Origin of the sequence: Nonomuraea sp. NPDC059007, assembly GCF_042740555.1 — a bacterium.
GTDB lineage: Bacteria > Actinomycetota > Actinomycetes > Streptosporangiales > Streptosporangiaceae > Nonomuraea.
In genome coordinates, this window is sequence record NZ_JBHYJD010000007.1 from 236,976 (window position 1) to 293,659 (window position 56,684).

A 56,684-nucleotide genomic window follows, 5' to 3' on the forward strand; every position below is an offset into this window, starting at 1 on the left:
GCCCGGCCCTCCTCCGTCCCGCACACCGTTCAGACCACGACGGCCTCGTAGCCCACCTCTTCCACGACGTCGATGATCCGCGCGTCGGTCACACCGTCGGCGGTCACGGTCACCCGCCCGGTCGCCAGTTCCACGTCCACCTGGGACACGCCGTCAACCTTGCCGATCTCGCCCTTCACCTTGTTGGCGCAGCCGTTGCAGGTCATCCCGGTCACCGCGAACGTCGTCGTGCTCATCTCGTCCCAACTCCTTCTCCATAGATACCCCCAACGGGTATGGTCAGCAACATACGCACCCGACAGCCGGGAGCGCAAGTCCTGCCGATATACCCATAGGGGGTATAGTCCTCCCTCATGCGAACCCTCAACAAGATCATCGTGGTGGGCGCCTCGCTGGCCGGCCTGCGTGCCGTGCAGTCGCTGCGCCAGGAAGGCTTCGACGGCGAGATCACCCTCGTCGGCGCCGAGACACACCTGCCCTACAACCGGCCGCCGCTGTCCAAGGGCCTCCTGCGCGGCGACGACGACATCCTCCTGCCCGGCGCCGGCGAGCTGGACGACTCGTGGTCGCGCGGACGCACCGCCGTACACCTGAATCCCGCGACCAGGACGCTCACCCTCGACGACGGCGCCGAGCTCGGCTACGACGGCCTGGTCATCGCCACCGGCGCCCGCCCGCGCCGGATGGAGGCGGCGCACACGCTGCGGAACCTGGAGGACGCGCTGGCCCTGCGCGCGGAGCTGGAGCGCGGGCACGAGCACGTGGTGGTGGTCGGCGCCGGGTTCATCGGCGGGGAGGTCGCCTCCACCGCCCGCGAGCTGGGGCTCAAGGTCACGCTGATCGACTCGGGCCGCTTCCCGATGCACGCGGGTCTGGGCGACGTGGCGGCCGCGTGGCTGGCCGGGCTGCACGAGCGCAGCGGCGTCGAGCTGGTCTCGGGCGTCCGGGTGCGCGCGGTCGAGGAGGGGCGGGTGCTGCTGGCCGACGGGCGCGCGATCCCGGCCGGCCTGGTGGTGGCGGGCCTGGGCGTGGTGCCGAACACCGACTGGCTCGACGGCAGCGGGCTGCCCGTCGACGACGGGGTGCTGGTGGAGGAGACGCTGTTCGCGCGCGGGTCCGCGCGGATCGTGGCCGCCGGCGACGTGGCGCGCTGGCCCCACAGCCTGTACGGCGGCGCCATGGTCAGAGTCGAGCACTGGTCCAACGCCAACGAGCAGGGCGCCGCCGCGGCCCGCAACCTGCTGGCCGGCCCCGGGAAGTCCCGGGCGTTCGCCGACGTGCCGAACTTCGCGACCAGCGTGCACGGCAGCCGCATCCAGACCGCCGGCCTGCCGCATCTGGCCGACGCCGCGACGGTCGTGACGGGCTCGCCGGAGGAGGACCGGTTCGCGGTGGCCTTCACTCGCGAGGACGTCCTGGTCGGCGCGGTGGCCGCCAACTCCCCCAAGGACCTGATCAAGCTCAAGCGCCGCATCGCGGCCGGGCAGCCCATCTACGATGACCAATAGTAGTATCTGGCCATGCCCAGAATCCTCACCTGTCTCCTCCTCCTGGCCGCCACCGCCTGCGCGCAGGCGCCGCCCGCCGCCGGACAGGATCCCGGCATCGGCCACGTCCACGGCGTCGGCGTGGACCCGGCCGACGGCGCGGTCTACCTGGCCGCCCACTACGGGCTGTTCAAGGTCACCGGCGAACGGAGCGCCCAGCGCGTGGCCGGGCGTGTCCAGGACCACATGGGTTTCAGCGTGGTGGGCCCGAAGACGTTCCTGGCCAGCGGCCATCCCGGCGAGTCCACCCCTGACGCCCCGCCGAACCTGGGCCTGATCCGCACGACCGACGCGGGCGCCACCTGGACGACCGTCTCGGAGGAGGGCAGCGCCGACTTCCACGCGCTGGAGCCGGCGGGCGCCGACCTCTACGCCTTCGACAGCGTCACCGGCCGGGTGCGCGCCAGCGGCGACGGCGGCAGGACCTGGACGCAGGGCGCCACGGAGCAGGTGAACGACCTGGCCTTCTCGGGCGACCGCCTCTACGCGGCCACCCGGGACGGCCTCAAGGTCAGCGCCAACCGCGGCATGGACTTCGAGCCGGTACGCAAGGCGCCCCCGCTCACCCACGTGGCGGCGGCCAAGAAGCTGACCGGTGTCGACACCGGCGGCAGAATCCACTCCAGCGGCGACGGCGGGCGTTCGTGGCGCCCGGCGGGCACCCTGCCGGGCCCCGCGGTCGCCTTCGCGGCGGTCGGGAACCGCCTGCTGGCGGTCACCGAGGACGGGGTCGTGCACGACTCGGGCGACGGTGGTGGCGTGTTCAACGTACTCTTCAGACCGGCGAATACCTGATGCCCGGAGAGACCTGAATGCCCAAAATGCCGAAGACCCTCGTGATCCTGGCCGCCGTGCTCGGCGTGGCCGTATTGGCCTACGCCGTACCGGCGATCATGCTGGCCGGAGAAGTGCCACCGGGCACCAAGGTCGCGGGCGTGGACATCGGCGGGCTGTCACCCGAGGAGGCGCGCTCGCGGCTGGAACGCGAGCTGCGCCCGCGGGCCACCCGGCCCGTCGAGGTGACGGCGGCGGGCAAGAAGACCCGGCTGGAGCCGGTCGAGCTCGGCCTGTCCGTGGACGTCGCGGCCACGGTGGCGGCGGCGATGGACGGCTCCTGGACCCCGGTCGGCGTCGCGCGCTCGATCTTCGGCAGCCGCGAGCTCCAGCCGGTCGTCAAGGTGGACGAGCGGGCGCTCACCGAGCGGATCACCGCCCTGGCCAAGACCGTGGACCGCAAGCCGAAGGAAGGCGTCATCTCCTACCGGGGGCTGGAGCCGCGTACGGCCATGCCGAAGAAGGGGCTGGCGCTGGACCGGGCGGCGGCGGCGAGCGCCGTGCGCGGCGCCTTCCTGGGCGACGGCGGGCCGGTGAAGCTGGTCACCAGGACGCTGCCGCCGGCCGTACCGGCGAAGGAGGTGCGCGAGGTGGCCTCGACCACGGCGCGTACGGCCGTCGCGGCCGACCTCACCGTGACCAGCGGCACCCGCGAGGCGGCGATCACCCGCGCCGAGCTGGCCGCGGGCCTGAGCTTCACCGGCGACGGCGGCACGATGAAGCCGGTCTTCGACGCCAAGGCGGTGGCCCCCGGCCTGGAGAAGCGGCTCGTCGAGGCGAGTCAGCTCCCCCGCGACGCCGGCTTCAAGATCGTGTCCGGCCGGCCGAAGGTCGTGCCCGCGCGCGACGGCAAGGGCATCGACGACGAGGAGCTCGGGACGGCCGTGGCCGAGGCGGTGGCGGCCGGTGAGCGTACCGCCAAGGCGCCGGTCAAGGTCACGCGGGCCAGGCTGACCACCGAGGCGGCGGGCAAGCTGGGCGTCAAGGAGCGGGTCGCCTCCTACACCTCCAACCACCCGTGCTGCGCGCCGCGCGTGACCAACATCCACACGATCGCCGGCATCGTCGACGGCCACGTGGTGAAGCCCGGCGAGACGTTCTCGCTCAACGGCCTGGTCGGCAAGCGCGACAAGGCCCGCGGGTTCGTCGAGGCGCCCATGATCCTCAACGGCCGCTTCGTGAACGACGTCGGCGGCGGCGTCTCCCAGTTCGCCACCGCGATGTTCAACGCGGTCTTCTTCGGCGGCTTCGAGGACGTCCAGCACATGCCGCACATGTACTACATCTCGCGCTACCCGGCGGGCCGCGAGTCGACGGTCTCCTACCCGCAGCCGGACTTCCGGTGGAAGAACGACTCCAAGTACGGCGTGCTGATCAAGACCTCCTACACCTCGACCTCGATCACCGTGCAGTTCTGGAGCACCAAGCGCTACGAGGTCGAGTCGCAGAGCTCCGCCCGCTACAACATCAAGAGCTTCCCCACGCTGGAGGAGTCCGGGCCCAAGTGCCAGCCGATGAGCGGCGTCCAGGGCTTCACCATCGACGTGTGGCGGATCTTCAAGCGGGACGGCAAGGAGCTGCGCAGGCAGAAGTTCACCACCGTCTACCAGCCCGAGCCCAAGCTCACCTGCACCGACTGAGTCAGCGGGGCTGGTAGACACAGCGCTGCCCGGTCTGGACAGTGGCGCGCAGTTCGGCCCCGATGACCGGGTCCGCCTCCGCGATCCGGCCGATGGCCCGCCGGATCGCCTTGCCCACCGAGATCCTGGCCCGCTCGTCGGTGCCGGCGAACGACCGGGTCCGCCCGCCCAGCCCGGCCGCCGCCGCCAGCTCCGTGACCAGCCAGTCGTGCTCGGCACGCAGCGCCGTGGCGCGTTCCAGATCGTTCATGGACTCCAGTTCGTCGATGTCGTCCTGCAACTGGCCGAGCCGTTGCTGGTAGGCGCGCTTGGCCTCCTCGTCCAGCAGCGGCTGGGTGGAGACCGCCTCGGTCGCGGCCGGCCCGGTGACCAGGTCGCCGGCCCGGACCTCGCGCCCGGGGTTGGCCAGCAACGTCGCCAGATGGCCCATGCCCACGCTGTGGTCCACGTGCGCGCAGCGGGCGCCGAACTCGAACTGCCACTGCGGCCCGCGCCTCCTGCACACCACCTTTCCGGTACGGCGGGCCGTACCGGAGGGCGAGGCGGGCAGCACCATCCCCATCTCGGCCGCCTCCTGCGCGGCCAGTTCCAGCTCCCGCTCGGCCGGTTCGCCGCGCAGCGCGAGGGCCTGGCCGAGCCGCCAGCGCGACAACGCCACGGCGGGCCAGTGCCCGAGCGCCAGGTTGGCGCGGACGGCCTCGCCGAAGTGGACCACGGCGCGGGCGATGTCGCCGGTGGTCAGGCTGGCGACGCCCAGCGGGTGGTGCACCGAGCCGAGGCAGGCGACGCCCAGGCTGGTGATCGCCGGCAGGTGGGCGTAGGGCCGCAGCAGCTCGTAGGTCTGGGCGGACAGGTCGGCCTCGCCCAGCAGGTGGGCCGCCTCGGCCACGCCGTACAGGGTGGTCAGCCACACGCTGGAGCTGGGCAGGCGGGCGAGGTCCTGGCCGCGCAGGCGGGCCAGCATGTTGACGGCCAGGCGGCGTTCCCCGGCTCCCGCGGCGGCCGTGGCGGTGGCGGCGAGATAGGAGTAGTCGAGCACGCCGAGCACGGAGGAGTTCACCAGCTCGGTGAGGATCGGCAGCAGCTCGGGCAACCGCCCCTGGTACCAGCGGACGATCGCGACCTGGCCGCTGGGCCAGCCGGCGGCGTCGATGTCGCCGGCCCGCGCGCCGCGTTCCCCGCTCTCCGCGGCGAGCTGCTCGGCCTGGGCGAAGCGGCCGGCCCTGATGGCGAGCATCACGTCGATCGCGCTGACGATGAAGCCGACGGCCAGGTGGTCGGTCTCGTCCAGGAGCGCGCGCAGCTCGTCGAGCGAGCGTGCGGCGTGCGGGTGGCCGGCCAGGAACAGGTCGACGGTCCGCCACATCAGCCCCATCATCAGGTCGCCGCGGCGGCCGGTCCTGCTGGCCTGGCCGATCATGTCCTCGGCGAGCTCGTGGCGCAGCACGCCGTGCTCGGGGCCGAGGACGCAGTGGTGGGCGAGGCTGAGCGTCTCGGCCAGCGCCACCGGGTCGCCCGAGTGCCTGGCCTGGGTGAGCATGGCCAGGATCGCGGCGTGGCGGCCGGAGCGGTAGTCCTCCTCACCGCACAGGCGGGCACGCAGCCGTAACGCCAGCGGCGAGCGCGGGTCGATCAGGGTCAGGGCATGGCGCTGCCGGACGCGGATCGTCTGCGCCTCGGCGGCGGTGCGGTGCTCGTGCACCCAGATGCCGCCGAGACCGAGTGCCGCCCTGGCGAGCGCGACGGTGTCGCCGTCGCACTCCGCCTCGTGATAGGCGGCGTCAAAGTGGTGGCGTGCGGTGTTCAGGTCCCCCTCGGCGTGCAGAGCACGCTCGCCCTCGATCAGGGAGATCGTCGCCGTCCCGCAGGCCCCCCGTTCTCGCACCGTGCTCACAAGTCAACCCTCTCCGGTTCATGTGATTACGGGGCCCCCATAGTTGAAGATGCCACTACATTAGAACTTCCGTCTAGTGCTTTTCCGGCGTCGGCATCGTTCACGCCATGTCCACGTCGCGCATCCCCCGTCACCGTCAGCGCACCGCCCAGGCTGTATCCCAGCCCCTTGCCGGAGGCGCCGCTCAACGCCTTCGTGCCCGAGACGTCAGTGCCCGTGCCCGTGCCCCACGGTGACCCCGGCCGGCACGCCCGCCGGCACCAGGACCGACGAGACCACGGCCGCCACCGCGGCCACGATCACGCACAGCAGCAGCGCCCCGGTGAAGCCCTCGACGCCGGCCGCCCCGGGCGCGAGGCTCGCCGCGGCCATCGTGGAGACCACCGCCACCCCGATCGAACCGCCGAGCTCGTGGAAGGTGTTGATCACGCCGGAGGCGACGCCCGCCTCACCGGCCGGCACGTTGGCCATGGTCGTGGTCGTCGCCGTGACGAACGCCGGCCCGATCCCGAACGCCGCCAGCACGAACCCGGGCACCAGCGTGGTCCAGACGTTCGCGTCCGGCGAGATCCGCATCATCAGGGCCGCGCCGGCCGCGGTCAGCGCGAACGACACCAGGGCCACCGGCCGCCCGCCGACCTTCCCGACCAGCCGCCCGCCGAGGTGCGCCCCGAGCGTGATCGCGACGGCCACCGGCAGGAAGATCAGCCCGGTCGCCAGCGCGTCGTAGCCGAGGACGTGCTGCAGGTAGAGCGAGCTGACGAAGAACAGCCCGAGCAGCAGGCCCGTGGCCGCCAGCATCACGAACGTCCCCGAGACCACGGCCCGCCTGGCCATCGTCTCGGCCCGCATCAGCGGCGTCCGCACCTTCCGCTCGACCAGCACGAACAGCCCGTACCCGAGGACGGCGCCGCCCAGCGCGGCCAGTGTGGAGAACGCGCCCCACCCGGCGTCGCCCGCGCCGACCAGCCCGTAGATGAGCAGCGCGGTGGCCAGCGTCACCGTCACCGCTCCCGGCACGTCGACCCGGCGGCCGCCGGCATGGGGCTCGTCCCGCCCGACAAGCCGGGGCAGCACCGCCAGGACGGCCAGCCCGATCGGGACGTTGACGTAGAACACCCAGCTCCACCCCGGCCCCGCGGTCAGCAGCCCGCCGGCCAGGACGCCGACGGCCGCGCCGGACCCGCCGATCGCGCCCCAGACGCCCAGCGCCCGGTTGCGCAGCTCGCCGTGGTAGGTCCGGGTGATGACGGCCAGCGCGGACGGCGACATCAGCGCCGCCCCGACCCCCTGGAACGCCCGCCCGGCGATCAGCGTCGCCCCGTCGCCCGCCACCCCACACACCAGCGAGGCCGCGGCGAACACCCCGAGCCCGGCCAGCAGCGTGCGCCGCGCGCCGAAGGCGTCGGCCAGCCGCCCGCCGAGCACCATCAGCCCGCCGAACACCAGCGTGTACGTCGTCACCACCCAGGTCAGCGCCTCCCGGTCGAGCTCGAGCTCCTTCCCGATCGTGGGCAGTGCCACCTGCACCACCGTGATGTCGACGATCAGCATGAACTGCGCCAGCCCCAGCAGTCCCAGTACGGCCCAGCGGCCCATGACCACCACCTCCATAAGTCGAACATCTATGTTCAAGTTATGGAGACCCTACCCCCGTAAGGCATCGGAGGAAATACGGTAGGGGGGTATGACGTTACGACTGGTGACGAGAGGACGGGGTCACGTGAACGGATACACCGAGAACAAGCAGGAGCACCTACGGCGGCTGCGCAGGATCGAAGGCCAGGCCAGGGGCCTGCAGCGGATGGTCGAGGACGACAAGTACTGCATCGACATCCTCACCCAGGTGTCGGCGACGACCAGCGCCCTGCAGTCGTTCGCCCTGGCACTCCTGGAGGAGCACATGGCGCATTGCGTCGCCGAGGCCACCAAGAAGGGCGGCGAGGAGGCGCAGCTGAAGGTCAAGGAGGCGGCCGACGCGATCGCCCGTCTCGTCCGCTCCTGAGGTCTACGACAGCGGCGGGAGCCGTTCCGAATAGAGCCAGGACAGGAAGAACGTGTCCAGCGGCTCGGGGGCGTAACGGCCGGCGAGTTCGGTGAAGCGGCCGGTGCTGACGGTGCCGTGGCGGTACCCGTCGGCCCACTCGCGCAACACCGAGCGGAACGCCGGCTCGCCCAGCACCCCGCGCAGCGCGTGCAGCGTGAGCGCGCCCCGCTTGTAGACCCGGTCGTCGAACAGGCGCTTCGGCCCCGGGTCGGCGAGCACCAGGTCGGCGGGTTGCGCGCTGAGCGCCGCGTGCCAGCGGCGCGCGTGCGAGGCGGCGCTCTCGCCGCCCGACTCCTCCGACCACAGCCACTCGGCGTAGGCGGCGAAGCCCTCGTGCAGCCAGATGTCGCGCCAGTGGGCCAGCGTCAGGCTGTTGCCGAACCACTGGTGGGCCAGCTCGTGCGCCACCAGCCGCTCCTCGGCGAGCTGGCTCGGCCCGAAGATCGACATGCCCTGGGCCTCGACCGGGATCTCCAGGTCGTCCTCGGTCACCACCACCGCGTACTCCGCGAACGGGTAGGGACCAAACCATTCCGTGAAGACGCGCATCATCCGGTCCTGCCGGGCCAGCATCCGCCGCGCCCGCACCGCCGCCGACGCCGGCACGGCCAGCCGCTGCGGCACCTCACCCGGCAGGTCGCCGAGCTGGTAACGGCCGATCTGCACGCTCGCGAGGTAGGAGGCCATCGGCACCGCCTCGTGGTAAACCCACGTCGTGCGCGAGCCCGCCCGCCGCGTCGAGGTGAGCTGCCCGTTGCACACCACCGTGTACGGCGTGGCCGTCGTCACCGCGATCTGGTAGGTCGCCTTGTCCGACGGCCGGTCGTTGCACGGGAACCAGGAGGACGCGCCGGTCGGCTGGCTGGCCACGAGCGCGCCGTCCTCCAACTGCTCCCAGCCGAGCCCGCCCCACGGGCTGGGCACCGGCCTGGGGTTGCCCGAGTACCGGACCTCGACGGTGAACTCACGCCCCTCGGGCAGCCGCCCGCCGGGGGTCAGCCGGAGCTTGCCGCCGCCGTGCGTGAACCGGCAGCGCATGCCGTTGACCAGCGCCTGGGAGACGTGCAGCGGGCCGAGGTCGAGCCGCACCTGCTCCAGCGGCTCGGCGGCGACCGCGTCCAGCTTGGCGACGCCGGCCAGCCGGTTGGGCCCCGGCCGGTAGTCGAGTGCCAGGTCGTAGTGCCGGACGGAGTACCCGTCGTCGCCACGGTCGGGGAAGTACCGCACCATCCTCCCGTCGATCACGCTGCCTGATGCCACGCGGCGACAGGGTTGCCGTACCACCGGGTCCGCGCGGGCAGCGACTCGCCGCGCATCACCAGCGAGGCGGGGCCGATCGTGGTGTTGCTCCCGACCGTGGCCGCGGGCAGCACCACCCCGTGCGGGCCGAGTGTGGAACCCTCAGCCAGCTCGACTGTATCGATGCTCATGACCCGATCGTGGAACAGGTGGGTCTGAAGCACGCAGCCGCGGTTGACCGAGGCGCCGTCACCCAGGCTGACCAGGTCGATCTCCGGCAGCCAGTAGGTCTCGCACCACACGCCCCTGCCGACCTTGGCGCCCAGGGCGCGCAGCCAGACGTTCAGGCCGGCCGTACCGAGCCATGAGGTGGCGAACCAGGGCGCGGCCAGCACCTCGACGAAGTTGTCCGCCAGCTCGTTGCGCCAGACGAACGCGCTCCACAGCGGCCGGTCGCCGGGCCGGATCCGGCCCATGAGCGCCCACTTGGCCACCACGGACACCGCCGCCGCCACGAACCCGGCCGCGGCCAGCACCACGCCGCCGAGCAGCACCGCGGCGACCGGATGGAGGTCGCGCGCGATCGTGACCAGCGCGGTGACGACGAGCACCGCCAGCGCGGCCGTGGCGATCGCCGGAACCACCCGGCACACCTCCACGAGCGCCCGCGCCACCTTGAAACGCAGCGGCGGGTCATAGGTACGCCCCGTGTCGCCGCTCTGGGCGGTCCTGCGCAGCTTGACCGGCGGCATCCCGAGATAGGACGAACCCGCCTTGGCCTTCTTCGGCGCCGCCGACAGCACACCGACCAGCCCGTCCTTGGGCACCTTGCGGCCGGGCGCGGTCATGCCCGAGTTGCCGACGAACGCCCGCTTGCCGATGCGCACGTGGTCCAGGCGCATCCAGCCGCCCGACAGCTCGTACGGGGCGACCTTGGTGTCGTCGGCCAGGAACGCGCCGTCGCCGACCTCGGTCATCGAGGGCAGCGCCAGCACGGTGGACAGCTCGACGTCGCGGCCCACCTTCATGCCGAGCGCGCGCAGCCACATCGGGGTGAGCCCGCTGGCGTACAGCGGGAACAGCCACACCCTGGCCATGGCCATGAGGCGCTCGGTCGCCCAGGCCTGCCACGCCGTACGGCTGTGCACCGGGTGGCTGCCCGCGCGCAGCCCGATCGACAGCAGCCTGACGGCCACGAGCAGCAGCAGCGCCATGCTGACCATCGAGACGACGGTCGCCGCCGCGATGCCGGCCGGGCCGAGGACGGCGATCCCGGGCAGCACGGCCAGCAGCGGGATCAGGCTGAACGCCATCGCGGACACGCCGTAGGTCACGCTCCACCGGCGGTACCTGCGGGGCGCCGGCGCCTTGGGCGTCAGCTTCCCCTTCCGTACGGCCGGCGCCCCCGCCCACCGCTGCCCGGCCGGGACGTCGCCGCCGACCGCCGAGCCGGGGGCGATCTGGGCGTTCTTCCCGATCCGCGCGCCCGCCAGAACGATCGACCTGGCGCCGACGGTCGCGCCGGCCCCGATCCTGATCTCGCCGAGCCTGAACAGGTCGCCATCCAGCCAGTAACCGGTGAGGTCCACCTCGGGCTCGATCGCGGCGGCCCTGCCGAGCTTGAGCATGCCGGTGATGGGCGGCATCGTGTGCAGGTCGGCGTCCTCGCCCACCTGCGCGCCCAGCGCCCGCGCGTAGTAGGTGATCAAGGGCGCGGAGGCGAGACCGCCCACGCCCAGACCCGCCGCCAGCTGCTCGGCGAACCAGACCCTGAGGTGGGTGGCGCCGCCTCGGGCGTACACGCCCGGTTTGACGCCGCGCAGGACGAGCCGCGCCGCGCCCGCCGCCAGCGACAGGCGGCCGAACGGCGTCAGGAACAGCAGCGCGCCCGCGATCACCCACCACCAGGCGACCGCGAGGACGTTCGTCAGATTGCCCACCGCGAGGGCGCCGACCACCCAGGGCATCGCGCGCACGGTCAGCAGCGGCAGCATCAGCGCCGTCTGGACCAGCGCCGCCCGGCGCGGCATCGGCAGCACGACGCGCGTGTTCTCCTCGGCGGGCCGCTCCAGCTCTTCGAGCCGGTCGGCCAGCGCGCCGAGGGTCGGATGGTCGTAGAGGTCGGCCACCGCCACGTCCGGATACCTGCCGCGCAGCGTCGACACGAGCCGCGCCGCCGCCAGGCTGGTGCCGCCCGCGGTGAAGAAGTCGGCGTCGGGGCCGCTGACCCGCTGCCCCAGGACGTCCTGCCACTGCTCGGCCAGCCACGCCTGGAGTCCGTCGAGGTCGGCGGCCTCCTCGTCCTCGTCGCCGAGGGGCCAGGGCAGCGCGTCGCGGTCGATCTTCCCCGAGGTACGCGTGGGCAGGTGGTCCACAACGGCCAGGCGGGGGACGAGGGCGGCGGGCAGCACGGCTTCAAGCTGTTCCCGCGCGTCGGATATTTCCCCATTTGTCACGATATAGCCGACGAGAAGCTGGTGTCCTGAGGCCGTGGTCTTGACCGCGGCCGCCGCGCCCGTCACCCCGGGCAGCGCCTGGAGGGCGGCGTCCACCTCGCCCAGCTCGATCCGCCGCCCGCCCAGCTTGACCTGCTCGTCGGCCCGCCCGACGAACAGCAGCCCGGCGGGATCGGCCACGACCAGGTCACCGCTGCGGTACGCGCGGTCCCAGCCGAGCGACTCCAGCGGCGCGTACTTCTCCCGGTCCTTCTCCTCATCGAGGTAACGGGCCAGCCCCACGCCCCCGATGACCAGTTCGCCCGTCTCCCCCATGGCCACCGCCCTGCCCGCCTGGTCGACCACGGCAAGGTCCCAGCCCCGCAGAGGCAGCCCGATCCGCACCGGCTCCCCCCTGACCAGCGGCGCCGCGCACGCGACGACGGTGGCCTCGGTGGGGCCGTAGGTGTTCCAGACCTCCCGGTCGGGGGTGCTCAGCCGGTCGGCCAGCTCGGGCGGGCAGGCCTCGCCGCCGAAGATCAGCAGGCGCACGCCGTCCAGCGTCTCTGCCGGCCACAGCGCCGCCAGCGTGGGTACGGTCGACACCACCGTGATCCCGCGCTCCACCAGCCACGGCCCGAGATCCATCCCGGTGCGCACCAGCGAGCGCGGCGCCGGGACCAGGCAGGCGCCGTTGCGCCACGCCAGCCACATCTCCTCGCACGAGGCGTCGAACGCCACCGACAACCCCGCCAGCACCCGATCCCCCGGCCCCAGCTCAAGAAAAAGCCCGGCCTCCGCGTCCACGAAGGCGGCCGCGCTGCGATGGCTGACCGCCACACCCTTGGGCTTGCCGGTGGACCCGGAGGTGAAGATGATCCAGGCGTCGTCCTCGGGCACCGGCGGCCGCGCGCCGGCCCCGGCGGGGCGCCTGCTCGTGATCCCCTCGGTCCCGATCACCGCCGCGACGTCGGCCTCCTGAAAGACGAGCGCGGCCCGCTCCTCGGGATCGTCGGCGTCCACCGGCACGTACGCCGCCCCCGCCGCCAGCACCGCCAGGATGGCCACATAAAGATCGTTGCCGCCCGACGGCACCCGGATCCCGACCCGCTCCCCCGGCCCGATGCCCATCTCGCCCAGCGAACCGGCCAGGTGCGCCACCTCTTTGGCCAGCCGGGAGTAGTCGAGAACGCTCACGCCGTCGTCGAGCGCGGGCGCGTGGGGGTGGGCGGCGGCACTCTCATGAAGAATGTCCACGAGAGTCCGCGCGGTGGTGTTCCCACCGGCGGACAGAAAGACGGCATCCTGCGAAATCACGGCATTGACCACCAAGGCTCACCTCATGCGTAGACGATGCGGGCCCCGGTACGTGACCTCACGCGCTCGGTTGGCGGGTCGCAGCCCGTAGCGACGCTCCCCACGCCGCCGAGCCTTCAACGATCCCAGATAACCCAGATATTTCCCAATCCACGGGGGTTGTCGGAGTTTTACCGGTCATTCGCCAGTCATTCAGATTTGTTGACCGGGGGTATTCACAGCTCGTTCCGTGCGGCCATCAGCGCGAACCCGAGCAGGTTGAGCCCTTCCCAGGTCGAGGGCCGCGCGCTGCGCTCATCCGCGGCGGTCAGCCCGATCCCCCAGACACGGTCGCCGGGACTGGCCTCCACCAGCACCCGCCCGCGCGTGCCCAGCAGGAACTCCCGCAGGTCCGCGTGCTGCCCGAACTTGGCGGCGTTCCCGCGGACCACGATCCCGAACCGACGCTCGGCCCAGACCGCGTCGTCGAACCCCCGGATGGCCCGGCCCAGCGTCTTGGCCTCTCCGGGGTGCGCCGCGGCAAGGATCGCGCGGGCGGCGTCGTGATCGCCGAACAACCAGGCCTTGTGCGCCATCATGTAGTGCTCGGCCGTGGCGAAGACGTGCCCGTCCTCGGTGAAGGAGGCCGGCCACCACTGCGACAGGCACCCGGGCCCGGCCCGGCCGTCGCGATCCGGCCGATGCCCCCAGAAGAACAGGTATCGCAGAGATCGCCCCGCCCGTTCCGCCGCGACCGCTTCGTCCACGGTCCGCGGGAGCTCCCGGTCGTCCACGACGGACATGCCGTTCAGCCCTGCTTGGCCTTGAGGGCTTCCTTGCGGGCCTCGGCCTGGAGGGAACGCTCGCGCTCCAGCCACGCGGGATTCTCCACCTTCAGCGCCTCGATCTCGGCGGTGGTCAACGGCTCGTCGACGCCGCCTCTGACCAGGCCGGAGATGGAGACCCCGAGCTTCGCCGCGACGACCTGCTTGGGATGCGGGCCGTTGCGCCGCAGGTCGGCCAGCCAGGCGGGCGGCTTCGACTGCAGCTCGTTCAGCTCGTCCCGGGAGACGACGCCCTCCTGGAACTCGGCGGGAGTGGCCGAGAGCAGGACACCCAGCTTTTTGGCCGCGGTCGCGGGCTTCATCGTCTGGGTGGTCTTCGTCTTGGGCGAGGTCATGGCCTCAAGGGTAGTCACTCGGAACGCGGTCTCCGGCCATCGGTACCCTGGGCGGGTGACTGGTGGGGAGAACGGTACGGGGTTCCGGCTGGCGTACGTGCCGGGGGTGACGCCCGCGAAATGGGTCAACATCTGGGCCGAGAGAAAGCCCGAGGTGCCACTCACCCTGGTCGCGGCCACCGCCGCCGAGGTGGTGACCGTGCTGCGCGACGGCGGCGCCGACGCCGCCTTCGTCCGCCTCCCGATCGACCGCGACGGCCTCAGCGTGATCCCCCTCTACGTCGAGACCACCGTGGTAGTGGTGCCCAAGGACCACGCGGCGGCCGCGGTCGACGAGGTCGCCGTCGCGGACCTGTCCACCGAAGAGGTACTGCACCCGCTGGACGACACCATCGAATGGACGACCCGGCCCGGCGAACCCGCCTTCACCCGCCCGCCCACGACGGCCGAGGCCGTGGAACTGGTGGCGGCGGGCACCGGCGTACTCCTGGTCCCGCAGTCACTGGCCCGCCTCCACCACCGCAAGGACCTCACCTACCGCCCGGTGCCGGACGCGCCACAGTCCCAGATCGCCCTGGCCTGGCCCACGGAGGCGACCACCGACCTGGTGGACGACTTCATCGGCATCGTCCGCGGCCGAACAGTCAACAGCACGCGCGGCCGTAATGCCCCGGAGAAGCCGGCCCAGCGCAAGCCCAAAAAGCCCGCCCAGAGCCGCGCCACACCGTCAGGCCGCGCCAAGAAGACCCGCCGCCCACGCTGACCAGGAAAAGCCCCTCAGCTTCTGCGGCCCCACCCGTCTCTCCTTCAGCAGAGGAAGTATCCGCTGCCTACGCACCGGGCGTGCTCTGAAGTTGTATCCCTCCCGAGATCGAAGCGGCGACGGTGTGATGCCCCCCCATGGGCGTCGCCTCCACGAGGGGAGACGACAGGAGTCGAACCTGACGTAGCCGCTGCCAGCGCACCGGGAAGGTGCATATCCAGTTGTGAGCGACGTGCTGACACGACCGGGAGCAGTAGATGGAGTCCCGTCGCGGCCGACTGCGTTTCCGCGCGTCGTCCTGCCACCGGAACCGCCGACCGCAGTCCGGGAGAGCACACGTTTTTCGTTGGGGAGTTCGCCGCGGCCGTGGCAGATGGGGCACTGCTCGCTCATCCTGCCCTCGCCACCTGGATCGCGGAGTCCACCATAGCCTCGTACTCGCCCGTGGTGAGAACCGCCGGACCTCCGCGCAGCCACGGTTGTGGCACTCGATCCTGTCCTCTCCGTCGAGCTGCGAGAGCGTCGCCAGGTGACACTGGGGGCAGCGAAGCGTCTTGCCCGTGCGACGGGGTTTGGCTGTCAACTCTGACGGGTCGTAGACGGCGAGCTTGATGTACCAGCGGCGGATCTCCTGCCCGAAGTCCTGCCCCATGTCCAGACGGGCGAGGATGCGTTCAGCGCGGGCGACCAGCCACGCGATCCCGAGCGTGATGGAGTCGGCAAGAGCACCTGTGCGGGCGAAGGGTCGATACCGAGGTAGGCGGACTCCCAGGAACGCAGCCACGAGTCGAACTCGTCCAGGCCTCGATCGTCATCGAGACCGTGAAGCTCTCCGGGCTGCCGGAGAGCTTCACCTGATTGGTCTCGCCGCGCAAGCCGTCAGACTCGCGCAGGCGGCGCCATCGAGCTTGGACAGCATCGCCTTGTGCTCGTACGCACAGGACGAGCAGTAGACGGTTTCGCCGTACACCGGGTACGGGCGAGGCTCTTCGGGCTTGACGGGCTCGTTGGGCCATTCGAGCGGCAGACGCCACGCCTCGACGTTGTAGGTGCTGGTGGCCTGTTCGTGAGCGCGGACCTTCCGGCGGAAGCCGTTCATGCACGGACCTGCAAATAGGTCGCTGATCTCGACGATGAACGACATTGTGGGCTTCCCCGAATACGCTGTACGGGAGACCACTTGAACGGGTGATATGCGAGGGGCGGGAACGGTTCTCCGGGTCAGGACGGAGGACCGCTATCTGCTCGGACTCGTTTCATTACCAATCAGCATCAACAGATGACAATCGGCTCACCCCATAAGAGGAATTGCCACGCTTGGCTCATGAGCTGGGACGTGATTACTGGCGTGTGGCCGAACCTGATGCAGGGGTTCGTTTCTTCGCTCGTCGGAGGCATGGTCGCCGCCCTGATCGCATGGGCTGTGGTGTCGTTGACCAGGCGGCACGAGACTAGGCTCGCGCGATTGATGGCTTGGGCAGGCCGTTCATGAACTGGATCCAGACGATCGGGAAGCGATCATGCAGTTCCGTGGCGAGATGGCCTACCGCATGGCTGGTGGATCGGAGCTGCGGCCACACACTCCATGACCACCTGAACAGTATGCAGAGCAAGCTCCGCGAGATGCGCGAGATATCTGGAGAAGAAGACGAAGAACTCCGAAAGATCGTTCGCAAGCACGTACGGGCCCAGTCCAGCCTGGTTGCCGACTTCCTCTTGGATAGAGCTCCATGAGTCAGGTTTACTGCGGCGGCAGATTTAACCATTCAGCTACGGTGAGCCGACAGTCGTCTGGGGCGACCTCCACGGGGAGGACGTCTGCCACCCACCAATATGCGCCGTCGGTGCGGCGGTAGATGGTGCCGGAGGGAGCTACCGGATGTTACGTAGCAGGTTGGGATCATTCTACTGGCGGCATATCGTCTGGCCCTATCACTCGCTGATCTCGCCTAGCAGCCTGTTCCAGAACGCGGTCAACTCATCCCCGCGGTACACGTGGTAGTGGATGCGGTTGTGATTCCTGTACACAGCCACCTCGGTGTACGGAGCGCCGTCGTCGGTGAAGAGCGCGGCAAGGCTAGTCCAGTCATCTGGGCCGCAGAGCCACTCTGGGAAAGCCAGCCTGGCGGCGTGGTCGCGTAGCGCGACCTGCCAGTGCTCCTCCCCCGAGGTGTCCATACTCCAGGTTGCCGAGAAGCGGGTCATGAGCTGGCAAAACGAGTCGTAGACGAGCGGTTCGAGCGTAGAGGTCATCTGCGGTTCCTCAGATAGCGCCGTCGGTGCTGCCAGAAAGCGACCGCGACACCGACGCCGATGGCTGCCAAACCCACTACCGCCACGACCGCGCCGTCAGTACCCAGCTCCGGCGCCCACGTGCTGACCATCATCACGCCGCTGGCCGCAGCGAGTACGAGCACGATCCGATCGGTGGTGACGAAGGGCTGCGCTGGCTTAACGCGTCTGGGGGGTGTGGCGTGCTCGGACGATAGCGGCTCCCATACCTGCCCGCATCGCGGGCAGCGCCACTGCGAGTCTGTCGCGTCTTCTGGGCGGTTGCACTGATGCCGGCCGTCTGGGTCGCTCACCGCTCCTCCCCGGAAAGGGCTGGCGCTCGAACGACCTCAACGAGGGTGTACGCCTGCGACGCTCCCTCGCAGGCCAGGATGTCCTTGATGAGCCTGCGTGCTCCCCACTTGGTAGATGCGCGTCCGATCAGGCCCGTGCAGTACCGGCCGACCACGTAGACCCCGTGTCGACCGTCCCACCAGCTGAGGTTGGGGTGGTGGCGGATCTCGTACGTGCAGGTGCTCATCGGCGGTTCCTCCTTCGCCGGTGGTATTCAGCCTTCATCCAAGAAAGACGGCGTTCCCTTTCGTCTTCCTCGATGCAGCAAGGGCAGTCCACGAGGTCGAACCTGAGTCGGTCCAGCACTCTTATGCCGCCGATAGCGACCATGCCTTCGACCAGCCACCGCTTCTGCCTAGCGAGCGCTTTCCAACCTTTACTGTGTGCCTGGAAGAACGCTGTGATGGCCTTGCGCTGGTCGAGATCGGTCATAGGTGTCATCGTCTACAACACTCCCGACGCGCCGTCTGGGTTGCTCACCGTTTCATCCTCCTACGCCGGTGTCGGGCATACTCGCCCTTCTTGCACCCACAGGTGGGCCAGCAGGAGCCTCCTCAGATGGCCGGCTCGGACGAGTCGGTTACTCGCCCGAGCCGTTGAGGTCAGCCGACCGGGACCGCTGCGCCCCGGATCACTTTTGCGTCGAGGGTGCCATGCTCCCCTACGACGGCGTAGATCTTCTTCCAGGCGTACTCCTCGCCCTTCGACGTGAGCTTGCCGTACTTCACCTTGATGATCATGCCATCCGGCATCTCGACCTTCTTGGTGGCGTTCTTTCCCCTGCCGTACCTAATGGCCTAAGCGGTGGCCTGGTCGTGCTCGCTGCTCGCAATGCGCATGATGAGCCCGATGTGGGCGAGGAAGTCGAAGACCTGCTTCTGGATGACCTTGACGCCCCGATCGGTTGCCCACTGCTGGACGTCACGTGTGAAGGAGCGCTTCGTGGTGAGGCCGTCGGCGGAGGCATACAGCTCAGCCTGGGCGGCGGCGGGCTCCAGTTCGGCAACTCGGGACTCGGCGGTAACGGCGCGGCTCTCGGCCTGGTCGGCGCGGTCGGCTTCGGCGATGACCATCTGAGCGAGTTCTCGATTGCTGACCTTGCGGACGTCGAAACGGACGTCATTGCGCAGCGAGGGCAGCACCTCGTGGGTGACCCAGCGGCGAAACGCCTTGGCTGCGGGTACGTGACTACGCATCACGAGCGAGTAGAGACCGGACTCGTTGATCAGAGTGACGGACTGAATCCGCAGGTCGGCGAAGAGGTCAGCGAAACTTAGGGCTTCTGAGCTGGACCTTTCTATGGTCCGCTTCTCATCCTCATCCAGGCCCTTGACGGCCATCGAGGCGTTGGAGTGCTTGAGGATGCCACACGCGCCGGCTGCGACGAACCAGGGCTCGTCTCCGACCATGCAGGGCGAACCTGCTGGCCAGTGAAGGGGAACTCGTAGGGGCGAAGCTCCCCCGAAGCGTCCCCCTGCGGCTCATTGCGCCTCACAGTTCCTCTGCGAACAGCTCGAAGAAGTTCCGGCGCGCCACACCATCGATGGTTCGCGCGTTCACCTCGTACGTGTGGGCGAGAGCGTGGACGCGGGCGATTCTTGCTTCGGCCTGCGCCAGCTCGGCTGCCATGACCTGCACGTGGCACTTGTTGCTCGCTGCGACATGTTCGGGCGTCTCTTCACGCTGCTCGGCCTTCTCGGCGCGTTGCCGTAACGCTTCGAGAGCCTCGTCTCGTACGGCGGCGACGACCTCAGCCACCTCCATGCAGGTGGCGACCCGGATAGAGGGGTGCCCGTCGTCTGCTGTGTACACGACCGAGACCGGGTGCTCGACACGGTCGGCGGGCACGATCGGGCTGGAGCGCCAGTATCTGCGCCTGTCCAAGATCCGCGTCGAGCAGCAGTTGTACGAGTTCAAAGGCCGCTGGCTGAAGAAGCCACCCAAGGACGACTCCTACCGCGACATCCACCTGCCTCCGTGTCTGAGCGATCTACTGTCGACGCAGATCCAGCGCCACGATTCGGGCGCGTGTTCATGCACAGGCAGCAGAGGCTGCGGTGGGGGAAGGTACGTCTTCCTACCCGAGGACGGCGACCATGAGCGCAGGTCCAACTTCGGCAGGCGGCGCTCCCGCCCGGCAGCCGACGGTCGGCAGCCGACGGTCGGCATGCTGACGCGAAGGACCGGCCGGGCTATCCGGTGCTTGCCGACCTGGCGGGCACGTACCCCCACACTTCGCCTGCCATGATCAAGCTGATCACGGCCAGGCTCCAGAAGCGATGGGAGGGATCTCTCCCGGGAATGGGCGGCGATGGCGGATGGGAGGCTTCCGGTCCCGCTACTCGATCATCTCTTGAAGCCCCATCGGGAGACCAACAAGAAAGATCATCTCCCAAATCTCTCCCAGTCCACAGTTAGCGATCTTCGCTCGCACCTGGAAAACAGGGCGTGAACTGGGTGGACGATACTGGGTTCGAACCAGTGACCCCTCGCTTGTAAGGCGAGTGCTCTACCGCTGAGCTAATCGTCCCGAACGGCACTACACCTTACGACACCAACGGTGCCGAGCGCACATTGACCGTCCAGCCGGGGCCGAGGTCGGGGCGGCCGGCGGCGCGCCAGCCCAGCAGGGACGCGCCCAGCATGCCGGCGTCCACGCCGAGTGCCGCCGGCACCAGCGGGGGCGCGTCGCGGAAGGCCAGGCGCTTCACGAGCCGGGTGCAGACCGGGTCGAACAAGGCGGGGCCCGCCTCGGCCAGGCCGCCGCCCAGGACGATCATGCTGGGGTCCAGGAGGAGGGTGTAGGTGGCCAGGGCCAGGGAGAGGGCCTCTACCGCCTCGTCCCAGACCTCTACGGCGAGGGGGTCGTCGGAGGCCACTACCTCTTCGGCCTTCACGCCGGACAGGCCCGCACGCTGGCTGTAGCGGCGGCCCACGGAGGCGGCCGACGCATAGGTCTCCAGGCAGCCGAACTGGCCGCAGGCGCACTGCTCGCCGTCCGGGAAGACCGGGATGTGGCCGATCTCGCCGCCCCATCCGGACGAACCGCCGTACGGCTCGCCACGCAGGATCAGGGCTCCGGCGATTCCGGTACCGATCGGCAGGAAGAGGAAGTCGTCCACCCCCTGCCCGGCGCCCAGGACGTTCTCCGCCAGGCCGCCGGTCTGGACGTCGTGGCCGAGCCGTACCGGAACGTCGAGGGCGGTGAAGTCGGCGGCGGGCACGTCGCGCCAGCCGATGTTCGCGGAGTAGACCGCGGAGTTCTCCGACACCAGCCCGGGTACGGCGAGGCCGACCCCGGACGGGATGCCGTCACCGGATGCGGCGAGATGGCTGATGAAGTCGCGGATCGCCGTCACCGCGGCGTCCGGCCCCTCCTCGCGGGGGGTCGGGCGGCGCTCGGTGAGGAGCACCACGCCGGACTCGCTGACCAGGCCGCCCTTCATGGACGTGCCACCGACGTCGAGCGCGACGACGAACGAACTCATTGCGGACACGAAAGGAGACGATAGCGCAGCTCAGCATATGTCCGGAAAAATGTGGCCGGCCCGAGACCGTCACGCCCGGCCCAGTACCCGGTTCAGAGCGGCCTCGACCTCGGCCGACAGGCCGGGCGGTGATTCTGGCACCAGCGGATCCCCCGATCGCGCCTGCCGGACAGAACCACACGAGCGGCATTCGACCTCGCCCAACCGGCAGATCAGCGCGCTGGACCCGCAGGTGCCGCACGTGTCCAGGTCGAGGTCGTGCAGCCGTTGACAGTCCGGGCAGATGAGCACCTGGGACTCGTCGCGCACCCCACGCTTCCAGGGGCTCGCGCCGCGTACCGGGTCGGTCTGCCGGGCCCCGCAGTTGTAGCAGGGCATCGCATCCTCCGTTGTCACGAAATCTCGGCGAGTGCCTTGGCATAGTCGGCCACGTCGCGCGCCGTGCCGATCGGGTTCACGACCGACCAACGGACCACGCCCGCGCCGTCGATGATGAAGGTCCCCCGCTGCGCGAGCCCCTTCTGCTCATCGAACACACCGTACGCCCGCGCGACCTGTCCGTGTGGCCAGAAATCCGACAGCAGTGGGAATGTGTAGCCCTCTTGGTCCGCCCATGCACGATGGCAGAAAAGAGAGTCCACGGAGACAGTCAGAATTTGCGCGTCCGTGACAAAGTCCCGCAAGGCCGACAACTCGCTGTTGCAGACGTTGCTGAAGGCCAGCGGGTAGAAGACCAGCACGACCTCGCGGCCCCGGAAGGCGGAGAGCTTGACCGGGGCGCCGTGCTGGTCCTGGAGTTCGAAGTCGGGAGCTAGGGCGCCTACCAGTGGGTTCACACGGCCATCATGGCAGGCGCTCTGCTCCCTAGCGTCGGCCCTTGGGGCCGACGAGCCTGGTCCCCGACCAATCGGGTGCGGCGGAGATGCTGCTCGTCTGCGAAAGGCCCGCGGTAGCGGCATCCTCCCCGATGTCGCTCGGCTCCACATGGCCGTCGCGACCGGCCTTGGGAGTCAGCAGCCAGATCTGGCCGCCCTCTGCGAGTGATCGCATGGCGTCGCTCAGAACGTCGAAGAGATCGCCGTCACCGTCGCGCCACCACATCAGCACCACGTCTACGACGTCGTAACTGTCCTCATCGAGCAGTTCATTGCCGGTCAGGTTCTCGATTGACGAGCGAAGCTCTTCGTCGCTGTCCTCGTCCCAACCGATCTCCTGCACCACCTGACCCGGCTTGAGGCCGAGTCGTTCGGCCAGGCCGCGCTCGCCCTGCGCCTGACCCGCGGTCGCGCTCACGTTTATCCCTCCTGCTTGAGTGGCCCCGCATTTTGCGGTTTATCGCTTCGGGACAGTCCACACGCTGTGACCCTCAGTCGTCAACGGTCGCCACGGGTACGGCGACAGGACCGTCCGAATCAACCCGACAAAAACGACAGACGAACGTGGCGTTCACGGTTGTCGACGTTCAGGTCAACGACCGCGATCGACTGCCAGGTTCCCAGCGCCAGCCGTCCCCCGAGGACCGGCACCGTCGCATAGGGCGGAATCAGCGCGGGCATGACGTGCGACCGTCCGTGACCGCGCGAACCGTGCGCGTGCCGCCAGCGATCGTCGGCGGGCAGCAGGCCGGCCAGCGCGGCCAGCAGGTCGTCGTCGCTGCCCGCGCCGAGCTCGATCAGCGCCACCCCGGCGGTCGCGTGCGGGACGAAGACATGCAAAAGCCCGTCGCCGCCCTGCTCACGCACGAACTCCGCGCACTGCGGGGTGATGTCGTGCACCGTCTCGCGTGACCCGGTGGTCAGCGAGATGATCTGGGATTCCACACGGGAAATCCTACTGAGGCACAACGACCGCATCAGGGCCGGGAAAGACCAGCCCCGTGTGCCCGTCGTCGAACCGTACGATGTACGGCGGTCCGCCTTCCGTCCCGCGAACCTCGATGATCTCTCCGCGCCGGTCCCCTTCGCCAACGGTGTTCCCGTGCATGAGGAGCCGGTCGCCTACCGTCGCGTTCATACTTCACACATTGGTACGACAGACGCGCTTGGGAAAGAGGTGCGACCCGCACTCCCATCAGAGCGCGCCGCAATCCTGACCCAAACGTTACTTCCCCCAAGATCAACACGCGTGTTTCCTCAAGATCAACCCACGCTGCTTCTGTTACGGCGGTGCCGCCGCCCACGCCACCCGCCGCCGTGGGCGGGCGCCGATCGTGGGGGTCGCTTCTCACGTCGGACGTGGTCCCCGCCGCCACGACCCTTCGTCCCCCACCTCCCACGGCCCCGCCTCCCACCTCTCGCCCCTTTGGCGTGGGGCCCACAGCCGGTCAACCGGTCTCTGCAAGGCTTCGGGGGGCGGCTTGGGCGCCGTTGAGGGGCGCCGGGCTCCGCCGTACCCCCTCCCGCCGACGCGGCGCGGGAAAAGCGTGGGGGTGGCTCTCCGGGAGCCCGCCCGGCTGGGCGCCGTTGAGGGGCGCCGGGCTCCGCCGTACCCCCTCCCACCGACGCGGCACCGGAAAGGCGTGGGCGTGGCGCGCCAGGCGTGCGGGCGACGGGCGGGTGGTGGCGACGCCCGGCGTAGGGGCGACGGGCGGGGCGGCCGAGGGGGTCGGAGGGGGCGCGGGGGCTTGAGGGGTGCACCAGTGGTTCTCCACTCGCGCGCCATCTTTCCGGGGTAGACCTGAAGGGTGCGCACACCCACCACAACCCTGTCGGATTTGCCCGGTCGTCGGCCCGGAAAGGGGGTGTTCTAAGCTCTGCGCCGACCCCCGTGGCGGGCCGCCGCGATTCGGGCTGGCAAATCGGGAAATCTCGTAGCTTTTCTAGTCTTGTTAAATTGGCATGCCGATGTAACCTGTGGTGGCGATTCGTCCTACCATCGGTGGTCTAGGCCACCCCTTGGGCCCCTGCCAGCAGGGACGTCCTGGTTACTCGTGAGTAGAGATGCACTTTCTACGGCAAGCGACCAGGATGGAAGGCGACCCACGACCCAGACATCAGACCTCGGAAGGCGAGACCCAGTGGCTTCCGGACGCCAGCGTTTCTCGATCATCAGCGACGGCCTACCCAGCCAGCTGCCTGATGTCGACCCCAGCGAGACCAACGAGTGGCTCGAGTCGCTCGACAACGTCGTCAAGGCGGAGGGCCGCACCCGCGCCCGCTACCTGATGCTCCGCATGCTGGAGCGCGCCCGCGAGCACCAGGTCGGCGTGCCGGGCCTGCGCAGCACCGACTACCTCAACACGATCCCGCCGGAGCGCGAACCCTGGTTCCCCGGCGACGAGCACGTCGAGCGCCGCATCCGGGCCTACATCCGGTGGAACGCGGCGGTCATGGTCTCCCGTGCCAACGCGCGCACCAACGTGGGCGGCCACATCGCCACCTACGCCTCGGCCGCCTCCCTGTACGAGGTCGGCTTCAACCACTTCTTCCGCGGCAAGGACCACGGCGAGTCGGGCGACCAGGTCTTCTTCCAGGGCCACGCGGCGCCGGGCATCTACGCCCGCGCCTTCCTGGAGGGCCGCCTCAACGAGGCGCAGCTCGACGCGTTCCGCCAGGAGCTGAGCCACGGCTTCCACGGCCTGCCCTCCTACCCGCACCCGCGGCTCATGCCGGACTTCTGGGAGTTCCCCACGGTCTCCATGGGTCTGGGCCCGATCAGCGCGATCTACCAGGCGCGGTTCAACCGCTACCTGATCAACCGCCAGATCAAGGACACCAGCCGCAGCCATGTCTGGGCCTTCCTGGGCGACGGCGAGATGGACGAGCCCGAGTCGCTCGGCGCGATCGGCCTGGCCGCGCGCGAGGAGCTCGACAACCTCACGTTCGTCATCAACTGCAACCTGCAGCGCCTCGACGGCCCGGTACGCGGCAACGGCAAGATCATCCAGGAGCTGGAGTCCTACTTCCGCGGCGCCGGCTGGAACGTCATCAAGGTCGTCTGGGGCCGCGACTGGGACCCGCTGCTGGCCGCCGACGTCGACGGCGTGCTGGTCAACCAGATGAACACGACGCCTGACGGCCAGTTCCAGACGTACTCGGTCGAGTCGGGCGAGTACATCCGCGAGCACTTCTTCGGCGGCGACCCGCGCCTGCGCAAGATGGTCGAGCACCTCACCGACGACGACATCCGCAAACTCAGCAGAGGCGGCCACGACTACCGCAAGGTCTACGCGGCGTTCAAGGCGGCCCGTGAGCACGTCGGCCAGCCGACGGTCATCCTCGCCCAGACCATCAAGGGCTGGACGCTGGGCAAGGACTTCGAGGCGCGCAACGCCACGCACCAGATGAAGAAGATGACCAAGGCCGAGCTCAAGGAGTTCCGCGACCGGCTGTACCTGCCGATCCCGGACTCGGCCCTGGAAGGCGACCTGCCGCCGTACTTCCACCCGGGCGAGAACGACCCGGAGATCGAGTACATGAAGGAGCGCCGCGCGGCGCTCGGCGGCGTGCTGCCCAAGCGGGTCCTGCGCGCCAAGCCGGTCAAGCTGCCCGGCGACGAGGTCTACCAGCAGTTCTCCAAGGGTTCCGGCAAGCAGCAGGTGGCCACCACGATGGCCTTCGTCCGCCTGCTCAAGGACCTCATGCGCGACAAGGAGATCGGCAAGCGGTTCGTGCCGATCATCCCGGACGAGGCGCGGACGTTCGGCATGGACGCCATGTTCCCGAGCGCCAAGATCTACAACCCGCACGGCCAGACCTACGAGGCCGTGGACCGGGAACTGCTGCTGTCCTACAAGGAGTCGGAGCAGGGCCAGATCCTGCACGAGGGGATCAACGAGGCCGGTTCGATGGCCTCGGCCACGGCGGCCGGCACATCGTACGCCACGCACGGCGAGCACATGATTCCGATCTACATCTTCTACTCCATGTTCGGCTGGCAGCGCACCGGCGACCAGATGTGGCAGATGGCCGACCAGATGACGCGCGGCTTCCTGCTGGGCGCCACCGCCGGCCGGACCACCCTGAACGGCGAGGGCCTGCAGCACGAGGACGGTCACACGCCGCTCATCGCCTCGACGAACCCGGCCGCCGTCTCCTACGACCCGAGCTGGGCCTACGAGACCGCGTACATCGTCAAGGAGGGTCTGCGCCGGATGTACGGCGAGGAGCAGGAGAACGTCTTCTACTACCTCACCGTCTACAACGAGCCCTACATCCAGCCCGCCGAGCCGGCGAACCTCGACATCGAGGGGCTGCTCAAGGGCCTGTACAAGTTCTCGGAGGGGCCGCGGACACAGGGGCCGAAGGCCAACATCCTGTCCTCGGGCGTGGCGGGGCCGTGGGCCATGGAGGCCCAGCGCCTGCTGGCCGAGGAGTGGGGCGTGTCGGCCGACGTCTGGTCGGCGACCTCGTGGACGGAGCTGCGCCGTGACGCGCTGGCCTGCGAGGAGCACAACCTGCTCAACCCGGACGCCGAGCAGCGCGTGCCGTACGTCACGCAGAAGCTGTCCGGCGCGCAGGGGCCGTTCGTGGGCGTCAGCGACTACATGAAGGCCGTGCAGGACCAGATCGCGCAGTGGGTGCCGGGTGACTGGAGTTCGCTGGGCACCGACGGGTTCGGGCTGTCGGACACGCGCTCGGCCCTGCGCCGCCACTTCCACGTGGACGCGGCCTCGATCACGCTGGCCGTACTCACGCGGCTGGTCAAGCGTGGCGAGCTCGACGGCGAGGTGCTGCGCGAGGCGATCGCCCGCTACCACCTGAAGAACGGCGTCACCGAGGCCGGTGGCGCGGAGAGCAACGACGCCGAGTCCATGGGCGTCTGACGACGATCTGGCGCTCCCGGGAAGTTTTTTCCGGGAGCGCCGTCATATTCGGCCCTCACCTTCGTGAGAGAAGATGAGGCGGCACGTTCAGGAGGGGTGCGTGCCGCCTCCCCCTTTTCGCGTATTGTGGGCTCTACTTCCCCCTTGCGACACGAGGGGAATGCCTTATATGCGCCGTGTTCTTGCCGTCGTCACGTTCTCAGTGCTGGCCACGTCCTGTACCAGCACCGCGGAACCGCAGGCCGTCGCACCCCCGGACAAGATCAACTGGGGTGCCTGCACGGACATCGTCCGTCCCGATGGCCAGCCGCCCGCCAAGGAGGACGCCACCCAGCAGTGCGGCAAACTGTCCGTCCCGCTCGACTACACCAAGCCGGACGGCGACAAGCTGGACATCGCGCTGATCCGCGTCCCGGCCACCGACAAGGCCAACCGGATCGGCTCGCTCCTGTTCAACTTCGGCGGCCCCGGCGGTTCCGGCGTGGACACGCTGGCCCAGGCGGCCAAGTCGTTCAGCACGCTGAACGCCCGCTACGACCTGGTCAGCTTCGATCCCCGCGGCGTCGAGCGCAGCTCCGGCGTGCGCTGCGGCGACAGCGCGGAGATGGACACGTTCACCTCCATGAACACGCTGCCCGCCAACGCGGAGACGAACGCGGCCAGCACGAAGGCGAACAAGAAGTTCGCGAGCCTGTGCGAGCAGGACTCCGGCAAGATCCTGCCGTTCGTCGGCACCGTCAGCGCCGCCCGCGACATGGACCGCATGCGCGCCTCGCTCGGCGACGCGAAGCTCAACTACCTCGGCATGTCGTACGGCACGCTCCTCGGCGGCGTCTACGCCACCCTGTTCCCGAAGAACGTCGGCCGGATGGTCCTGGACGCCCCCCTCGACCCGACCGTCACCTTCGAGCAGCGCACCCTCGTCCAGACGGCCGGATTCCAGAAGGCGTACGAGAGCTTCCTGAAGGCGTGCGTGAAGGAGGGCTGCGAGCTCGGCGGCAGCGTCGAGGCCGGCAACAAGAACGTGGACCAGCTCATGACCGAGCTGTCGGAGAAGGCGCTCAAGGTCGGCGACCGCGACCTCACCCAGGGCCTGGCCTCGACCGGCGTGGCCGCGGCCCTGTACTCCGAGCTGACCTGGCCGTTCCTGGAGACCGCCGTCAGCCAGGCCATGAAGGGCGAGGGCGAGGCGCTCATGTACCTCGCCGACTCCTACACGGGCCGCACGCCCGACGGCAAGTACACCACCCAGATGACCAGCTTCCCCGCCATCACCTGCGTCGACAGCGCGGAGCGCCCGGACAAGGCGACGCTGGACCGGACCGAGGCGGCCGCCCTGAAGATCTCGCCGCTGTTCGGGAGCGCGGGGGCCGGGCAGTTGTGCTCGATCTGGCCGGTGGCCGGCAGCGACGAGGCCAGGCACGTGGACGCCACCGGGTCGGGGCCCATCCTGGTGGTGGGCGGGAAGGGCGACCCGGCGACGCCGTACGAGTGGGCTCCCAAGCTCACCGAGCAGCTCAAGACCGCCACGCTCGTCACCTACACCGGTGAGGGGCACGGGGCGTACCTGTCGGGCAGCCAGTGCGTCAAGGGCATCGTGGACGGCTATCTGCTGCAGGGCACGGTTCCGCAGAAGAACGCGACCTGCGAGCGATAGAGCATGGCCCTGGGCGCGCCGCCGTTCGGCGGGAGGCGGCGTGCCCAGGGCGGGTGGTGACCGGCGCGACCGGCCGGGCGGGGCGGCGGGGGAAGCGCCGCTGAGTGCCCGGCCGTCGCGTCAGCCCCTCTGGCGGAACACGCCGAACTGGTTGCCCGAGGTGTCCCGCAGGTAGGCGAAGTCGGTGCCCGCCCCGTCGTCGATGACCTTGGTGACGACCTTGCCGCCCAGCGACTCGGCCTGCGCGCAGGCGGCATCGACGTCGGCGACCTGCACGTGGAAGACCGCGTGGGCGGGGAACTCCCCCTTGGTGTTGAACAGGCCGCCGGAAGGCCGCTCCGCCCCGGCGGAGCTGATCATGCGGTAGTCCATCACGTCGCCCCCGCCGGGCGTGAACGTCCATCCGAACAGCCCGCCGTAGAAGCGCTCGGCTCCGTCGGGGTCGTCGGTGGCCACCTCGAACCAGGTGACGGTGTTATCCACGTTGTCCTCCTCTGTCTTTCGAACAAGACAACGATAAAACATGGGGGCGACAACCCTATGTCGGTGTTTTCGAATGACTAATCGATCACCGTGCCGCGCACGATCATCTCCGGCACGTCCGTGGCGAAGCCTTCGAGCGGCCGATCCGGCGCCTTCTCCGAGGTGACGGAGGCGGCCGCGATGCGGTCGAGCCGGAAGACCCGCACGTCGTCGCGGAGCCTGCACCAGGCCACCAGGTACCAGAAGCCGCCCCGCCCGCCCAGGAACACCCCCGGCTCCACCTCCCGGGAGGTCAGGGCGCCCTTCCTGTCGACGTAGTCGAGGCTGAGCACGCGCCGGCGCAGCAGCGCGTCCTCGATGGCGCGCGAGACGCCCTCGCCGCCGAGCGGCAGGATCTCCTCGGGCGGGTCGGCGGGCGCCATCAGCCGCACCCGCCGCGCCAGCTCCCTGGCCAGCTCGCCCTCGGGCCCCGGCATGGCCGCCACGACCTTGCGCAGCGCGCTGCGGGCCTGCTGGGCGAAGGGCTGGTCGTCGCCGGCGCGGCTTAACGCCACCGCGATCGCGACGGCCTCGGACGGGGTGAAGTTGAGCGGCGGCAGCGACATCTTCTTGTCGATCGCGTAGCCGCCCTTGCGGCCGGTCGAGGCGAAGATGGGCACGCCGGACTCCTGGAGCGCCAGGATGTCGCGCTCGATGGTACGCGCGCTCACCTCGAACCGCTTGGCCAGCTCCCTCGCGGAACGGGATCTGGGGGCGATCGCGCGCAGGTCCTCCACCAGGGCGTAGAGCCGATCAGTCCGGTTCACGATCTCGACGGTACGCCGCAGCACCGACAAACTCGGGGTTCCCGCACTTCGGGGCAGGTTGTTCTGTCCTCACCGCCAGGTGGTCACTCGCGGGTCCACTCCAGCAGCCGATCCAGCGGCCACGTGTTGACGATGCGCTCGGGCTCGATCCCGCACAGGGCGGCCCGCTCGCACCCGAACCGCTGCCAGTCCAGTTGACCGGGCGCGTGCGCGTCGGAGTCGATCGAGAACACGCAGCCCCACTCGTACGCCTGCCGCATCAGCCGCTTGGGCGGGTCCAGCCGGTCGGGCCGCGAGTTGATCTCCACCGCCACCCCGAACCGCCGGCACGCCTCGAACACCAGCTCGGCGTCGAACTCCGACTCCGGCCGCAGCCCGCCCCGCTTGGTCCCGGCCTTGACGATGCGCCCGGTGCAGTGGCCGAGCACGTCCACGCGCGGGTTGGCGATGGCGGTGACCATCCTGCGGGTCATCTCGTAGCGGTTCATGCGCAGCTTGGAGTGCGCGCTGGCGACCACGACGTCCAGCCGGTCCAGCAGCTCGGGCTCCTGGTCGAGGGTGCCGTCGGGGTTGATGTCCACCTCGATGCCGGTCAGGACGCGAAACGGCGCGAGCTCCTCGTTGAGCCGCTCCACCAGGTCGAGCTGGCGTTTCAGCCGGGCGGGCGACAGGCCGTTGGCGACGGTGAGGCGGGGCGAGTGGTCGGTCAGCGCCAGGTACTCGTGGCCGAGCGACTTGGCGGCGGCCGCCATCTCCTCGACCGGCGAGCCGCCGTCGGACCAGTCGGAGTGGCTGTGCAGGTCGCCTCTGAGCGCGGCGCGCAGGGCGGCGGTGTCGGCGTTCAGGTCGCTGCCCTCGGTGGCCCGCAGACGCCGCAGGTAGGTGGGCGTCTGCCCGGCGAGCGCCTCGGTGACGGCCAGCGCGGTGACCTTGCCGATGCCGGGCAGGCCGGCGAGGGCTCCCGACTCGGCCAGCCGTACCAGCTCGTCGGGGGGCAGGTCCGCGACGACGGCGGCGGCGCGGCGGAAGGCACGCACGCGATAGGTCGGCTCGCCCGCTCGCTCCAGGAGGAAGGCGATGTCTCGTAGAGCCTGCACCGGATCCATAGGTAGACAAATACCCCAACCAGGGGCTCAAGCGGTTTGAAAGCGATGACTTATAGAGATTGAAGCGGACAAAAAGCATCGATAGGCTTACTGGCCACCATAGATCTGGAGCTCGATGACCGCCCCGCCAGCCGCCCGCCCAGGTAAGTCCTCCAAGGTGATCACACTCACCGTGATCGGCATCGTGTCGGTCGTGGTGGTCGGCTACTGCGCGGCCCAGGGCGATGACGACGTGACCGCCGACTGCGTCGAGGCCAGCAGCCTGAACAGCGGCGCCTTCGAGGTCGTCGACGACGACTACTGCGACGACGACCACTACTCATCCTCCGGCGGCTACCGCGCCTACCACTGGTACTACGGCGGCACCCGCAACGGCGCCCTGGTCCACGGCGGCAGCACGATCCGGCCCTCCAACGTCACGATCAGCAGCCGCGACGGCAAGTCCATCCAGCGCGGCGGCTTCGGCAGCCGCTGGAGCGGGGGCAGTTGACGTGACCCGGCGCCTGGCCTCCCAGAACGTCTCGATCGGCGCGGTGGCCACGCTGTCGGCCCTGATGCTCGGCGCCTGCGCGCAGCAACCGCCCCCGGTGTACGAGCGCTCGCCCGTGACCGTTCACGAGGCCGACGACGAAGAGGACGAGGTCACCGCGCACTGCGTGGTACGCGACAGCGAGGACGACGGCCGCTACACGGTGGCCGGCGACGAGAAGTGCGACGGAGCGGGCAGGCACGGCACGTACATGTGGTACTACGGCGGAACCAGAACCAAGCGCCACGTCACCGACGGCTCGCCCCGGCGCCCGCGCGGCGTCTTCGTCACCACCCGCGACGGCGACGAGATCGGCAAGTCGGGCCGGATCTCGCGCGAGGGCTTCGGCGGGCGTACGACGGTGGGAGGCTGAGCGGTGCGACGCGAGACGGGAACGCCCCGCGACGGGTGGGAGAAGACGATCGAGAGCCAGGGCCTGGCCTACCACCGGGCCGCGCACCCGGCGGGACTGACCCGGCCCTACTGGGACGAGTCCGCCCACTACGTCTTCACCATGGACGAGGTCCTGGAGCTGGAGTCGCAGGTCGAGGAACTCCACCAGATGTGCCTGCGCGCGGTCGAGCACGTGGTCTCGACCGGCCGCTACGCCGACTTCGCCATTCCCGAGTGGGCGCGCGAGGACGTCGCCCGCTCGTGGGAACGGCGCGACGATCACCTGTACGCCCGCTTCGACCTGCGCTACGACGGGACGGGCCCGGCCAAGCTGCTGGAGTACAACGCCGACACGCCCACCTCGCTGGTGGAGTCGTCGGTGGTGCAGTGGTTCTGGCTGAAGGACACCCACCCCGGCGACGACCAGTGGAACTCCGTCCACGAGCGGCTCATCGACCGCTGGAAGGAACTGCGGCTGCCGCCCGGCCCCACCCACTTCGCCTGGACCAACATGGACGAGACGGGCGAGGAGGCCATGACGCTGGCCTACCTGCAGGAGACCGCCGAGCAGGCCGGACGCCCCACCGTCGCCATCGCCATGGAGGACATCGGCTGGGACGGCGCCGGCCGCCGCTTCGTGGACCTGGAGCAGCGCTGGATCCGGTCGGCGTTCAAGCTCTATCCGTGGGAGTGGATGCTGGCCGACGACTTCGGCAGGCACGCGGTACGGCACGCCACCTGGATCGAGCCCCTGTGGAAGACCCTGCTGTCGAACAAGGCGCTGCTGGCGCTCCTGTGGGAGCTGTACCCCGGCCACCCGAACCTGCTGCCCGCCTACCTCGACGGGCCGCGCGAGATGTCGTCCTACATCGCCAAGCCGCTGCTCGGCAGGGAAGGCGCCTCGATGCGCATCGTGACCCCCACGGGCGGCCAGGAGACCACCGGGTCCTACGGCGCGGAAGGCTACGTCTACCAGGGCTTCGAGGCCCTGCCCGTCTTCGACGGCCAGCGTCCCGTGCTGGGCGCCTGGGTCGTCGCCGACGAGTCGGCGGGCCTGGGCATCCGGGAGACCACCGGCTACATCACCGACGACACCTCCTCCTTCGTACCTCACCGGATAGCGAGCTGACGTGACCCTTCTCGAAACCCTTGCCCGCGGCGCCGGATTCATCGCCTCCTACGCCGCGCTCGGCGTCATCTTGATGATCGTCGGCTTCTACGTCATCGACCTGGCCATCCCCGGCAAGCTGAGCCAGATCATCAAGACCGACCGCAACCCCAACGCCACCCTCCTGACCACCTCGGGCCTGGCGGCGGTGGGCCTCATCGTGGCCGCCTCCATCTGGGCCTCGGGCGGCCGCCTCGTCGAGGGGCTGGCGACCACCGCGGTCTTCGGCCTGGTCGGCATCGCCGTACAGACGGTGGCGATGCTCGTGTTCGACAAGATCGTCGGCATCGAGGTGCGTGAGCTGGTCAAGGAGCCCGAACTGCAGCCCGGCGCCCGCCTGCTGGCGGTGACCCATCTGGCGATCGGCCTGATCACCGCCGTCGCGGTCATCTGAACCGACCTGGCACCCTAGAAGGGTGACGACCCGGGAAGACACCACACGGCGGCTCGAGCGCGCGATGGGCGCCCTCGGCACCGCGGCCATGGCGCGCATGGACGATCGGCTGCCCTGGTTCCGCGCGCTCAGCGCGGAGGACCGATCCTGGGTCGGGCTGGTGGCGCAGGCGGGCATCGCCGCGTTCGTCGAGTGGTTCCAGCACGCCGACGAGAAACGCCCCACCCCCAGCATCGAGTTCTTCGGTACGGCCCCGCGCGAGCTCAAGCGGGTCATCTCGCTCCAGCAGACGGTCGACATCATCAGGGCCGTGGTCGAGGTCGTCGAGACGCAGACCGACCAGCTGGCCGCCCCCGGCGGCGAGGACCAGCTACAGCAGGCCATGCTCCGCTACACGCGCGACGTGGCCTTCGCCGCGGCCCACGTCTACGCCCGCGAGGCCGAGGCCCGCGGCTCCTGGGACTCCCGCCTGGAGGCGCTGATCGTCGACGCCCTGGTGCGCGGCGAGGTCGACGACGGCCTCCACTCCTGGGCCGCCGCGCTCGGCTGGACCTCCTCGCCGGTCGTCGTCATCGCCGGGCGCGCCCCCGAGGGCGACCCGCGCGCCGTGATCGACGGGCTGCGCGAGAAGGGCCGCCGCATCGGCATGGACCTGCTCGCGGGCGTGCAGGCCGACCGGCTGATCGTGATCGTGGGCGGCGCGGAGGGCGTCGAGGAGGCGGCCAGGCCGGTCGTGGCCCGCTTCGGCGAGGGCCCGATCGTGATCGGCCCGGAGGTGCCCGACCTGCACGCCGCCGCCCGTTCGGCCAGCGCCGCGCTGGCCGGGCTCAAGGCCTCGTCGGGCTGGCCGGACGCGCCCCGTCCCGTACACGCCGAGGACCTGCTGGCCGAACGAGCGCTCGACGGCGACGACGACGCCAGGCGGCAGCTCGTGGAGAACGTCTACCTGCCGCTGGCCGGCACGCCGCTGCTCGACACCCTGGCCACCTACCTCGAACAGGGCACCTCGCTGGAGGCGACGGCCAGGCTGCTGTTCGTCCACCCCAACACCGTCAGGTACCGGCTCAAGAAGATCACCGAACTCACCGGGTACCAGCCGACCGAGGGCAGATCGGCCTTCACGCTGCAGGTCGGGCTCATCCTTGGACGCCTGTCGGAGAGCGCGGTAACCTGGCGAGCCCTAACGTAACGCGCCCGTTACCCCCGCTGTAGAGTTCCTACAAAACCGCCTGGACAAAGTTCGTACGGATCTCCATCCGCGTGTCGAACTTCTACAGGGCATCGTGGATTTCGTGCTTGTACTCGTCGCTCCGGGCCAAGGCGCCCAGTCACCCGGCTTCCTCACACCCTGGCTTGAGCTGCCCGGACTCGCCGACCGCCTGGCCGCGTGGTCCGACGTCGCGGGCATCGACCTGATCGCCTACGGCACCACCGCCGGCGAGGACGAGATCAAGGACACCGCCGTCGCCCAGCCGCTGCTCGTGGCCACCGCGCTGGCCTCGGCCGAGGCGCTCGGCGCGAGCCCCGACCTGCTGGCCGGCCACAGCGTCGGCGAACTGGCCGCCGCCGCGCTCGCCGGGGTCATCAGCGCCGAGCAGGCGCTCGACCTGGTCCGCGTACGCGCCCAGGCCATGGCCAAGGCCGCCGCCATCACCGAGACCGGCATGACCGCCATCCTGGGCGGCGTGGAGGAAGAGGTCCTGGCCGCCCTCAGGGAGCACGGCCTGACCCCCGCCAACATCAACGGCGCCGGCCAGATCGTCGCCGGCGGAACACTCGAGCAGCTCGCCGCGTTGAAGGAGCAGGCGCCGGCGCGCGCCCGGCTCATTCCGCTGAAGGTCGCCGGCGCGTTCCACACCACCCACATGGCCGCGGCCGTGACCGCGATGCGCGAGAGCGCCGCCGCGATCACCCCGGCCGACCCGCGGGTGAAACTTCTGTCGAACGCCGACGGACAGGTCGTCGCGGGTGGCGCCGACTTCGTCGAGCGGCTCATCAACCAGGTGAGCAACCCCGTCAGATGGGACTCCTGCATGGCCACGATGACCGAGCTCGGCGTCACCACGATGATCGAGCTGCTGCCCGGCGGCACGCTGACCGGGCTGGCCAAGCGTGGCATGCGCGGTGTGCAGACCGTGGCGCTGAAGACTCCGGACGACCTCGACGCTGCCAGGGAGCTGATCAAGTGAGGATTCCCGACGCCGCACCGGGAGCCAGGATTCTGGCCCTCGGCCACTACCAGCCCGCCGGCATCGTCACCAACGACGACCTGGCCAAGACCATGGACACCAACGACGAGTGGATCCAGTCCAGGGTCGGCATCAAGGAGCGGCGGGTCGCCGGCCCCGAGGAGACCCTCGAGGACATGGCCACCCAGGCCGGCGGCAAGGCCCTGGCGGCCAGCGGCCTGTCGGCCGACGAGATCGACCTGGTCATCGTCGCCACCTGCACCCTGGAGACCCAGATCCCCAACGCGGCCGCCATCGTGGCGCACCGCCTGGGCATCCACTCCCCCGGCGCGTTCGACGTCAACGCCGCGTGCGCCGGCTTCTGCTACGCGCTGGCCACCGCCAGCGCCGCCGTCCGCGGCGGCGCCGCGCGCAACGTGCTGGTGATCGGCGCGGAGAAGCTCTCCCAGTGGGTCGACTGGACGGACCGCTCCACAGCCGTGATCTTCGCCGACGGCGCGGGCGCGGCCGTGGTGGGCCCGTCCGACGTGCCGCGCATCGGTCCCGTCGTCTGGGGCAGCTCGGGCGACAAGTCCGACGCGATCATCATCGACGAGCGCGACACCTTCCTGCGCCAGGAGGGCCAGACGGTCTTCCGCTGGGCGACCACGACCCTGCACCCGGTGGCCAAGGAGGTCTGCGAGCGGGCCGGGGTCGACCCGGCCGACCTGTCGGCCTTCGTGCCCCACCAGGCGAACCTGCGCATCATCGAGGCGATCGCCCGCAAGATCGGCGCCCCGGACGCGGTCATCGCCCGCGACATCGTGACCGCCGGCAACACCTCGGCGGCCTCGGTCCCCATGGCGCTCTCGCGCATGATCGAGCGCGGGGAGGTCCGCTCCGGCGGGCTCGCCCTGCTGCTCGGGTTCGGCGCCGGGCTGACCTATGCGGGTCAGGTCATCGAGATTCCGTAGGATCCGGTACGGCTGCGCCGTACCGGCACACAAAGGCTTGTGCGGCGCTGCCGTACAGAATCCAGAAAACTCAGAAGGAGAATTAGCGACATGGCGACCGAGCAGGAGATCCTCGAAGGCCTCGGCAAGATCATCAACGAGATCACCGGCATTCCGGCCTCGGACGTGACTCCCGAGAAGAACTTCGTGGACGACCTCGACATCGACTCCCTGTCCATGGTCGAGATCGCCGTGGCCGCTCAGGACGAGTTCGGTGTGGAGATCCCCGACGACCAGCTCAAGAACCTGAAGACGGTCAAGGACGTCCTCACCTACATCCAGGGCTGAACCGCCCTCTTCCTCTGATCGACAAGGAGCGTAAACACGTGAGTGCAAACCGGGTACGTGTCGTCGTCACCGGGCTCGGCGCGACCACGCCCGTCGGTGGAGACGTCACCTCGACCTGGTCGGCGCTCCTCGCCGGTCAGTCTGGTGTGGAGACTCTCACCGAGGACTGGGTCGACCACGTCCCCGTGAAGTTCGCGGGCAAGGCGGCGGTCGACCCAGCCGAGGTCCTGCCCAGGCCCGAGGCCCGGCGGCTCGACCGCAGCGAGCAGTTCGCGCTCGTCGCCGCGCGTGAGGCGTGGCAGGACGCGGGCGCGCCCGAGATCGCTCCCGAGCGGCTCGGCGTCGTGGTCTCCAGCGGCATCGGCGGCATCAGCACCACCCTGTCCGCCTACGACACGTGGAAGGAGAAGGGCTGGAACCGCCTTTCGCCCTTCACCGTGCCGATGCTCATGCCCAACGGCCCCGCCGCGTGGATCGGCCTCGACCTCAAGGCCCAGGCCGGCGTGCACGCGACGGTGTCGGCCTGCGCCTCGGGCGCCGAGGCCATCGGTTACGCGATGGACATGATCCGCTCCGGCCGCGCCGACGTCGTGGTCGCCGGCGGCACCGAGGCCGCGATCCACGGGCTCAACATCGCCGCGTTCGCCGCCGCCCGCGCGATGTCCACGCGCAACGACGACCCGCAGGGCGCCTCGCGCCCCTGGGACCGCGCGCGTGACGGCTTCGTGCTCGGCGAGGGCGCCGGCATCGTGGTCCTGGAGTCGGAGGAGCACGCCCGCGCCCGCGGCGCGCGCGTCTACGCCTACGCCGCCGGCGTCGGCTACTCCGCCGACGCCCACCACATCACCCAGCCCGAGCCCGACGGCCGCGGCATCATCCAGGCGATGACCCAGGCCATGAGCGACGCGGGCGTGAGCGGCCTGGACGTCAGGCACGTCAACGCGCACGCCACCTCGACGCCCGCGGGCGACGTGGGCGAGGTGGTGGCCATCGCCAAGGCGATCGGCACCCACCCGCTGGTGACCTCGACCAAGTCGATGACGGGTCACCTGCTCGGCGGCGCGGGCGGCATCGAGTCCGTCTTCACGATCAAGGCCATGCGCGACCGGATCGTGCCGGCCACCATCAACCTCTCCGACGTCGACGACGGCATCGAAGTGGACCTCGTCTACGGCCAGAACCGCGCGCTGCCCGACGGCGACATCGCCGCGGTGAACAACTCGTTCGGCTTCGGCGGCCACAACGTGACCGTCGTGTTCGCTTCGCACTGAGGAGTTCTCGATGACCGTGCTGGACAACCGGGTGGTGACGCATGGCTCCGATTCGGAGCCCGCTGATCCGCGCGACCCCTTCGTCCGTCTCACCGCGCTGCTCGACGAGGGTTCGCTGCGGTTGATCACTCCTCAGGACAAGAGCGGCGTTCTGGCCGCCATGGGCCGCGTCGAGGGTGTCCCCGTCGTCGCGTTCTGCAGTGACGCCCGCTTCCAGGGCGGCGCGATGGGCAGCGAAGGCTGCGAGCACATCGTGCACGCCTACGACGTGGCCGTCCGTGAACGGGTGCCGGTCCTCGGGATCTGGCACTCCGGTGGTGCGCGACTCGCCGAAGGCGTCGAGTCGCTGCACGCCGTCGGCCGGGTCTTCTTCGCGATGACCAAGGCCTCCGGCGTCGTCCCGCAGATCTCCGTCGTGGTCGGCGCCGCCGCCGGCGGCGCGGCCTACGGGCCCGCGCTGACCGACATCGTCATCCTGGCCGACCAGGGCCGGATCTTCGTGACCGGCCCCGACGTCGTCCGCAGCGTCACCGGCGAGGACGTCGACGCCGCCGCGCTGGGCGGCCCCGAGCCCCACAGCAAGCGCAGCGGCGTCGTGCACGTCGTCACCAAGACCGAGACCGAGGCGTACGTGAAGGCCCGCGAGCTGGCCTCCCTGCTCGGCCACCAGGGCCGGGTGCGCCTGCCGGGTGTGGAGGAGGTCGACTTCAGCACGCTGCTGCCGGAGTCCCCCCGCCGCGCCTACGACGTCAAGCCGCTGGTCAACGGCCTGCTGGACGAGCAGGGCGTGGAGCTGCACCCCAAGTGGGCGCCGAACGTGGTCACCTCGCTTGGCCGCCTGGGCGGCCGCACGGTCGGCGTGATCGCGAACAACCCGCTGCGGCTGGGCGGATGCCTCGACGCCACCTCTGCCGAAAAAGCCGCCCGATTCGTCCGCATGTGTGATGCTTTCGGGGTGCCGCTGGTCGTCCTCGTGGACGTCCCCGGCTACCTGCCCGGCGTCGGCCAGGAGCACGACGGCGTGGTCCGCCGCGGCGCCAAGCTCCTGCACGCCTTCGCCGAAGCCTCCGTCCCGCGTGTGACGCTGGTGACCCGCAAGGCGTACGGCGGGGCCTACATCGCCATGAACTCCCGCGCCCTGGGCGCCACCAAGGTCTTCGCCTGGCCGACCACCGAGATCGCCGTGATGGGCCCGGTGGCCGCCATCCGCGTGCTCAAGCGCCGGGAACTGGCCGCCGTGCCGGAGGAGGAGCGGCCGGAGCTGGAGCTGCGGCTGGCCGAGGAGCACAAGAAGCTCGCGGGCGGCCTTGAGCGTGCCCAGGACCTGGGCGTGATCGACGAGGTCATCAAGCCGGAGGAGACACGCGGCGCCATCGCCAAGCTCCTCGCCCAGGCCACTCCGGCGCGCGGCGCCCACGGGAACATCCCGCTGTAGGGGGAGCCGTCCGGCGTCCTGGATACTCGATTCGTGAAGTATGTCCTGGCCGGGGGTACCGGCGCCCTGGGGCGGAGCCTGTCGGTGGATCTGGTCGCTCGTGGTCATGACGTGGTCGTCGTGACCCGGCGGCCCCGGCGCGGCTGGCCGTTCCGGATGGTGGGGTGGGACGGAGACCTCGCGGCCGAGCTGAGCGGGTCGGTCCTGATCAACCTGGCGGGCGAACTGGTGGACCGCCCGCCCACCCCGGCCAACGTGGAGCTGCTGACCCGTTCCCGCGTGGAGCCGACGCGCGCCCTCGCGCGGGCCGCGGCCGGTGGACCGCCCGCCGTGTGGCTGCAGCTCAGCACGCTCGCGATCTACGGCGAGGGCGGGGAGAGCGAGCTGACCGAACTGTCGCCGCCCGCTGATGGACCGCCGCAGATGGCCGGGGTCGCCAAGGCCTGGGAGGCCGCGGCTCGGGGGGCGCCGTGCGGGCGGCAGGTGATCCTGCGGACCGCGGTGGTCTTCGACCGCGACACCCCGGCGCTCGACCGGCTGACCGGCCTGGTGCGCTGGGGGCTCGGCGGGCGCGTGGGCAGCGGCCGGCAGTGGGTGAGCTGGCTGCACGCCGCGGACTTTCTGGAGATCGTACGGCGGGCGGCGGAAGACCCGGCGCTGTCGGGAGTGGTCCACGCCACCAGCCCGCGGCCGGTGCGCAACGCCGAGATGATGGCCGCCTTCCGCCGCGTCCTACGACGCCCTCCGGCGCCGCCCACTCCCGAGCCGATGGTGCGGCTCGGCGCCCGCGTACTCCGTACGGACCCGGCCCTCGCGCTGACCGGGCGGCGCTGCGTACCGGCGCGACTGACCGAGGTGGGATTCCGGTTCCGGCATCCGGAGCTGGAAGAGGCGATCGGCGACCTCCTCCGGCCGTCCTAGACGGCGGCGTGGAGCCAGCGGACCGGGGCGCCGTCGCCCGCGTAGCGGAACGGCTCCAGTTCCTCGTCCCACGGCCGCCCGAGCAGGAGGTCGAGTTCGTCCTCCAGGACGGTACGGCCCTGCGCGGACTTCATCATCGCCGCCCGCAGCCGGTCCTCCGGGATCATGATGTCGCCGGAGGCGCCGATGACCGCCGTGAAGGCGCCGAGGGTCGGCGTGTAGGCATGTCGGGAGCCGTCGATGCCGGGCGAGGCGTCCTCGGTGCACTCGAAGCGGATCCGCTGCCAGCCCATGAGTGAGGAGGCGATGGCCGCGGCGAAGCCCGGATGGCCTTCCCACTCCGCCTGCGCGCGGACGGCGTTGGGCGCGGCGGTTTGCGGCGTCCACGTCAGGTCTACGGGCACGCCAAGGATACCCGCGACCGCCCATTCAATGTGCGGGCACAGCGCAGGCTGAGCCGAGTGGACGTACAGCACGCCACGAGCAGACACCGGACCTCCCGTTTCGGTACGAGGTGCGCCTTCCCCAACGGCCTCGTCCCAGGATGATCACAAGTGACTAGGGAGAGACTACCGTCGGTCGCAATCCGACACCAGAGGGGGGCCATACCAAGTTGTTGCGGCGGTGGCACGTGACACCGCTCCCGGCGCGGAAAGATACCCGATCATGGACATGCAATCTGCCGGGCAGGCCCTCATCCGGCCAGGTCAGCTCCTTGTCGACCGCAGCGCGACATCGGCGGCGGGCCGCTGGACCCAGGCCGTGGCGGAGGCCGACGGCGTGTGCACCCTGCGGTTGACACCGGGGGTGGATCCGTGCGAGCTGGCCCTGGACCTGCGCGGGCGGGGGCACCGGGCCTCGCCCAACCACGTCTTCGCCGGGCAGCCGCTGTTCTTCGGCGGACCGGCCTCGCGGCCGTTCCCCGCCGCGCCGGTGCCGTTCAGGCCGGGCAAGGAGCGCTCTCCCGTCGTGGTCGGGCTGCTGGACACGGGCGTGGCGCCGCACCCGTGGTGGTCGCGCAGCGAGTGGTACGGCGAGCTGGGCCAGGAGGCGGCCGACGCGACCACGGGCAACCAGGCGGGCCACGGGACGTTCATCGCCGGGCTTCTGGTGCGCCGCGCGCCCGGCGTGACGCTCAAGGTCCGCCGGGTGCTGGACGGCGACGGGCTCGGCGACGAGGCGGGCATCGTGCGGGCCCTGCACCGGCTGCGCTCCGCGCCGCGGCCCGTGGGGGTCCTGAACCTGTCCTTCGGCGGCCACACCTTCGACGACCAGCCGCCGCCGATGCTCGCCGACGCGCTGGGCGCGCTGCCCGGCGCGGTGGCGGTCGCCTGTGCCGGCAACACCGCCTGCGACCGTCCCTTCTGGCCGGCAGCGCTGCCGTCGGTGATCGGCGTGGGCGCCCTGGACGCCGGGGAGGAGCACCGCTCGCCGTTCTCCGCCCACGGACCCTGGGTGGACGCCTGCGCCAGGGGCGAGTGGCTGGCGAGCAGCTATCCGGGTTTCGAGGGATATGCCACATGGAGCGGCACCTCGTTCGCCACGGCGCTGGTGGCCGGAGCCGTGGCCGCGCTGGCGCGGGAGGCGCCGGCCAAGGAGGCGGCGGGTCAGATCTTGGCCGGGGACCGGCAAATTCCGGATCTGGGAGTCGTGGTTCCCGCGAGTCTGTAGAGTTTACGCTCAGTCCCCAGGTCAACACGAAGGGCAATGTGAGGGTTCTTCGTGACGCAGCATCCGGGCGGAAGGAGGCCGTATGGGCGACCCGCGCGCGGTAGCGGAATTGCTGGCAGCAGCGGCCGACGGCGACCGGATGGCCTGGGACGAACTCGTGGCCAGGTTCACTCCGCGCATGTGGTCGGTCGTCCGCGCCTGCGGGCTCGACGACGCCGATGCCGCGGATGCCGTCCAGGGTGCCTGGCTGCGCCTTGTCGAACACCTTCACACCATCCGTAATCCCGCCGGACTGGGTGCCTGGCTGACTACCACGGCCAGGCGCGAAGCGCTGCGCGTCCTCCGCAGGGAGCTTCTCCCGCTCCCCCTTGACCTCGCGGAGGATTCAGATCCGGCGGCGGCCATCCTGGAAGCCGATGCCCACCGCCTGCTGTGGCAGGCCATCTCCTCACTCAACGAGCCCTGCCGGACGCTCCTGACTCTGATGGCGCACCGCGTCGGCAATCAGCAGTCAGCCGTACGGCTCGGGCTTCCGTTAGGCAGCATTGGACCTAGTCGAGAACGCTGCCTAAGAAAACTGCGCACCCTGATCTCATACGAGGAGACGGTGCATTGAGTAACGACGACTACCTCCTGGCGGCGATAAGGCTCGCCGCAGGGAACGACCCAGTTCCCAATCACGTATCCGCAGCCGCGAGCGAGGCATACTCGCTTCGGATCCCACATGTGGTGACCGCCGCATCCATCGAGTGCGTCGCCATGCGGACCGTGCGGGGGGTGGCAGGTCCGACAACAGTACGGTTCGCCACCGACGACGTCACCTTCGACCTGGAGCTCACTGTGAACGACGGGCTCATCGATGTGGCAGGGCAAATCCTGCCGTATCCGGGCGAAGGCAGTCATGTCGATGTACGAACTCCGCACATGACCATGAGCCGGCGACTGGCCGGAACGGGGCAGTTCGCCGTCACGGGAATGCCCCCCGGCTGGTTCAACGTCGTCTGCCATCGTCCGGGCAAGGCGCCCGTGGCGACCAGGTGGCTGCGTATCCGGCCATGACCTGAGAGATAGCGCTGTAATACCGGGGCGGCGGAGCCACCGCCGTCCCACAGCGCGCCACCTCACCTCCATCTCGACCTATCTCAGCACTTCACCCGGGCCAAGGCATGACCGCTGAGCAGGCAGACTCCCCGATCACCTCAGACCTCCAACCGGCGCGCCCGGACGCGGCGCCCACCATCCTCGCGGCGGCCGAGGCCGCCGTGTCCAGATCCGTGGTCGACCCCGAGCAGGCGCTCGCCGCGGGCCGCCTCGTGCTGGTCGCGGCCGAGCACACCGGCGCCGTCGAGGCGGCCGTGGTGGCTCTGCGCGCCATGGGCCTGGCCGCCCGCGAACTGGGCGACCTGCAGGCCGCCGAACGCCACCTGCGCAAGGCCATCGCCACGCCGGCGGCCCCGCCGCGACGCGTGGCCCAGGCCAGGCTCTCCCTCGTCACCGTGCGCACCGAACGCGGCCATCCCCTGCAGGCGCTGCGCGTCGCCGCCCTCGCCTGGGCGTACCTGTGCCCGCTCGACCGCGCCAAGCTCGACACGCAGCGGGCCGTCGCCTTAGCCCACCTGGGCCGTTACCAGGAGGCCATCGCCGCCTGCGACCGTTCCCTGGAGACGCTCGCCACCGCCCCCGGCACCGTCGACGACCGCCGGTTCCTGGCCGGTGGCCTGCTCAACCGCGGCCTCGTGCGCGCCTACCGCGGCGACTGGCACCGCGCCACCCAGGACATCACCGCCTGCCTGGAGATCTCCCGCGCCGCCGGGCTGGCCCACCTCACGCGCCTGGCCGCCGCCAACCTGCCCTTCCTCGCGGTACGGCGCGGCGACCTGGCAGCCGCCTTCGCCCACTACCGGGCGGCCGAGGACACGCTGTTCGGGTACCCGGAGCGCCTGGCCACGATGCGGGCCGACTTCGCCGGGGCACTGCTGGCCGCGCACCTGCCCGGGGAGGCTCGGGCGTTGCTGAGCCTCGCCGTACCCGAGCTGGAGGCTTCCGGCGCGCACGCCGCGCTGGCGGAGGCGCGGCTGAAGCTGGCGCAGGTCGAACTCCTCACCGGCGACCCGCAGCGCGCCGCCGAGGTCGCCGCGCGGGCCGCGGCCGAGCTCGCCGCGCAGGACCGCGAGTCGTGGCTGCCGCTGGCCAGGGAGGTGGAGCTACGCGCCGGGCTGGCGCTCGGGCCCGTCACGCCCGCGCTGGTGCGGGAGTTGGCCGAGTGCGCCGAAGCGCTGGAGTTCGGTCCCGCCTGTGCCGTGGCCGCGGCGGCGCTGCGGCTGGCGGCGGCGGAGGCCGCGTTGTCGATCGACGATCATCCGACGGCGTCCGAGCAGCTTGGCTACCTCACCGCGCAATGCCGGCGGGTACAGCCCTCGGCGGGGATTCCGCTGGCGTCCAAGGCGCAGGCGGCCCATCTGGCGCAGCCTTCGCCGACTCCGCCGCTCATCCGGCAGCATGCGCTGGCGCTTGAGGCGGCGTTGCAGGAGGACTCGGCGGGGGCCTTCCGTGCGGTGCGGGACGGGCTGGCCGAGGTGGGCGGGCAGGTGGAGTCGCTGGACGATCCGGCGCTGCGGGCGCACGCGGCTCGGGCCGGGGAGCGGCTGGCGGCGTTCGGGCTGACGCTGGCCGTGCGGGGTGGACGGGCCGAGGAGGTGTTCGAGTGGAGCGAGCACTGGCGGGCCGTCACCGGGCAGGTGCCGGGCGGGGCTGAGGAGCCGGGGCTGTCGGGGACCGAGGCCGGGGGCGGGGGCGCTCGGCGAGCGTCGCAGAGCGGCCCGAACACCGGCGCGGGCCGCCCGCCCGGCAGGGGTTTCGAGGCGCGGGCGTGGATGGCCGGCGCCGAAAGCGGGGTGGAACGGGGGGACGAGGCGGAGGGGTGGCTACGGGGCGTTCAGGAGAACCTGGGCGGGGCCGCGCTGGTGGAGTACGTCGTCGACCAAGGGGCGTTGCTCGCCGTCGTGGTGACCGCGGAACAGGTGCGGATGCGGCGGCTGGCGGAGGTGTCCTCGCTGGGTGAGGCGGTGGTGCGCCTCCGGTATGCCATGCGGCGGGCGGCGCTGGGCGACTGTCCTGGGGCCGGGGGCGATGTGGTGACGTGCGGGCAGGAGGTGGAGCGGATGATGTTCCACCCGCTGGCCGGCTGGATCGGGGACCGGCCGCTGGTCGTCGTCCCTTCCGGGCCGCTTTACACGCTGCCCTGGTCGGCGCTGCCGTACCTGCGTGGCCGGTCCGTGACCGTCACGGCCGCCGCACTGGCGTGGCTGCGGGCCCGCACCGCGCCGCGCCCCGGCCGCGCGGCGCCCGTCGTGGCCGCGACCGCCGGCCCCGACCTGAACGAGGCCCCCGAAGAGGTACGGCAGGTGCTGACCTGTCACCCCGGCGGACACGAGATCGAAGCCCGGATCGCCCCCGTGCTGCGGGCGCTCGCCGAGGTGGACGTCTTCCACGTGGCCGCGCACGGCGTCTTCCAGGCACGCAGCCCGCTGCTGTCGAGCATCACCCTGATCGACGGCCCGCTGATGGCCTACGACCTGCTCAGCCTGGAACACCCGCCGCGCCTGGTGATCCTGTCGTCGTGCGACGCCGGAATGGCCCGCGCCCCCTGCGAAGGCGCGCCGCTGGGGCTGGCGGGCACCTTTCTCGCCCAGGGTACGGCGTGCGTCATCGCCGGGATGGTGCCGGTGCGGGACGAGGAGGCGTTGGCCGTGATGACCTGCTTCCACGAACTCCTGGCCGCCGGCCACTCCCCGGCCAGAGCCCTGGCCGAGGCGACCGCGAAGACCGGCGTAACCGCCTTCGCCTGCTTCGGCGCCGGCGACCGCCCCCTAACCACCTAACCACCCCCGCGACCTACCGGACGGCGGCCCGCCGCGTGTGACCCGCCGGACCACGCGTCCCCGGTCGGCGACCAGACGGCGGGGCAACAGGGCGGGTAGGCCGCCCAGGGGCGCCGGGTGCGACCGCCGGACGACGCACCCCAGGCCCCTCCCGCTGGAGGCTGACCGGGTAGTTGGGGTGGTGGTTAGGCGGTGGCTATGGGGTGGGTGGGGTTGGCTACCCAGTTGGACCAGGAGCCGACGTAGAGGGCCGCCGGGTAGCCGGCCAGGTTCAGGGCTAGTACCTCGTGGGCCGCTGTGACGCCGGAGCCGCAATACGCGCCGACCGGGGTGCCGTCGGTCACGCCCAGGGCGGTGAAGCGGGCGTCCAGGTCTGAGGCGGCCAGGAAGCGGCCGTCGGCGGTGACGTTGTCGGTGGTGGGGGCGCTGACGGCGCCGGGGATGTGGCCGGCGACCGGGTCGATGGGCTCCACTTCGCCGCGGTAGCGCTCGGCGGATCGGGCGTCCAGCAGGACACCGGTGTTCGCCAGGGACGCGGCCTCGTCGGCGGTGAGGACGGGCATGCCGCCCGGCACGGCGGTGAAGTCGCCGGGCGAGGCGGTGGGTTCGTCCTTGACGATCGGCAGGCCGAGGGCGTCCCAGGCGGGCAGGCCGCCGTCCAGGACCTTGACCTGGTCGTGGCCGAAGTAGCGCAGGTTCCACCAGGCACGGGCGGCGATCGTGGAGCCGGCGTCGTCGTACACGACCACGGTCTTGCCCCGGGTGACGCCCAGGCGGCGCATCGCGTTCTGGAAGTGCTCGGCGGACGGCAGCGGATGCCTTCCCCCGGCGCCGGGCGCGGCGGCCAGGTCGGCGTCGAGGTCGCAGAAGAGCGCTCCGGGCAGATGACCCTCGCGGTAGCGGTCGATGCCGGGCGGCCCGCTGATCCCGCCGCGTACGTCCAGCAAGGTCACGGCATCGCCTAGCTCGGCCAGCTCGGCCGGGGTGATGAGCGGGCTCATCTGCTGCTTACCTCCAGAAGTGGTATGAGTTGTTCGGCGGTGGTCATCGAGCCGTGGTAGCCCGTGAAGGCCGCCTCCAGCTTGTGGGCGGTGTTGACGATCGCCAGGTCGGTGTACGGCACGGCCACCACGTCACCGATGCGTTCGATCCACTCCGCCTTCACCTTCGGCCCGAACCAACCGGCATCGACGGCCTCCTGCCTGGACACCACCCATGCCCGCCCGGCAAGGGTCTCACGCCAGGCCTCGAGAACGGCGTGCGCCGCACCCGGTTCCGCGTACACGTGTCGCGCCCTCGCCTCCCCGCCCAGCATCGCGACACCCGCCCACAGGTCGGGCGTCTGGTCGGCCTCGATCTTGTCGCGGGCGTTGACCATGCCGTGGTCGGCGGTCACGTACAGCACGCCGCCGGGAGGCAGGGCGGCGGCCAGGCGTTCTGCCAGGCGGTCGACGATGGCGAGCTGGTCGAGCCATTCGGGGGTGCCCCAGCCGGTGAGGTGGCCCATGGCGTCGAGGTCGCCGTAGTAGACGGTGACGTGGGCACGCGGCTCGGCCAGGGCGGCGGCGGCGGCCTCGACCCTCTGGTCGACGGTGTCGGCGCCGAGGTAGCGGATGCCGCGGTAGACGGCCTCGGTCAGGCCGGTCCCCTCGTACATGGCGGGCGCCACATAGCTGCAGGTCACGCCCGCGGCGGCGGCGCTCTGGTAGACGGTCTCCGCGGGCTGCCAGGTGAGGGGGTCCATGACCTGCTTGTCGGGCAGGGTCCAGCGCAGGCAGTTGAACAGGTGTCCGGCGCCGGGCACGGCGAGCATGAGGCCGAGCATGCCGTGTTCGCCCGGGGGCAGGCCGGTGCCGAGGGAGCAGAGGCTCGTGACCGTGGTGGACGGGAACCCGGCGGTCAGCACCCTTTTCGTGGCGCCGGACAGGAACGGCGCGGTCTCGGGATGGGCGGCCAGCAGTTCGGCGCCCAGGCCGTCGACGAGGAACAGACAGACGCTGCGGGCGGGTTCCAGCCCGAGCACGTTGCCGTCTCCCACTCCGAGCGCGGCCATCAGGGAACGCGGCAGATCCGGCAACGACGACCCACCATAACCGGGCACCAGCGGAACAGCGTCCAGACTCATGACCAGATCCTAATAACACCCACAAACCAGGTCATATCCCTACGGCTCAGGCAAATCCCATAAACCACCCCGAACCCGGTCACGTCAGAAACCCCCAAGAGCCCGTAGGTGACCCGGTGGAGGTTGTGCCCGGCCTCCGGCGCCGCCCGGTGCGGGCTTTTCAGCCTTAGGTGGGCAAGGGCGGAGTCGTCACGGCGGGAGGTCTCGGGCGTTCACTACCGGCCGTGAAGGGCGCGCGCCATCGCGGCGGGTGGGGCGAGCCGGCGCCGCCGTAACAGAGAAGATCCCCAGAGGGCGCGACTACGAGGAAGCGCGCGCCGTCGCTTCGGACAGTGTCTTGGCGAACGCCAGGACGTGGGACACCGCCTCGGGCCCGTCGGCGGCCTCGCTGACGCGCAGGGAGAGGTCGTCGGCGGTGATCGCGCCCGTGTAGCCGTGGTCGGCGTCGCAGTTCTCGTCGCCGCAGGTGGCGGGTTCGAGGTCGACGTGGGAGATCGCGCCCCAGCCGATGGTCAGCGTGACCTCGGTCGGCGGCACGCCGGGGACGTAGGTCGCCGGGTCGGGGACCACCCTGGTCACGGCGACGGACTGTACGCGGCTCAGGCGTACCGCCTCGGTGGTGGTCGAGGCGTGCGAGGCCGAGACGCCTTCGACGGCCGGATGCTCGTCGGTGTGACAGACGAGCAGGCGCGAGGCGGACAGCACCAGCACGGTGACGTGCCTGCGCACCTCCATGGCGGGGTCGAACGTGGCCTCGTGATGGACCACATAGGCCGTCACGGCCTCCTTGCCCAGCGCGGATTCGACCGCATCCGTGACGAGGTCGGGGTAGTAGCCGCTGCGCTCGATCGCCTCACGCAGACCCGCGGCTGAGACTCGGGTTTCCCTCATGGGTCCATCCTGCCAGGGCTCGGCAATGCTCTCACCCACCGGACAGACCACCTTATACCCCGCCCTGTTCCTCCTTTCCGCGCCCATTCCTCTCTTGCGGCCATCGACACCATTGCGGTGGTGCTCGCCGCCGTTTCGCTCAAGCCGGCCTTTCCGTTACGGCCGGCCACGCCCACCCCCACCCGCCGACCATGGCCGGGGACATTCCAGGGTCACGGCAGGCAGGCCGCGCAAGCGCACCACCGCAACGCGCGCCCCATAACCAGCCGACAGCGCCGGAACCACCCGATCTTGCAGCAGCCCACAGTCAGCCGAGGCGGAGGGCGACGCAGCCAGCGGAGGTCAGGCTGGACGGGGGTGAGGGCGGGCGGGGTCAGGTCAGGCGGCGGGGGCCGCCGTCTTGGCGGGGGCCGGGTGGGGTTTTGAGCACGGCCCTGGCGCCCAGGACGATGACCTCGCTCTCCCCCACCAGCACCTGGTCCAGGTCCAGCCGGGCGACCTCCGGAAGGTCGTGGGCCAGGCGGCCCACACGTACCAGCAGGTCTTCCAGGGCTTCCACCGCCACCGGCGGGTAGCCGTACTCGCCGAACAGCAGCGGCGCCGCGCGGACCGATCGGATCAGTCCCGCCGCGTCCTCCGCCGTCAGCGGCGCCAGCCGGAACCCCTCGTCCTCCAGCAGCCGGGCGGTCACGTCGCCCAGGCCGAACGAGACGACCGGGCCGAACGCCGGGTCCTCCGCCACGCCCACCACGGTGGGTACGGCGGGCTGCGGCACCATCCGCTGCACCGCCAGCTCGACGCCATCGCCGTACTGCCCGGCCAGCTCGGTGTAGGCGGCCCGGACGGTGTCGGGCCCGCCGAGCCCGAGCCGTACGGTCCCGGCCCGCCTGGCCGCCTCCGCTCCGGTCACCTTGACCACCACGGGCCACCCGAGCAGTTCGGCCGCCTCCGCCGCCTCGTCGGGCGAGCGCACGATCGGCGCCGGCCACACCGTGATCCCGTAGCACGCCAGCAACTCGGTGGCATCGATCTCCACCGGCCCCGCCCCGGCCTCCCGCCCCGGGAGACCGCCTGACGCGAACCCCTCGGCCGCTTCAGCACCGACGGCCGCCGATCCCCCAGCCCCGACTTCAGGACCGCGGGTCTGCGCGGGAGGCAGGTCGAGGTGGTGGGTGACGAGGGTGTGGGCGGCCTCCGGGTTCAGGTCGGGGAGTTCGGGGGGTGTGCCCGCGGGATGCGCCAGCCAGGCCGAGTACCGGACCACGTGGGCCAGGGCCCTGACCGCCTCCTCGGGCGCCGCGTATGACGGGATCGAGCCTCTTGCCGGCGTGCGGCCCACGCGGAGATCCGGGTGCATGCCCAGATGACCCTCGAACGTGGCCAGCACGGGCTTGCCGGTGTCCCGGGAGACCTTCAGCAGTTCGGCGGCCACCCCGGCGGTGTCGCCGGGGATCGGTGGCATGTAGATGACCACGGCCGCGTCCACCTCGTCGGCGGCCAGCACGTCGGCGAGAGCCGTACCGAACTCGGAGGGGCCCGCGGAGGCGCCGAGGTTGACGGGCGGGCGGGGCTCCAGGCCGGCGTCGGCGCTGGCGTGGACGGCGAGCAGGCCCATCGCGTCGGAGTTGGTGACCAGGCCGACGCGGGGGCCCGCGGGCAGCGGCTGGTGGGCCAGGAGCTGTCCCACGTCGAAGAGCTGGATGAGGTCGTCGACGCGGATGAGCCCGGCCTGGGCGAACAGCGAGCTGATCGCGGAGTCCGGCAGGCGCAGGGCCCGCGCGGAGTGGCCGACGGGGGTGCCGCCGCTCTTCACCGCCACGATGGGCTTACGGCGGGCGATGCGCCTGGCCAGGCGGGTGAACTTGCGCGGATTACCGAGGGATTCGAGGTAGAGGAGGATGACCTCGCTGGCCTCGTCCTCCTCCCAGTACTGCAGGAGGTCGTTGCCGGAGACGTCGGCCCGGTTGCCGGCCGACACGAACGACGAGATGCCCATCCCGCGCTGGGCGACCCGCTGGAGCAGCGCGGTGCCGAGCGCGCCCGACTGGCTGAAGAAGCCGACCCGGCCGCGGCCGGGCAGGGTGGCGGCGAGGGTGGCGTTCAGGCGGGTGGCGGGGTCGGTGTTGGCGATGCCGAGGCAGTTGGGGCCGACGACGCGCAGGCCGTAGGAGCGGGCGATGCTGGCGAGTTCGTCCTGTCTGGCCCGTCCGCCCGCACCGGTCTCGCCGAAGCCGGAGGAGACCACGACCAGGCCGTGCACACCCTTCTCCGCGCACTCCTTCACCACGTCGAGAACACTTTCCGCGGGCACGGCCACGACCGCCAGATCCACCTCGCCGTCGATGGCGCCCACACTGGGGTACGCGCGCACGCCCGCCACCGCCCGCACCTCACGGTGCACCGGGTAGACCGGGCCGGTGAAGTCGGCGGCCAGCAGGTTGCGCAGGACGGTCTGGCCGACGCCGCCGGGTTCCCGCGAGGCGCCGATGACCGCGACGGAACCGGGCGTGAGCAGGCGTTCGATGGAACGCGCCTCGGCACGGTGCTCGCGGGCGGCGGTCACCTCGGCGGAGGTCTCGGTGGGGGCGAGGTCGAGCGTCATGCGAACCACGCCGTCGGCGAAGCGGCTCTGCGCGGTGTAGCCGGCCTGGCGCAGCACGCCCATCATCTTCATGTTGGCGGGCAGGACGTCGGCGATGAACGTCTCGATGCCGTTCTCATGGGCGGTGGCCGCCAGGTGTTCGAGCAGCACGGAGGCGACGCCGCGGCCCTGGTGGGCGTCCTCGACGAGGAAGGCCACCTCGCCCTCGGTGGCGCTGACCCGGTCGTAACGGATGACCGCCACCATCTCCGTGCCGATCGTGGCGATCAGGGCGACCCGGTTGGTGTAGTCGACATTGGTGAACCAGGCCACTTCCTTGTCCGACAGCTTCGGACGCGGGCCGAAGAAGCGGAAGTAGATGGATTCGTCGGACAGCCGCGAGTAAAAGGAGAGAAGCCGGTCGGCGTCGGCCGGGCGGATCGGACGCACGTGCGCGGTGCCGCCATCGGCCAGCACGACGTCGGCCTCCCAGTGGGCCGGATACTGTGCATCCACAGTCCCGAGCGTAGACCTGCATCCCAGATGCCAAGACCGTTGGGCAACGCTTGTGCATCGACTGGGCACCTGTGTCCGGTCTCCGCCCACGGGCAGGCCGAGAGCTGTTAGTTTTGCGGCGGCAGGCATAGCGAGAAGACGCAAGGTGGTGGCCTCATGACGCGGGTCGTCGTGGTGGGCGATCTCATGACCGACGCGGTGGCGCGCGCCCGTTATGCGCTCGCCAGAGCCAGCGACACACCCGCGATCGTGACGATGCACGGCGGCGGATCGGGGGCGAACATCGCCTCCTGGCTGGCCGTGGAGGGTGCCGAGGTGGCCTTCATCGGCCGCAGGGGCGCCGACATCACCGGCCGCAACCGCGACATGGAGCTGATGGGCTACGGCGTGGACGCCCGGCTCGTCATGGATCCCGAGCGGCCGACGGGCACCTGTGTGGTTCTCGTCACCCACAAGGGCGAGCGGACCATGCTCTCCGACCCCGGGGCCAACGCCGCCCTGTCGCCGGAGGACCTGCCGCGTGACCTGTTCAGCGGGGGTAGCCATCTCCATCTGTCCGGCTACACGCTGATCAACGAGGGTTCCCGCGACGCCGGTCTGGCCGCGCTGGACATGGCACGGCGCGGCGGCATGACGATCTCGATCGACTGCTCCTCCTCGGCGCCGCTCGAGCGCACCGGGGCCGAGCCGTTCCTGGAGTGGACGAACGGAGCCAAGCTCCTGTTCGCCAACGCCGACCAGGCCAAGGTGCTGACCGGACGCGACGACCCCGAGGCCGCCGTCAAGGTGCTCACCGCGTGGTTCCCGCAGGTGGTGATCAAGCTCAACGCGGACGGCTCCCTCTGGTACACCAACGGCCGCCCCGACCCGGTCCGAGCCGCCGCCGAACCCGTCGACCGCATCGTGGACGGCACCGGCGCCGGCGACGCCTTCACGGCCGGCTTCCTGCCGCCGTGGCTGGCCGGCAAACCCCCGGCCGAGGCGTTGGCCGCAGGCAACCGCCTGGCCGCCAAGGCCATAGTCCACCTGGGCGCCCGCCCCCGCCTTTAGAGCCGGGCAGGTCGGTGGCTGTCTGGCCTGCGGGGGGCTCCGTAGGCCCTGGGTCTGCTTGACGAGGCACGGGGCGTCGATCTCCATGGGAGACGGGACCGCACAGGCACGCCAGAGGTCCACCGCAGCTCCAGCGCCGGGAAGAACTGCCCGGTGGGTCCGGCATCGGTGGGACCGCCCAGGGGGTGAGCGTGCGCGCGTCGCGGCGGGTCAGCGGTGAGGCGGAGGAGCGTCACCCTGGAAGGGCGGCCACGCCTGACGGCGGGTGGGGGTGGGGCGGCTTGCCGTAACGGATAGGCCGCCCGTAAAGACCAGCGCACGGAAAGAGCACTCGGCTGAGTACCCCCTACTCAGGCGGAGTGGTGGGGTGCGGCGGAGGATCGGCGGCATGACAGCGGCTGAATTCTCGCGTGCCCAGGACCGCTTCCGGATCCCGAGGGCGCGGCGTTTCGACTGGCTTGATCCCGTAGGCCCTCCGCTGCGTCGTTTTCCCGGCCTCGATCGGCGGTTGCCGCTCGTGTGGCCGGACCCGGTCATCCCCGAGTGGCCGGAGTTCTGGCCGATCAATCCGCGCGGGTTCCCGCCGCTCCAACCCCCCTCCGGGACCGAACGCCACCAGCTGACCATCCCGGTCTCGCCCACCGACACCCCCTCCGACGACACCCGCTACGAGAGTGCCGACGGCTCCGCCATCCTGGTCCTGCCCCGCTACGACCTCGCCTTCGACGGGGAGGAGCCGCGCATCCTGATCGTGGACCGCGCGGGCACGCCGACGCTGGTCGTGGTGGCCGTGCAGGTTCCGACGGGGCTGGGCGAGCTGCCGCACGAGCTGTCGGTCTCGCTGCGCTACCGCGTGCCCGAGCTGACCGGCGGCTCCGTGGTGGTCGAGGTGGACTTCCCCGCGACCGGCCTGGACGACACCGGCACCGTGGTCTCGGCCGAGCTGCCGCTGACCGGCCCCGGCCTGCGGCAGCAACTGCTGGCGGCGATGAGCTCGCTGGAGGCCCGCGCGACGGTCGTGGTCAAACGCGGCATCACGGTCGCGGTGCCCAACCCGATGTTGCTGATCGAGCCGCTGCCGCCCCAGACCTACCGCGAGGTGGCGCTGCTGCTGGAGTGCGTGGCCGGGCCGAGCCCGCTGCTGCTGTCGGACGCCCAGCGTGTACGGCTCGGCGGCGGCACCACCCCGACCGGCGTGCAGGGGATGCGCCGGTTACGCGTTCAGCACGAGGGCCGGGGGCATTCGTTCTGGCAGGACCCGGCCAGGCCCGAGCACTTCTACTTCCTGCCCGACCGGTTCCTGCTGGGCCGGCTGCCCGGGGCCGGACGCCGGCCGGCGCTGAACATCCGGGCGACCAGCGCCGCGCGGGAGGAGGACGTGCGGGTCACGGTCGAGTTCATGGCCAGGCCGGTCGTCTCGACCGAACGGCTGGCCGCGGCCGAGCCGGTGCTGGCCGAGGAGGCCGGGCGGATGGGTTCGACCGCGCCGGTCCGGATGGAGATCCTGCCCGACGCCCAGCCGATGCTGCGCCTGGCGCTGCCGCAGGACGGGGCGGCGCCGTCCGGGCTGACCGAGCGGCCGAAGGCGCAGGTGGGGCTGGAGCAGGGCGTCACCCACGCCGAGACGTTCACGCTCGATGACTTCAGGCTCGTGCACGCGGCCTTCTTCGGCGCCTCGCTGAACGTCATGAACGGCGAGGTCAGAGTGGGCGCGGGCGGCGGCCAGCCCGAGGACGTGGAGCTGGAGCTGCGCCTGGGCGACACCGCCGGCGACGTCCTGGAACTGGTGCCGCTGACCGCCCTGCCCAACCGCGTCACCGCCCGGCTGGTGAACGCGATCGAGAGCCCCGTCCGCGTGGACCGGCTGAAGGCCGTGGCCGTCGCCGCCGGCCGCCGGGTGCCGCTGACCGTCGAGGGCGGGCCGGCGGGCAAGCTGCTGGCGCCCGGCGAGGAGCTGGAGATCGCGCTGGTCCCGGCCGAGCCGCTGCCGGACACCGGCGCGTACACGATCGTGCTCGACCAGTCGGGCGTGGCGGTGCAGGTGGACAAGGAGGCGGTCTGGAAGGCGGTCTTCGACGACAGCGCCAAGCCGCGCCTGAGCCGGGAGGTGAGCGTGGTGGCGGTGCCGGCGATGTTCGGCGACCCCTCGGGTGACCGGGTGGCGCTGTTCGTGGTCTCGATCGTGGGCGCGCAGGGGTCGGTGCAGCTCAGCGAGACGGAGCTGAAGGCCACGACGCTCGTTCACGTGCCGGTGAGCTCGCTGCTGACCGGCGCCCCGATCCCGCCGCTGCGCTACAGGACCGAGACCATCTGGCAGTCCGGCCTGGTCGGCGTCAGCCCGGTGCGCGAGACCGACGCGACGATCCTGCCGCCGATCAAGACCCGTCCGAACGCGTAGGAGGAGCGATGAGCGTGCTGCAAGGGCTGCCCGACCTGGGCGCCCCCGCCGGCTCCGGGTTCGCGGCGTTCGGCAGGGAGGGCCTGGTCGTCTCGGTGCCCGACCGCCTGGAACTGGCCCGCCGCGACGGCGTGCCCGAACTGCTGGTGTCGTTGGAACGTTCCCTGGCCTTCCCGCCGTCCGGGCTGCTGGAGCTCGCCTTCACCGCCCTGTCGTCCACGCCGGGGGTGCCCGCCGAGGTGCGCGAGAGCGTGCTGGAGCTCTCGGTCGTGCTCGGGCCGATCTCGCCGCCCGCGGTGCTGGCCGCCGACCAGCTCCTGGGCGCGCGGCTGGCCATCGCGCTGACGCCGGAGGCGGCGCAGGTGATCGCGCGCCTGGTCGAGGACGCCACCCTCCCGATCGAGGCCGCGGTACGGCTGGCCGTGCGGGCCGTGGCCCCGAGGGCGGCGTTCCGGACCGTGTTCGACCCTCGTGACCTGGCCGCCCGCCTGGCCACCCGCCTGGGGAGCAGCGCCCGGGTCACGCGTTCCGCGCTGGTCCTGGCGCTGGCCGATCTGCTCGGCGCCGGCCCGGACGCCGCCGAGGCGCTGGCGCTGCGCGCGGCGCCGCTGGTGGCCGTGCCCGCCCCCGGCGCCGGCCTTGACCTGGTCCTGCGCGCGCCCGCCGAGGTGGCCCACGGCTCGGTGCGCCTCGACCTGGCCGAGCCGGCCGCAGTGATCGCCCACCGGGTGCTGTCCTTCGACCCGTTCGCCGCCGCGCGTGAGGTGGCGGGCGGCTCGCTGGACCGGCACGTGCGGCTGATCACCCTGCCCGGGCTGCCAACCGGGCAGGTGCCGGTCCACGTCTCCGCCAACCTGCCGGAGCCGGTCACCGACCTGCCCACGCTCCTGGGGGACGTGCGGTTACCCCCCGCGCCGCCCAAGCGTCCGCACGCGGTCTCCGGCAGCCTGGCTCTGGATGGCGCCGGCCGTACCGGAACCTTGACGCTGACGCTCGCGGCCGGTGAGCTGCCGGCGGGCGAGGCGCGGCTGCGGGCGCTGATGTCCACGGGCGAGGAGGTCGAAGGGCCGGGGGGGGCCCTCGAACCGCGGCCCAACGTGGGTGTCCGCCCCCACATCACCCGGCCACAGCGCGGGGGGGGGGGCGCCCACCCGCAGCGGGGGCGGGCGACGGGGGGCGTGATAAAG

53 protein-coding genes and 1 tRNA gene are annotated in these 56,684 nt (G+C 70.9%); 25 read left to right on the forward strand and 29 right to left on the reverse strand.

The window, feature by feature from the left end:
• Positions 1-29: 29 nt before the first annotated feature.
• Positions 30-236, reverse strand: coding sequence for a heavy-metal-associated domain-containing protein (locus tag ACFWY5_RS14160; protein ID WP_379609568.1), 207 nt, complete (start codon positions 234-236; stop codon positions 30-32).
• Between the two features lie 117 nt (positions 237-353).
• On the opposite strand from ACFWY5_RS14160, the gene ACFWY5_RS14165 reads away from it, so the two are divergent.
• The 3 genes from ACFWY5_RS14165 to ACFWY5_RS14175 are packed head-to-tail and all read left to right on the forward strand — an operon-like array spanning position 354 to position 4,021.
• Positions 354-1,508, forward strand: coding sequence for an NAD(P)/FAD-dependent oxidoreductase (locus tag ACFWY5_RS14165; RefSeq protein WP_379632117.1), 1,155 nt, complete (start codon positions 354-356; stop codon positions 1,506-1,508).
• A gap of 12 nt (positions 1,509-1,520) precedes the next feature.
• Positions 1,521-2,342 (forward strand): F510_1955 family glycosylhydrolase, encoded by an 822-nt coding sequence (locus ACFWY5_RS14170; RefSeq protein ID WP_379632119.1) that lies wholly within the window; start codon positions 1,521-1,523, stop codon positions 2,340-2,342.
• A gap of 26 nt (positions 2,343-2,368) precedes the next feature.
• The gene (locus tag ACFWY5_RS14175) at positions 2,369-4,021 is read left to right on the forward strand and encodes a VanW family protein (protein WP_379609565.1); all 1,653 of its coding nucleotides are present in this window, start codon (positions 2,369-2,371) and stop codon (positions 4,019-4,021) included.
• A gap of 1 nt (position 4,022) precedes the next feature.
• On the opposite strand, the gene ACFWY5_RS14180 is transcribed toward ACFWY5_RS14175, so the two are convergent.
• Positions 4,023-5,915, reverse strand: a complete 1,893-nt coding sequence (locus ACFWY5_RS14180) for a hypothetical protein (protein WP_379609564.1) — start codon at positions 5,913-5,915, stop codon at positions 4,023-4,025.
• Between the two features lie 207 nt (positions 5,916-6,122).
• On the reverse strand, positions 6,123-7,529 hold the full coding sequence (locus tag ACFWY5_RS14185; RefSeq protein WP_379632121.1) for an MFS transporter: 1,407 nt from the start codon (positions 7,527-7,529) through the stop codon (positions 6,123-6,125).
• Positions 7,530-7,602: 73 nt separating this feature from the next.
• Here ACFWY5_RS14185 and ACFWY5_RS14190 point away from each other — a divergent pair, with 73 nt between their 5' ends.
• The gene (locus tag ACFWY5_RS14190; protein ID WP_379632123.1) at positions 7,603-7,920 is read left to right on the forward strand and encodes a metal-sensitive transcriptional regulator; all 318 of its coding nucleotides are present in this window, start codon (positions 7,603-7,605) and stop codon (positions 7,918-7,920) included.
• Between the two features lie 3 nt (positions 7,921-7,923).
• Here the strand turns inward: ACFWY5_RS14190 and ACFWY5_RS14195 are convergent, their stop codons facing one another.
• From ACFWY5_RS14195 to ACFWY5_RS14210, 4 genes are all read right to left on the reverse strand, one after another.
• On the reverse strand, positions 7,924-9,222 hold the full coding sequence (locus ACFWY5_RS14195; RefSeq protein WP_379609561.1) for a M1 family metallopeptidase: 1,299 nt from the start codon (positions 9,220-9,222) through the stop codon (positions 7,924-7,926).
• Positions 9,204-12,893, reverse strand: a complete 3,690-nt coding sequence (locus ACFWY5_RS14200) for a Pls/PosA family non-ribosomal peptide synthetase (protein WP_379632125.1) — start codon at positions 12,891-12,893, stop codon at positions 9,204-9,206. The genes ACFWY5_RS14195 and ACFWY5_RS14200 overlap by 19 nt, the downstream gene beginning before the upstream one ends.
• A 275-nt stretch (positions 12,894-13,168) precedes the next feature.
• Positions 13,169-13,735 carry an NADAR family protein gene (locus ACFWY5_RS14205; RefSeq protein ID WP_379632127.1) on the reverse strand — a complete coding sequence of 189 codons (567 nt, stop codon included), beginning with the start codon at positions 13,733-13,735 and terminating at the stop codon, positions 13,169-13,171.
• 5 nt (positions 13,736-13,740) lie between these two features.
• Positions 13,741-14,112 (reverse strand): DUF5997 family protein, encoded by a 372-nt coding sequence (locus tag ACFWY5_RS14210; RefSeq protein ID WP_379632129.1) that lies wholly within the window; start codon positions 14,110-14,112, stop codon positions 13,741-13,743.
• Between the two features lie 55 nt (positions 14,113-14,167).
• On the opposite strand from ACFWY5_RS14210, the gene ACFWY5_RS14215 reads away from it, so the two are divergent.
• Positions 14,168-14,875, forward strand: coding sequence for a LysR substrate-binding domain-containing protein (locus ACFWY5_RS14215; protein WP_379609557.1), 708 nt, complete (start codon positions 14,168-14,170; stop codon positions 14,873-14,875).
• Positions 14,876-15,725: 850 nt separating this feature from the next.
• Here the strand turns inward: ACFWY5_RS14215 and ACFWY5_RS14220 are convergent.
• The 14 genes from ACFWY5_RS14220 to ACFWY5_RS14285 form a co-directional block, all read right to left on the reverse strand.
• Positions 15,726-16,019: a hypothetical protein gene (locus ACFWY5_RS14220; protein WP_379609556.1), complete on the reverse strand. Its 294-nt coding sequence runs from the start codon at positions 16,017-16,019 to the stop codon at positions 15,726-15,728.
• 788 nt (positions 16,020-16,807) lie between these two features.
• Positions 16,808-17,128 carry a hypothetical protein gene (locus tag ACFWY5_RS14225; protein WP_379609555.1) on the reverse strand — a complete coding sequence of 107 codons (321 nt, stop codon included), beginning with the start codon at positions 17,126-17,128 and terminating at the stop codon, positions 16,808-16,810.
• A 328-nt stretch (positions 17,129-17,456) separates the two neighbouring features.
• A complete protein-coding gene (locus tag ACFWY5_RS14230; protein ID WP_379609554.1) occupies positions 17,457-17,687 on the reverse strand; it encodes a hypothetical protein in 231 nt (76 codons plus the stop codon).
• Positions 17,684-17,932, reverse strand: a complete 249-nt coding sequence (locus tag ACFWY5_RS14235) for a hypothetical protein (protein WP_379609553.1) — start codon at positions 17,930-17,932, stop codon at positions 17,684-17,686. The genes ACFWY5_RS14230 and ACFWY5_RS14235 overlap by 4 nt, the downstream gene beginning before the upstream one ends.
• A gap of 170 nt (positions 17,933-18,102) precedes the next feature.
• Entirely contained in the window at positions 18,103-18,252 is a 150-nt protein-coding gene (locus ACFWY5_RS14240) for a hypothetical protein (protein WP_379609552.1), read from the reverse strand.
• Positions 18,253-18,297: 45 nt separating this feature from the next.
• On the reverse strand, positions 18,298-18,909 hold the full coding sequence (locus tag ACFWY5_RS14245) for a Bro-N domain-containing protein (RefSeq protein WP_379609551.1): 612 nt from the start codon (positions 18,907-18,909) through the stop codon (positions 18,298-18,300).
• 82 nt (positions 18,910-18,991) lie between these two features.
• Positions 18,992-19,444: a hypothetical protein gene (locus ACFWY5_RS14250; RefSeq protein WP_379609550.1), complete on the reverse strand. Its 453-nt coding sequence runs from the start codon at positions 19,442-19,444 to the stop codon at positions 18,992-18,994.
• A gap of 514 nt (positions 19,445-19,958) precedes the next feature.
• A tRNA-Val gene (locus ACFWY5_RS14255) sits at positions 19,959-20,030 on the reverse strand.
• Between the two features lie 16 nt (positions 20,031-20,046).
• A complete protein-coding gene (locus ACFWY5_RS14260) occupies positions 20,047-20,988 on the reverse strand; it encodes an ROK family protein (protein ID WP_379632131.1) in 942 nt (313 codons plus the stop codon).
• Positions 20,989-21,057: 69 nt separating this feature from the next.
• The gene (locus ACFWY5_RS14265) at positions 21,058-21,384 is read right to left on the reverse strand and encodes a hypothetical protein (RefSeq protein ID WP_379609548.1); all 327 of its coding nucleotides are present in this window, start codon (positions 21,382-21,384) and stop codon (positions 21,058-21,060) included.
• A complete protein-coding gene (locus ACFWY5_RS14270; RefSeq protein WP_379632133.1) occupies positions 21,381-21,824 on the reverse strand; it encodes a peroxiredoxin in 444 nt (147 codons plus the stop codon). Before ACFWY5_RS14270 ends, ACFWY5_RS14265 begins: the two co-directional genes overlap by 4 nt.
• Before the next feature lie 28 nt (positions 21,825-21,852).
• On the reverse strand, positions 21,853-22,281 hold the full coding sequence (locus ACFWY5_RS14275) for a DUF3052 domain-containing protein (RefSeq protein ID WP_184974631.1): 429 nt from the start codon (positions 22,279-22,281) through the stop codon (positions 21,853-21,855).
• 119 nt (positions 22,282-22,400) lie between these two features.
• Positions 22,401-22,808 (reverse strand): secondary thiamine-phosphate synthase enzyme YjbQ, encoded by a 408-nt coding sequence (locus ACFWY5_RS14280; protein WP_379632135.1) that lies wholly within the window; start codon positions 22,806-22,808, stop codon positions 22,401-22,403.
• A 10-nt stretch (positions 22,809-22,818) separates the two neighbouring features.
• Positions 22,819-23,001 (reverse strand): DUF1918 domain-containing protein, encoded by a 183-nt coding sequence (locus ACFWY5_RS14285; protein WP_184974625.1) that lies wholly within the window; start codon positions 22,999-23,001, stop codon positions 22,819-22,821.
• A gap of 1,003 nt (positions 23,002-24,004) precedes the next feature.
• On the opposite strand from ACFWY5_RS14285, the gene aceE reads away from it, so the two are divergent.
• Positions 24,005-26,752, forward strand: coding sequence for a pyruvate dehydrogenase (acetyl-transferring), homodimeric type (gene aceE / locus ACFWY5_RS14290; protein WP_379609545.1), 2,748 nt, complete (start codon positions 24,005-24,007; stop codon positions 26,750-26,752).
• Between the two features lie 169 nt (positions 26,753-26,921).
• Positions 26,922-28,409, forward strand: coding sequence for an alpha/beta hydrolase (locus ACFWY5_RS14295; protein WP_379632137.1), 1,488 nt, complete (start codon positions 26,922-26,924; stop codon positions 28,407-28,409).
• Between the two features lie 120 nt (positions 28,410-28,529).
• Here the strand turns inward: ACFWY5_RS14295 and ACFWY5_RS14300 are convergent, their stop codons facing one another.
• The 3 genes from ACFWY5_RS14300 to ACFWY5_RS14310 form a co-directional block, all read right to left on the reverse strand.
• On the reverse strand, positions 28,530-28,892 hold the full coding sequence (locus tag ACFWY5_RS14300) for a VOC family protein (protein WP_379609543.1): 363 nt from the start codon (positions 28,890-28,892) through the stop codon (positions 28,530-28,532).
• Between the two features lie 77 nt (positions 28,893-28,969).
• Positions 28,970-29,698 carry a helix-turn-helix transcriptional regulator gene (locus ACFWY5_RS14305; protein WP_379609542.1) on the reverse strand — a complete coding sequence of 243 codons (729 nt, stop codon included), beginning with the start codon at positions 29,696-29,698 and terminating at the stop codon, positions 28,970-28,972.
• A gap of 83 nt (positions 29,699-29,781) precedes the next feature.
• Positions 29,782-30,804, reverse strand: a complete 1,023-nt coding sequence (locus ACFWY5_RS14310; RefSeq protein WP_379632139.1) for a PHP domain-containing protein — start codon at positions 30,802-30,804, stop codon at positions 29,782-29,784.
• Between the two features lie 115 nt (positions 30,805-30,919).
• Here ACFWY5_RS14310 and ACFWY5_RS14315 point away from each other — a divergent pair, with 115 nt between their 5' ends.
• The 11 genes from ACFWY5_RS14315 (at position 30,920) to ACFWY5_RS14365 (ending at position 40,384) form a co-directional block, all read left to right on the forward strand.
• On the forward strand, positions 30,920-31,294 hold the full coding sequence (locus ACFWY5_RS14315; RefSeq protein ID WP_379609540.1) for a hypothetical protein: 375 nt from the start codon (positions 30,920-30,922) through the stop codon (positions 31,292-31,294).
• Between the two features lies 1 nt (position 31,295).
• On the forward strand, positions 31,296-31,706 hold the full coding sequence (locus ACFWY5_RS14320) for a hypothetical protein (protein ID WP_379632141.1): 411 nt from the start codon (positions 31,296-31,298) through the stop codon (positions 31,704-31,706).
• Between the two features lie 3 nt (positions 31,707-31,709).
• On the forward strand, positions 31,710-32,855 hold the full coding sequence (locus ACFWY5_RS14325) for a glutathionylspermidine synthase family protein (RefSeq protein ID WP_379609538.1): 1,146 nt from the start codon (positions 31,710-31,712) through the stop codon (positions 32,853-32,855).
• Position 32,856: 1 nt separating this feature from the next.
• Positions 32,857-33,288, forward strand: a complete 432-nt coding sequence (locus tag ACFWY5_RS14330) for a DUF350 domain-containing protein (protein ID WP_379609537.1) — start codon at positions 32,857-32,859, stop codon at positions 33,286-33,288.
• Between the two features lie 64 nt (positions 33,289-33,352).
• Complete coding sequence (locus tag ACFWY5_RS14335; RefSeq protein ID WP_184974587.1) at positions 33,353-34,477, forward strand: CdaR family transcriptional regulator; 1,125 nt, start codon at positions 33,353-33,355, stop codon at positions 34,475-34,477.
• Positions 34,478-34,580: 103 nt separating this feature from the next.
• Complete coding sequence (locus tag ACFWY5_RS14340; protein WP_379609536.1) at positions 34,581-35,477, forward strand: ACP S-malonyltransferase; 897 nt, start codon at positions 34,581-34,583, stop codon at positions 35,475-35,477.
• On the forward strand, positions 35,474-36,430 hold the full coding sequence (locus tag ACFWY5_RS14345; RefSeq protein WP_379632143.1) for a beta-ketoacyl-ACP synthase III: 957 nt from the start codon (positions 35,474-35,476) through the stop codon (positions 36,428-36,430). Before ACFWY5_RS14340 ends, ACFWY5_RS14345 begins: the two co-directional genes overlap by 4 nt.
• Before the next feature lie 90 nt (positions 36,431-36,520).
• Entirely contained in the window at positions 36,521-36,757 is a 237-nt protein-coding gene (locus tag ACFWY5_RS14350) for an acyl carrier protein (protein ID WP_184974352.1), read from the forward strand.
• Positions 36,758-36,795: 38 nt separating this feature from the next.
• On the forward strand, positions 36,796-38,028 hold the full coding sequence (fabF, locus tag ACFWY5_RS14355) for a beta-ketoacyl-ACP synthase II (RefSeq protein ID WP_379609534.1): 1,233 nt from the start codon (positions 36,796-36,798) through the stop codon (positions 38,026-38,028).
• 10 nt (positions 38,029-38,038) lie between these two features.
• Positions 38,039-39,463 carry an acyl-CoA carboxylase subunit beta gene (locus tag ACFWY5_RS14360; protein WP_379632145.1) on the forward strand — a complete coding sequence of 475 codons (1,425 nt, stop codon included), beginning with the start codon at positions 38,039-38,041 and terminating at the stop codon, positions 39,461-39,463.
• Positions 39,464-39,496: 33 nt separating this feature from the next.
• Complete coding sequence (locus tag ACFWY5_RS14365) at positions 39,497-40,384, forward strand: DUF1731 domain-containing protein (protein WP_379609532.1); 888 nt, start codon at positions 39,497-39,499, stop codon at positions 40,382-40,384.
• Here the strand turns inward: ACFWY5_RS14365 and ACFWY5_RS14370 are convergent.
• Positions 40,381-40,875 (reverse strand): DUF3145 domain-containing protein, encoded by a 495-nt coding sequence (locus ACFWY5_RS14370; RefSeq protein WP_379609531.1) that lies wholly within the window; start codon positions 40,873-40,875, stop codon positions 40,381-40,383. The genes ACFWY5_RS14365 and ACFWY5_RS14370 overlap by 4 nt on opposite strands.
• Positions 40,876-41,050: 175 nt before the next feature.
• On the opposite strand from ACFWY5_RS14370, the gene ACFWY5_RS14375 reads away from it, so the two are divergent.
• The 4 genes from ACFWY5_RS14375 (at position 41,051) to ACFWY5_RS14390 (ending at position 45,936) form a co-directional block, all read left to right on the forward strand.
• Positions 41,051-42,055: a S8 family serine peptidase gene (locus ACFWY5_RS14375; protein WP_379632147.1), complete on the forward strand. Its 1,005-nt coding sequence runs from the start codon at positions 41,051-41,053 to the stop codon at positions 42,053-42,055.
• Between the two features lie 82 nt (positions 42,056-42,137).
• The gene (locus tag ACFWY5_RS14380; protein WP_379609529.1) at positions 42,138-42,671 is read left to right on the forward strand and encodes an RNA polymerase sigma factor; all 534 of its coding nucleotides are present in this window, start codon (positions 42,138-42,140) and stop codon (positions 42,669-42,671) included.
• A complete protein-coding gene (locus ACFWY5_RS14385) occupies positions 42,668-43,114 on the forward strand; it encodes a hypothetical protein (protein ID WP_379609528.1) in 447 nt (148 codons plus the stop codon). Before ACFWY5_RS14380 ends, ACFWY5_RS14385 begins: the two co-directional genes overlap by 4 nt.
• A 107-nt stretch (positions 43,115-43,221) precedes the next feature.
• Positions 43,222-45,936: a CHAT domain-containing protein gene (locus ACFWY5_RS14390; protein WP_379632149.1), complete on the forward strand. Its 2,715-nt coding sequence runs from the start codon at positions 43,222-43,224 to the stop codon at positions 45,934-45,936.
• A gap of 185 nt (positions 45,937-46,121) precedes the next feature.
• Here ACFWY5_RS14390 and ACFWY5_RS14395 read toward each other — a convergent pair whose 3' ends face one another.
• From ACFWY5_RS14395 to ACFWY5_RS14410, 4 genes are all read right to left on the reverse strand, one after another.
• Positions 46,122-46,937, reverse strand: coding sequence for a sulfurtransferase (locus ACFWY5_RS14395; RefSeq protein WP_379632151.1), 816 nt, complete (start codon positions 46,935-46,937; stop codon positions 46,122-46,124).
• A complete protein-coding gene (locus tag ACFWY5_RS14400; RefSeq protein ID WP_379632153.1) occupies positions 46,934-48,061 on the reverse strand; it encodes an alkaline phosphatase family protein in 1,128 nt (375 codons plus the stop codon). Before ACFWY5_RS14400 ends, ACFWY5_RS14395 begins: the two co-directional genes overlap by 4 nt.
• Before the next feature lie 300 nt (positions 48,062-48,361).
• On the reverse strand, positions 48,362-48,952 hold the full coding sequence (locus ACFWY5_RS14405) for a DUF5998 family protein (protein WP_379609524.1): 591 nt from the start codon (positions 48,950-48,952) through the stop codon (positions 48,362-48,364).
• Positions 48,953-49,325: 373 nt separating this feature from the next.
• A complete protein-coding gene (locus tag ACFWY5_RS14410) occupies positions 49,326-52,049 on the reverse strand; it encodes a GNAT family N-acetyltransferase (protein WP_379632155.1) in 2,724 nt (907 codons plus the stop codon).
• A 156-nt stretch (positions 52,050-52,205) separates the two neighbouring features.
• Here ACFWY5_RS14410 and ACFWY5_RS14415 point away from each other — a divergent pair, with 156 nt between their 5' ends.
• The 3 genes from ACFWY5_RS14415 to ACFWY5_RS14425 all read left to right on the forward strand — a co-directional run.
• Positions 52,206-53,099: a carbohydrate kinase family protein gene (locus tag ACFWY5_RS14415; protein ID WP_379609522.1), complete on the forward strand. Its 894-nt coding sequence runs from the start codon at positions 52,206-52,208 to the stop codon at positions 53,097-53,099.
• 388 nt (positions 53,100-53,487) lie between these two features.
• Positions 53,488-55,497: a hypothetical protein gene (locus ACFWY5_RS14420; protein WP_379632157.1), complete on the forward strand. Its 2,010-nt coding sequence runs from the start codon at positions 53,488-53,490 to the stop codon at positions 55,495-55,497.
• Between the two features lie 8 nt (positions 55,498-55,505).
• A partial coding sequence (locus ACFWY5_RS14425) for a hypothetical protein (RefSeq protein WP_379632159.1) occupies positions 55,506-56,684 on the forward strand: 1,179 nt, incomplete at its 3' end.

Excerpts from the sequence above, each read along its gene's own strand:
- ACFWY5_RS14235 (WP_379609553.1), bottom strand. The coding sequence starts at position 17,932 with ATGACCGATCTCGACCAGCGCAAGGCCATCACAGCGTTCTTCCAGGCA.
- ACFWY5_RS14165 (WP_379632117.1), top strand. The coding sequence starts at position 354 with ATGCGAACCCTCAACAAGATCATCGTGGTGGGCGCCTCGCTGGCCGGC.
- ACFWY5_RS14390 (WP_379632149.1), top strand. The coding sequence starts at position 43,222 with ATGACCGCTGAGCAGGCAGACTCCCCGATCACCTCAGACCTCCAACCG.
- ACFWY5_RS14205 (WP_379632127.1), bottom strand. The coding sequence starts at position 13,735 with ATGTCCGTCGTGGACGACCGGGAGCTCCCGCGGACCGTGGACGAAGCG.
- ACFWY5_RS14185 (WP_379632121.1), bottom strand. The coding sequence starts at position 7,529 with ATGGAGGTGGTGGTCATGGGCCGCTGGGCCGTACTGGGACTGCTGGGG.
- ACFWY5_RS14395 (WP_379632151.1), bottom strand. The coding sequence starts at position 46,937 with ATGAGCCCGCTCATCACCCCGGCCGAGCTGGCCGAGCTAGGCGATGCC.
- ACFWY5_RS14295 (WP_379632137.1), top strand. The coding sequence starts at position 26,922 with ATGCGCCGTGTTCTTGCCGTCGTCACGTTCTCAGTGCTGGCCACGTCC.
- ACFWY5_RS14400 (WP_379632153.1), bottom strand. The coding sequence starts at position 48,061 with ATGAGTCTGGACGCTGTTCCGCTGGTGCCCGGTTATGGTGGGTCGTCG.
- ACFWY5_RS14360 (WP_379632145.1), top strand. The coding sequence starts at position 38,039 with ATGACCGTGCTGGACAACCGGGTGGTGACGCATGGCTCCGATTCGGAG.
- ACFWY5_RS14375 (WP_379632147.1), top strand. The coding sequence starts at position 41,051 with ATGGACATGCAATCTGCCGGGCAGGCCCTCATCCGGCCAGGTCAGCTC.
- ACFWY5_RS14335 (WP_184974587.1), top strand. The coding sequence starts at position 33,353 with ATGGGCGCCCTCGGCACCGCGGCCATGGCGCGCATGGACGATCGGCTG.
- ACFWY5_RS14230 (WP_379609554.1), bottom strand. The coding sequence starts at position 17,687 with ATGAGCACCTGCACGTACGAGATCCGCCACCACCCCAACCTCAGCTGG.
- ACFWY5_RS14350 (WP_184974352.1), top strand. The coding sequence starts at position 36,521 with ATGGCGACCGAGCAGGAGATCCTCGAAGGCCTCGGCAAGATCATCAAC.
- ACFWY5_RS14380 (WP_379609529.1), top strand. The coding sequence starts at position 42,138 with ATGGGCGACCCGCGCGCGGTAGCGGAATTGCTGGCAGCAGCGGCCGAC.
- ACFWY5_RS14415 (WP_379609522.1), top strand. The coding sequence starts at position 52,206 with ATGACGCGGGTCGTCGTGGTGGGCGATCTCATGACCGACGCGGTGGCG.
- ACFWY5_RS14240 (WP_379609552.1), bottom strand. The coding sequence starts at position 18,252 with ATGCCGGATGGCATGATCATCAAGGTGAAGTACGGCAAGCTCACGTCG.
- ACFWY5_RS14225 (WP_379609555.1), bottom strand. The coding sequence starts at position 17,128 with ATGACCTCTACGCTCGAACCGCTCGTCTACGACTCGTTTTGCCAGCTC.
- ACFWY5_RS14170 (WP_379632119.1), top strand. The coding sequence starts at position 1,521 with ATGCCCAGAATCCTCACCTGTCTCCTCCTCCTGGCCGCCACCGCCTGC.
- ACFWY5_RS14420 (WP_379632157.1), top strand. The coding sequence starts at position 53,488 with ATGACAGCGGCTGAATTCTCGCGTGCCCAGGACCGCTTCCGGATCCCG.
- ACFWY5_RS14175 (WP_379609565.1), top strand. The coding sequence starts at position 2,369 with ATGCCGAAGACCCTCGTGATCCTGGCCGCCGTGCTCGGCGTGGCCGTA.
- ACFWY5_RS14285 (WP_184974625.1), bottom strand. The coding sequence starts at position 23,001 with ATGAACGCGACGGTAGGCGACCGGCTCCTCATGCACGGGAACACCGTT.
- ACFWY5_RS14260 (WP_379632131.1), bottom strand. The coding sequence starts at position 20,988 with ATGAGTTCGTTCGTCGTCGCGCTCGACGTCGGTGGCACGTCCATGAAG.
- ACFWY5_RS14245 (WP_379609551.1), bottom strand. The coding sequence starts at position 18,909 with ATGGTCGGAGACGAGCCCTGGTTCGTCGCAGCCGGCGCGTGTGGCATC.
- ACFWY5_RS14160 (WP_379609568.1), bottom strand. The coding sequence starts at position 236 with ATGAGCACGACGACGTTCGCGGTGACCGGGATGACCTGCAACGGCTGC.
- ACFWY5_RS14220 (WP_379609556.1), bottom strand. The coding sequence starts at position 16,019 with ATGTCGTTCATCGTCGAGATCAGCGACCTATTTGCAGGTCCGTGCATG.
- ACFWY5_RS14315 (WP_379609540.1), top strand. The coding sequence starts at position 30,920 with ATGACCGCCCCGCCAGCCGCCCGCCCAGGTAAGTCCTCCAAGGTGATC.
- ACFWY5_RS14405 (WP_379609524.1), bottom strand. The coding sequence starts at position 48,952 with ATGAGGGAAACCCGAGTCTCAGCCGCGGGTCTGCGTGAGGCGATCGAG.
- ACFWY5_RS14210 (WP_379632129.1), bottom strand. The coding sequence starts at position 14,112 with ATGACCTCGCCCAAGACGAAGACCACCCAGACGATGAAGCCCGCGACC.
- ACFWY5_RS14190 (WP_379632123.1), top strand. The coding sequence starts at position 7,603 with ATGACGTTACGACTGGTGACGAGAGGACGGGGTCACGTGAACGGATAC.
- ACFWY5_RS14310 (WP_379632139.1), bottom strand. The coding sequence starts at position 30,804 with ATGGATCCGGTGCAGGCTCTACGAGACATCGCCTTCCTCCTGGAGCGA.